This is a genomic window from Citrobacter sp. VF227 (assembly GCF_052950715.1).
The window spans coordinates 1-56,878 of record NZ_JBRFVF010000002.1; the positions used below are offsets into that span (position 1 = coordinate 1).

A 56,878-nucleotide genomic window follows, 5' to 3' on the forward strand; every position below is an offset into this window, starting at 1 on the left:
GCAATATCATCCCGTGCTTTGGCGCACGCCTGGTCCAGGAAGGCAACAGCCTTCACTACCTGGCTGACCGCGCCAGCATGACCGGGACCTTCAGTGATGCAGATTTGCGCCATCTGGACCAGGCGTTGCCGCTGCTGATGAAACAGATGGAGTTAATGCTCACCAGCGGGGAACTCACTCCCCGCCACCCGCACCGGGTCACACTGTACGCAAAAGGACTGGTATGCGAAGCGGATACCCTCGGCAGCCACGGTTATGTATACATCGCGATTTATCCGACGCCTGTCACCGCCCTGTAGCCACCAGGCATCCTTCTTTCACTTAACCCTTCACAACGAGAAAACCTTATGCCCGTTATGTCTGCATCTTCCCGGCGGACGGCACCGTCACGTCCGTCGCCGGTGACCGTCTGGCAAACTCTGCTGACACATCTGCTCGACCGTCATTACGGTCTCACACTCAACGACACCCCGTTTGGCAACGATGGTGTTATTCAGGAACACATTGACGCCGGTATCTCCCTGTGTGATGCCGTCAATTTTATTGTCGAAAAATACGACATTGTGCGCACTGACCGCAGCGGTTTCAGCGCAGAAATCTCATCACCGTTTATCAGCAGTATCGATATTTTGCGGGCGCGTAAAGCGACCGGGCTGATGGCCCGCGCGGGCTACAGACTGGTGACCGATATCACGACAGGCAAACACCGCGGGGTGACAGGATGAAGCTGTCTCTGACGGTAGAAGCCGACGGCGTGAACGTGCTGGCCCTCAACATGGGCCGGATCGCCGTGGATATCGACGGGATTGAACTCGCTGACCTGATCAATGTGGTCTGCGATAACGGGTATTCGCTTCGCGTTGCTGATGAGCCCGGAAAGCTGGTAGTGGAAGAACCACTGCCGCCCGTCGCCCACGTAAATTGCATCCAGTGCAGTACCGCACATATCACGGAGGAAGACAATGCTCTGCTGTTTACTCTTTCACACCAGCATGAAGACTTTGGTGAGTCTGAATGGATTTTGTACACCGGCTCGGGTTATCTGCTCCACCTGGGCGCGTGGTCGTATCCGGTCTTACGCCTCAGGCGCCTCGGGTTGTCAAAATCCTGCCGTCAGTTAGTGGTGACGCTTATCCGTCGTTACTCCGCTGGCATCATTCATCTGGATGCCTTTGGCGAAGTGCTGCCGGGCTTCGCTACGTTTGACTGGTAACTCAACATCAATCACAACAAGGAGTTCTAATGCCTGAATTAACCACTGAAGTCGCTCTCAACATTCTGACTGGCTGGCTGCAGGACAACATCAATTGTGGCAGCGAGATTATCTTCGACAACGACGAAGACAACACTGACTCAACAAAGTTGTAGCCCTGGATTGAACAGGCATTACAGGACGTTCGCGATCTCCGCCATCTGCAGCTTCTGCAAAAGACCAGTACAGATTAGCCTTCGAACCGTACTCATCACACACATACAAGCGTCAGCCCTCCCCGGCTGGCGTTTTGCTTTATATAAAGGAAATAAACGATGTCAGACCTTACCCTCAACGAACCCGAAGTATTAACCGGTCACACAGGCGTTATTTGCTCCACCAGCATTGGGCGTATTGTCACGGGACGTAATGCCGCTCTGGCGCAGATTGAAGTGCTCATGCAACAACTTGACGATGTTTCGACGCTGACCCGCAGTATCGGTGGTAAAACGGCGCTGGACTGGGCTATGAAGCAGGAGTTCCGCTGTGGCTGCTGGTTGATGGAAAAAAGAGAAACCGCGATGAAAGCCATTACCCGTAATCTCGATCGCAGCATATGGCGTGATCTGATGAAGCAGTCCGGGATGCTTTCCATCATGGACGCTCAGGCGCGTGACCAGTGGTATAACAGCCTGGAAAATGACGATATCCCTGCTGTTAACGAAGAGAACATCCTGAGCACCTTTGAACAGCTGCACCAGAGCAAAGGCGAGGTATTTGAACGCGGGGTGATTAATGTGTTTAAGGGACTGAGCTGGGATTTTAAGAGCAATAGCCCCTGTAAGTTTGGGAAAAAGATCATCGTGACGGGGCTGATCAAGTATGATCGTTGGGGATTTGGGCTTAACTGGGGGTGGCAGCGCGACAGGCTCGCAGACCTGGAGCGCATGCTGATGCTCCTTGACGGAAAGCCTGTTCCTGACAATCGTGCTGACGTCACCCGTCGGCTGGGAGATCATATCCATGAGAACAGGCACAGCAATTGTTACGAGGACGAGATGTTTACGATTAAGTACTTTCAGAAGGGAACAGCGCATATCACTTTTAAGCGACCGGAACTGGTCGATAAGCTGAATGACATCATTGCCAGACATTATCCAGGGGCGTTGCCCGCTAAACAGTAAGGAGCCAGATCATGGTATCATTTTCAAACACGGATGGTGCTCGCTACGATTCCGTAAGCAAGCGAGAAACGGGGTCATTAAAAAGTAGTCAAATGGGTGCAAAAATTCCCGTTCAACCGTTAAATTTTGACTCTCTGCGGAAAGGGCCCTTAATGGGGGCACATTACTTTTCGAAACTGGATAAAACACATAAATATCAACACATAAATAACTTCAGTTGTAATCCAGTCAGAGGAGCCAAATTTAAGAAGCCTGCTCAGGAAACTAAGCAGGCTTTTTGCATTATATTTGATAATCAATCACTGTTTCATCCGGTTCCATCGCCTGGCGTTTGATTTCATCGACGGATAGCCCTGCGTTGCATAGCTCGATGAATCGCCAGACGTAGTTGCGCTGCAATTGCCCGCGTTTCAGCCCCAGCCAGACGGTATTCGCATCAAATAAGTGCCTGGTATCCAGCCGGGTCAAGCCCCCCTCTTCCTGCTCTACGCTGGATTGCTCCGCCACTAGCCCAATACCCAGACCCAACGACACGTAAGTTTTAATCACATCAGAGTCCTGGGCGCTGAGGATAATATCCGGAACCAGCCCTTTGCGAGCAAACGCCTCATCGATACGGGAACGCCCCGTAATCCCCTGCCGATACGTAATCAGCGGCCAGTGGGCGATGGACTCCAGCGTGAGAGGAGACGTTTTCACTAAGGGATGGTTGTGGGGAACAAGCAGGCTGTGGTGCCAACGAAACCAGGGAAATGCCACTAGCAACGGGTCGCTACTAAGTCGCTCACTGGCAATCCCGATGTCTGCCCCGCCATTTTGCAGCAGTACGTCAATCTCCTGCGGTGTACCCTGGATAAGTTCCAGTCGCACCTCAGGAAAGAGCTCACGAAAAGCTTTAATCACCGCGGGCAGGCTATAGCGCGCCTGTGTATGCGTGGTGGCGATCGTCAGGATACCGGAGGTGTCATTAGTAAACAGATCCGCCAGTCTACGAACGTTGCTGGCTTCATTGAGAATACGCTCGGCAATAACCAGCAAGGCTTTGCCCGGTTCAGTCATGCCCAGCAGACGTTTACCGCGACGGATAAAAATCTCAATGCCAAGTTCATCTTCTAGCTCACGAATATGTCGGCTGACACCCGACTGCGAGGTGTACAGTATATTCGCGACTTCTGTCAGGTTGTAATCCTGACGGGCCGCCTCGCGGATTATTTTAAGTTGCTGGAAATTCACTTTTTGCTCCGGACACATCAGACATTACGCTATTGTTAAAGTCTGATGCCCGGCATAACAAATAATAAAAACCTGAATCTTATTCCTCGCGGGAATAAGCTTTAACTAACCAGCTGCAGCTCGCGGTTTTCGAGCGTTGGACGGCTGACCAACGACAGCAGAATCTCTTTCACCGCCTGTGCCTGCGGCGATAAGCTCCCTCTGGCTGAGACATTCAATGATAATGGCAGATTCATCGATGGGGTTGTTATTCGCGCCATCCAGCCATTTGCAGCATTGCATAATGAACGAGCCGCCGACTCAGGCAATACAGTCACGCCCATACCGCTGGCAATGGCAGCGGTTAAGGTGGCAATAGAATCAATTTCGCCAATAACTTTGGTCGTTAAGCGACGAAGCGAAAACGCTTCATCCACGCGCAGGCGAACTGCACTGTAATCCCGTGGCAAATACAGATTCATCTGCGCCACCGCGGCTAAATCAACGCTTTGCCCCGGGCACTCACGCGTCCCGACCAGGTAAAGATCCTCTTTAAGCAGCGGTTGGCTGCATATACCCGCCACAGGCGATCGCTCGTAGAGTACCGCCATGTCTAATTGCCCACTGAGCAGCTTATCATTCAGCACCGTCCCACTGTTTTCATGCAAATAGACCAACACATCGGGCAGCTCGGCACGTACAGTCTGTAATAATGGCATCGTAATAGATGACGCGGCCGTCCCCGGTGCGAGACCAATAGAAACCTGGCCCCCCAAGGTCTGCCCCACGTTATTGACCGCAAGTTGCGCCTGCTCGCACTGACGTAAAATCGTCCGGGCATGGGTATACAACACTTTCCCAGCTTCCGTCGGCGTGACGCCGCGTTTGGTGCGAATCAACAACTGCTGATCCAGTTCGCCTTCAAGCGTAGCAACCTGCTGGCTCAGCGCGGGTTGCGCGATGTGCAATACTTCCGCGGCCTGCGTCAGGCTACCAATATCGACGATTTTTACGAAATATTTCAGTCGTCTGAAGTTCATTTTGCCTCCTGTCGGAATACCAGAACCCGTGCTGGCAGTCATTGAATTCAGGATTGCAAGATGCTTGCCAGTTTCATCACAAGTCATGTTTTATGGTTAAAACTGCGTAATGTCAGGAGTAAAGGTGCAGGATGAGCAGTTTGCTCATCGGTATCTCTCATTCTGGTTGCCCAAGAAGAGGTAGACGCGCACCACAATGGGGCAAACGTATAAAAAGATGTAAAGATCGCCGCTTTGCTGATTTTGTCAGCAAACGATCGCGCAAATGAATTTACCCCTTTGACAAGCATCCTCGCCCTCGCTAATATGCGCCTCGTTCAAACGATTCCTCTGTAGTTCAGTCGGTAGAACGGCGGACTGTTAATCCGTATGTCACTGGTTCGAGTCCAGTCAGAGGAGCCAAATTTAGAAAAGCCCGCTTTATAGCGGGCTTTTTGCTTTTCTGTTTTTCATTCGTCTTATTTTTCATGTAACCCTCTGGTGAGGGAGATAATCGTTTTCTCTTCCCGTCTGTCGCGGTAATCTCATAACGGTCGTTAATATATCGACTGCAATGTGTGTAACCCAATTCGAATACTAATAACTAAAAGACAGTACAGACAGGATAACTATGGATTCCACCCTCACCTCCACGGGTCCTCAACAGGACACCTCTTCGCTTGTTCGTGCCCGTCGTGCTGCGCTTGGTAGCTTCGCTGGCGCCGTGGTCGACTGGTATGATTTTCTGCTTTATGGCATCACCGCCGCGCTGGTATTTAATCGCGAATTCTTCCCGCAGGTCAGTCCGGCGATGGGAACGCTTGCCGCATTCGCCACCTTCGGTGTCGGTTTTTTGTTCCGTCCGTTAGGCGGGGTGATCTTCGGCCACTTCGGCGATCGCCTGGGTCGTAAACGCATGCTGATGCTCACCGTCTGGATGATGGGGATTGCCACTGCGTTGATCGGGATTATTCCTTCCTTTGACGCCATTGGCTGGTGGGCTCCTGTGCTGCTGGTGACGCTGCGCGCCGTTCAGGGATTCGCCGTGGGCGGTGAATGGGGCGGCGCGGCGTTGCTCTCGGTCGAAAGCGCGCCGAAAAATAAAAAAGCCTTCTACAGCAGTGGCGTTCAGGTTGGTTACGGTGTCGGGCTACTGCTTTCTACCGGTCTGGTCTCGCTGATAAGCTCGCAAACCACCGATGAGCAGTTCCTGAGTTGGGGCTGGCGTATTCCGTTCCTGTTCAGCATTGTGCTGGTTTTGGGCGCATTGTGGATGCGTAACAGAATGGATGAATCTGCCGAATTCGAACAGCAGCAGCAGACACATCAACCTGAGAAAAAACGGCTGCCGGTAGTTGAGGCGTTAATCCGGCATCCCGGTGCATTTTTAAAAATTATCGCCCTGCGCCTGTGCGAACTGCTGACGATGTATATCGTCACTGCGTTTGCCCTCAATTACTCCACGCAGAACCTGGGACTTCCCCGCGAGCTTTTTCTGAATATCGGGTTGTTAGTCGGTGGACTGAGCTGTCTGACCATCCCCTGCTTTGCCTGGCTTGCCGACCGGTTTGGTCGACGACGCGTCTACATTACCGGCGCGCTGGTCGGTACGCTGAGCGCCTTCCCATTCTTTATGGCGCTTGAAGCACAGTCTATTTTTTGGATCGTGTTCTTCGCGATTATGCTGGCCAACATTGCACACGATATGGTGGTCTGTGTGCAGCAGCCTATGTTTACCGGTTTGTTTGGCGCAAGCTATCGCTACAGTGGCGCAGGCGTGGGTTATCAGGTGGCAAGCGTAGTTGGCGGCGGTTTTACCCCCTTTATTGCTGCAGCACTGGTCACATTCTCGGGCGGAAACTGGCACAGCGTGGCCATTTATCTGATGGCCGGTTGTCTTATTTCCGCTGCCACCGCGTTGCTGATGCGGGATAAACAGCACGGTTAAGCCCGGATGCGAAGACCCTTCGGTCTTCGCACAATCTTCCTCAACGTCTGACTTTTGTTTCACATTCCTGTGACATACTATCGGGAGAGCAGTACATCTGTGGAACAAGGAGACAGACATGAACAATAAGGGCTCCAGCCTGACCCCAATTCAGGCACTGGATAAACTGGACGCGCTGTACGAGCAGTCGGTAAAAGCACTGCGTAGCGCCATTGGTAAGTATATTGAAACAGGGACGCTCCCTGACGTAATCGCCCGCAATAATGGTCTTTTTGTTTACCCATCGCTTTGTGTAACCTGGGATGGCAGCGCCACCAATCCCCCCAAAACCCGCGCCTATGGCCGTTTTACCCATGCGGGATGCTATACCACAACGATTACCCGTCCGTCACTTTTTCGCCCCTATCTTGAAGAGCAACTCACGCTACTGTATCAGGATTATGATGCGCATATCTCCGTGGAGCCGTCGCAGCATGAAATCCCTTATCCCTATGTCATTGACGGCTCTGAACTGACGCTCGACCGCTCGATGAGCGCCGGATTGACACGCCATTTCCCGACCACAGAGCTATCACAGATTGGCGATGAAACAGCAGACGGTACCTATCATCCGGCAGAGTTCTCTCCGTTGTCTCACTTTGACGCCCGACGGGTAGATTTTTCGCTGGCACGACTGCGTCACTACACGGGAACGCCGGTTGAACACTTCCAGCCGTTTGTGCTGTTCACTAACTACACCCGCTACGTCGATGAGTTCGTGCGCTGGGGTTGCAGCCAGATCCTCGATCCGGACAGCCCCTATATTGCACTGTCGTGCGCAGGCGGGATCTGGATCACCGCGGAAACTGAAGCGCCAGAAGAAGCCATCTCCGATCTCGCCTGGAAGAAACATCAGATGCCTGCCTGGCATTTAATCACCGCTGACGGTCAGGGGATCACGCTGGTCAATATCGGCGTTGGCCCGTCTAACGCCAAAACCATTTGCGATCATCTGGCCGTACTGCGTCCTGACGTCTGGCTGATGATTGGTCACTGCGGCGGCCTGCGTGAAAGCCAGGCAATTGGCGACTATGTTCTGGCCCATGCTTATCTGCGTGACGACCACGTGCTGGATGCCGTACTACCGCCGGACATTCCAATTCCGAGCATCGCGGAAGTGCAACGCGCACTGTATGACGCCACCAAAGAAGTCAGCGGTATGCCCGGTGAAGAGGTTAAACAGCGCTTGCGTACCGGTACTGTCGTCACCACCGACGATCGTAACTGGGAGCTACGCTATTCCGCTTCTGCGCTGCGTTTTAACCTCAGCCGCGCGGTAGCTATCGATATGGAAAGCGCCACCATCGCCGCTCAGGGCTACCGCTTCCGCGTCCCTTACGGCACGCTGCTGTGTGTTTCCGATAAACCGCTCCATGGTGAGATCAAACTACCTGGCCAGGCCAACCGTTTTTATGAAGGTGCCATCTCTGAGCATCTGCAAATAGGTATCCGGGCTATCGATCGTCTACGTGCTGAAGGCGACCGACTGCACTCCCGTAAATTACGTACGTTCAACGAACCGCCGTTCCGTTAAGGCCTGAAGGTAACTATGCATAACTCAACTCCTCTTTCCGCCCTGCGCAACCTGCTGATAGCGCAGGGGCTGGATGGCATGATTGTTCCGCGCGCCGACGCTCACCAAAGCGAAGATTGTACGCCGCATGACAATAAGCTGGCCTGGCTGACCGGTTTTAGCGGCTCTGCGGGACTCGCGTTGGTCCTGCGCGACCGCGCATTGATGTTTGTCGATGGACGTTATCAGGTCCAGGTACGCAATGAAGTCTCGCTGGATGATTTTGAAATTCACCATTTACACGATGAGCCGCTGGCCGACTACTTACAGTCTCACGTTGCAGCGGGTGCACGTATCGCTTTTGAACCGCTACTAATGGTCAACAGTCAGTTTGAAGCGCTTTCGGCAACTCATTGCGAACTGGTGCCTCTTGAACAAGATCCTTTCGACCAGGTATGGCTTGACCGTCCGGCAGCACCCTGCGGCATCATTCGCGAAATGCCCATTGAAATCAGCGGAGAAAGTAGCACGCAAAAACGTGCCCGCGTCGTAGAGTTGCTCGCCCAACACCACGCTGATGTTCTGGCGATCACGCTGCCGGATAACATTGCCTGGCTGCTGAATGTGCGCGGTTCGGATCTGGCCATGGTGCCTGTGCCATTTTCGTTTGCCCTGCTTCATCGCAGCGGCGAGCTGGAATGGTTTGTGGATAGCAACAAAACGCAGCAGCTCCCCGCATCGCTACTGAATACGCTGACGCTGCTCCCGCAAGAGAATTTCCTTGCGCGCTGCCAGGCGTTAGCCAAGGGTAAACGCTTCCTGGTTGATAAAGACTACGCCCCGGTCGCGTTGCGCTTTGCCATTGAAGAACATGGCGGCGATGTCTTATGGTCCCCCGACCCCATTACCTTAATGAAAGCGCATAAGAACGATGTTGAACTGGCGGGCTATCGGGAATGTCATGAACAGGATGGCGCGGCCTGGGTTAACTTCCTCGCCTGGCTGGCGCATGAAGTCCCCGTGCGCGAAGCTGCAGGCAATCCGGTCACCGAACTGGAAGCTCAGGCAAAACAACTGGAATTTCGCCAGCAACAGCCGGGATTTATCGAGCAAAGTTTCAGCACGATTTCGGCCTCTGCCAGCAATGCGGCGATGTGCCATTACCATTCCAGCGAAAAAACCAATACGCCAGTTACTACTAAGGCCATGTATCTGAATGATTCCGGCGGTCAGTACCAAAATGGTACAACAGATACGACGCGTACCCTCGCATTTGGTCCACAGGATCCGCAGCGTCGCCTGCATTATACCGCCGTGTTGAAAGGCTTTTTGTCGCTTATCTCGCTTCAATTTCCTACCGGTACCCAGGGACATCAACTGGATGCCTTTAGTCGTCGGGCGCTGTGGGATTTAGGTCTGGATTTTGATCACGGTACCGGACACGGTGTGGGTCATCAGCTACTTATCCATGAGCAACCCCACCGTATTGCCAAAAAAGTTAACCCCTGGCCCCTGGTTGCGGGCAATATCATTACCATCGAGCCGGGTTATTATCTGGCCGGACAATATGGGATCCGTATTGAGAATCAGGTTGAGATTATCAACAGTCGCCCTGGCTTCTGTCGTTTCTCAACGCTGACGCTGGTGCCGATTGATTTGAATCTGGTTGAACTGCATCTGCTCAGCGATGCAGAGAAACAGTGGATTGATGATTACCACCAGCAGGTCAGAGAGACGTTATCTGCACGCGTAAATGCAGAGGCTCGTCCGTGGCTATTCGCCGCCACCGCGCCGATTCGCGTTCAGGCAAATTAAGGTAATAAAAAAGGCAGCCCGCAGGCTGCCTTAGTTCTCCCCAACATCTTACAGCTTAGCTGTTACGGATGTACTCATCCATTTCAGTTTTCAGGTTATCGGACTTGGTACCGAATATAGCCTGAACACCGGAACCTGCTACCACCACGCCGGCTGCACCCAGTTTCTTCAGGCCAGCCTGATCAACTTTGGCAACATCAGCCACGCTGACACGCAGACGGGTGATACACGCATCGAGGTTAGTGATGTTTTCTTTACCGCCGAATGCTGCAACCAGAGCCGGAGCCATTTCACCGGATGCCCCCGCTTTGCTGTCTTCGGTAGCATCTTCACGACCCGGAGTTTTCAGGTCCAGTGCTTTAATCAGCACACGGAAGATGGTGTAGTAAACGATCGCATAACCGATACCGACAATCGGGAACAGCCACAGTTTGCTGCTGTTACCGGACAGAACGATAAAGTCGATCAGACCGTGAGAGAACGACGTACCGTCACGCATGCCCAACAGGATGCAAATCGGGAATGCCAGACCAGCCAGAATGGCGTGGATGACGTACAGGATCGGCGCCACGAACATGAAGGAGAACTCGATCGGCTCGGTAATACCGGTCAGGAACGAGGTCAGCGCTGCGGAGATCATGATACCGCCCACTTTCGCGCGGTTCTCTGGTTTAGCAGAGTGCCAGATAGCGATAGCGGCAGCCGGCAGACCGTACATTTTGAACAGGAAGCCACCGGACAGTTTGCCCGCTGTCGGGTCACCCGCCATATAGCGAGGGATATCGCCGTGGAAAACCTGGCCCGCAGCGTTGGTGTATTCACCGATCTGCATCTGGAATGGAACGTTCCAGATATGGTGCAGACCAAACGGTACCAGGCAGCGTTCAATAAAGCCATAGATACCGAACGCCACGACCGGGTTCTGGTATGCAGCCCACTGAGAGAACGTCTGAATAGCCGTGCCGATCGGCGGCCAAATGAAGGACAGAACCACACCCGTGAAGATGGCAGCCAGACCAGAAATGATTGGAACGAAGCGCTTACCCGCAAAGAAGCCAAGATACTCAGGCAATTTGATACGGTAGAAGCGGTTGAACATATACGCTGCAATCGCACCGGAGATAATCCCCCCGAGAACACCCGTATCCGCAAGGTGTTTAGCAGCGATCTCTTCAGCAGGTAAATGCAGAACCAGCGGCGCAACAACAGCCATGGTTTTAACCATGATGCCATAAGCAACAACGGATGCCAGTGCAGATACGCCGTCGTTGTTGGTAAAGCCTAACGCAACACCGATGGCAAAAATCAGCGGCATGTTTGCAAAAACAGATCCGCCTGCTTCTGCCATTACGTGCGATACAACGGCTGGCAGCCAGCTGAAGTTAGCGGAACCGACACCCAGCAGGATACCTGCAATCGGGAGTACGGATACCGGCAGCATCAGCGATTTACCGACCTTTTGCAGGTTAGCAAATGCATTCTTAAACATAATTAGGAGTGCTCCTGAGTATTTGTGCTTTTCTACGTTCTCACGCATTAGCGAGGGGGGAGAACCTCGCCGTGTACAGGGCATCTAAGTACCCTTTATTTATTACACAGAGTAAAATAATTCGGTTTATTTTTGTTTGACGGCTATCACAATTCGGTCGTAGATGGCCGCAAAATCCGCACATTCCGATAAAATGCGTTTCTGAATGTGTCAAACCAGTTGTCCACCGCCCATTTTAAGGCGGTGAACTTTACTCGCTTTAGTTATTAATTACGAGCTTTAAAAAAAGTCAGTTAACGAACTGATTGCAGGCGAGAAACGTTGATATGAAACAGGCGGGCAAAGTTATCAGTGGTTGCCTGCGCCAGTTCTTCAACGGCAACACCTTTCACTACGGCCATGTACTCTGCAACGTCACGAGTCATGGCGGGTTGGTTCTCTTTTCCACGATGCGGAACAGGCGCAAGGTAGGGAGAATCCGTCTCAACCAACAGCCGATCCAGAGGAACATAACGCGCGGCATCACGAAGCTGATCAGCGTTACGGAACGTGACAATACCGGAAAACGAGATATAAAATCCGAGATCCAGCAATTTGCCTGCCGTTTCTCTGTCCTCTGTAAAACAGTGTAGTACGCCGCCACAATCCGTCACTTTTTCTTCACGCAGAATAGACAGCGTATCGGTTCGCGCATCACGGGTATGCACGATAACCGGCTTCTGTAACTCACGGCCAATTTGAATATGGTGGATAAAAGATTCCTGCTGGCGCACCTTGGTTTCTGGCGTATAGAAATAGTCCAGCCCGGTCTCCCCCATAGCGACAACGCCCTCTTCGGCGGCAAAACGGCGCAGGTCTTCAACATCATAAGTTTCGTCCTGATTTAACGGATGCACGCCGCAGGAAAAAACCACATTGTCACGTTCGCCGACCAGTTCGCGCATACTGCGGTATCCTGGCAGAGTGGTCGCGACGGCAAGACAGAATTTCACATCGCGTGCGGCCGCTTTCGCCAGCACGTCATCCACGTCCTTATGTAGAGATTGATAATCCAGGCCATCAAGATGGCAGTGCGAGTCGACTAAAAACATAATGTCTCTCTCAAAGATGGGGAACAGGCAATACGGCGCCTGGTTGCAGGTAATGTTCAATACGCAGGATAAGATCGGTTAACACCAGTTCGCGGTTTAAACCCGTCACGTTCAGCAACTGCTGACGGCAATAACAAACGTCACCGAGTATCGCCTGTATTTGGGCAACGGATAACCGCTCAGCGATAGAAGATATCAGGTCCAGAGCATCTGGATTCGTTAAATGGGAAACTCCGTATGGGCGTTTCAACGCATCCGTCAACAATGTTGCCAGCCAGTGTAAATGGGTGGGAGCCTGATCGTGATTTAACGCCGCGAGCAGTATATACCAGTCACCTGTGTTTAATGTGTTCGACAGTGCCGCACAAAAATCGGTGCGGTGCGACCAGCTTTCGGCCTGTAACAGCGTCAGGGCCGCACCAGGCGAACCTGCGCTAAGGCGTAACGCGCTCAACAGCGCTTCTGACGACGCTGTTGCTTCACGGGCAAGCCAGGAAGTTGCATATGACTCAGGCGGCGGCGCAAGATGGTGTAACCGGCAGCGGCTGCGTAATGTCGCCAGCAAGCGAGCTGGCTCTGTGCTGGCAAGGAAAAACCAGGTTTGCGCGGGCGGTTCTTCCAGCGTTTTCAGCAACGCATTAGCGGCAGCATCGGTTAGCTGAGCAGCATCAGGGATCCACACCACTTTCGCACCGCCAAGGCGCGAATGTTCGTAGAGCTTTTCACTGACTTCGCGTACCGCATCAACCCCCAGTGCGCTTTTGCCTTTTTCCGGCAACAGCGAATAGTAGTCAGGATGTGTCCCCGCCTGCATCAGTTGACAGCCCCGGCACTGACCACAGCTTTTATGCCCTTCCGGTTGCTGACACATTAAATAGCGGCTGAGCGCGTAAATCAGTGCGTCGTCGCCCATGCCGGGTAATGCCTGAATCAGTAACGCATGGTGACCACGACCCACCTGGTAGCTGGCTACCAGTTTTTCAAAATCCGGTCGTAACCATGGGTACCATTTCATGCGCCCTGCTCCTTCACCCACTGGGTGATGGTATTACGGATATCAGCCATTACAGCCTCCAGCGGCTGCGTAGCATCAATAGTACGAATGCTGGCGTCTTTAGCGGCGAGTTCAAGATAGCGTGCGCGGGTGCGATTAAAGAAATCAAAAGATTCCTGCTCGATACGATCCAGCTCGCCACGAGCACGGGCACGTTTTAAGCCGACTTCTGGAGTTACATCCAGATAGAGCGTCAGGTCCGGGCGAAAATCGCCGAGCACCGCATCGCGCAGGGTTGCCAGCATGTGTTGATCGATGCCGCGTCCGCCGCCCTGATACGCTTGAGTCGACAGATCGTGACGATCGCCAATAACCCATTTACCTTTTTCCAGCGCAGGTTTAATAACGGTTTCAACCAGTTGCACGCGCGCGGCGTAGAACATCAGAACTTCGGCTTTGTCGGTAATAATTTCGTCACCAACCGACTTAATGTCCAGCACCAGACTTCTTAGTTTCTCTGCAAGCTGCGTTCCACCAGGCTCGCGGGTAAACACCATGTCACGAATACCGAGTTGCTCAAGTGTCTCAACCACCACGTTACGCGCAGTGGTTTTTCCGGCGCCTTCCAGGCCCTCGATGACGATATAGTTACTGCCCATTTTTTTCCTTAAGCACTTTCAGGTAATCCTGCACGGACCGATTATGGCTGGCAAGATTGGTGTTAAACGTGTGGCCGCCTTTACCGTCAGCCACGAAATAGAGATACGGCGTTTTGGCTGGATGTGCTGCGGCCTGTAACGAAGCCTCGCCCGGCATGGCAATCGGGCCAGGCGGCAGCCCCGTAATGGTATAGGTGTTATAGGCGGTTGGGGTATCTAAATCCACACGCGATAATTTGCCATTATACCGTGCCCCCATTCCGTAAATCACCGTCGGATCGGTCTGCAAACGCATGCCAATACGTAAGCGGTTAATAAACACTGAAGCCACCTGGTCGCGCTCGCTGGCAACCGCGGTTTCTTTTTCAATAATAGAGGCCATGGTGACCAACTGGTTTTTATCCTGATAAGGCAGGCCGTCTGCGCGTCCTTCCCAGACGGCATCCACCGCTTTAACCATTTTCTGATGCGCGCGTTTTAGCAGCGCCACGTCGGTGGTATTCGCGGTATACATCCAGGTATCTGGCCAGAACCAGCCTTCCACCCATTGCGGGTTTTCCAGCTTCAGCGCCTGGGCAACGGTCTCGTAACTATCATCACTTAGCGTATGTTTGATATACGGCGCATCGCGCAGTTGTTTGAGGTAATCACTCAGACGCATCCCTTCAACCAGACGTAACGGGAACTGCGCCTCTTTGCCACTTTCCAGCAGTTGCAGCATATCCCGCACCGTCATGTCAGGCGTAAAACGGTAGGTTCCTGCTTTAAAATGTGACAGGTCGGGTTCAACACGCAGCAGCCACTGGAACACGCGCGGGCGATTGATAACTTTGTCCGCATACAGCTGTTCGCCAAGAGCCAGACGGCCCGTACCCGCTTTCAGCGTAAAAATCGTCTCTTCTTTAATCAATAACTTACTGTCCGCCAGATGGCGAACTTTCCACATTCCCACTCCTGCGGCAATGCCCAGCACAACCAGCAATAACAGGACAACGAGTAACAGTTTTTTCATGACTAATTCGGGTGCTCACAAAGTGGGGCTAAAAAATCGAATAACAAACGTGAAGACAGCAGTGTGTCGCCACAGGCACGCACGGGAATAACAGGCATTAAGGCATTACAGACGACGATTTCATCGGCCTGCATAACCTCTTCCAACCCGGCATACTTTTCGACAATACTGAACGACGATTGTGCCAGCATCCGGATACAGAATTGTCGCATAATGCCATTCACGCCAGCCTGTTCCAGCCGGGGAGTGTAAACCACATCACCCTTACGCCAGAACAAATTAGCCGCACAGCATTCCGTAACCCATCCCTCACTGTCAAGAACCAGTGCTTCATCTGCGTCCGTCTGCTCAAGATGAGAGCGAATCAACACCTGCTCGAGTCGATTCAGATGCTTAAGTCCAGCAAGCAGCGGATTACGTCCCAGACGCACAGGGCTTAACGCCAGGGTTATTCCTTCTTGCCGCCAACGATCGTAATGATCGGGCCAGGCAGAAACAGAGAGTATACGTGTGGCACTGTGACAACTTGTACCACTATAGCCCCGCCCGCCACTGCCTCGGCTGATAATGACTTTCAACACGCCGCGCGCGTGCCCATGCGCCAGCATTTTCATTTCACTTTGCAGTGCTGACCAATCTTCGAAAGAGATCAGCAATTTTTGGCAGGCATCCTGTAAACGTGCGAGATGCGCTGAAAAGAGGCAAATTTCGCCGTCGATAATACGCGCAGTGGTAAAACAGCCATCCCCAAACTGGGTTGCTCGATCGCTTGCGGACAGCATATTCTGCTCGCAGCCATTAATTAAGAACATGGTGGCTCCTTATTTCTGGTCCGCTAGTTTGGCAGGATGAGTAACACAGGACAAGGGCAGAAAACTGAATAAAAAAAGGCCCGACAAGCGGACCTTTTTTAGTTTACTACCGATGCTGGCGCATCACCTGACGGAGTTAAATCTTTTTAAAGATTAAAGAGCCGTTGGTGCCGCCAAAGCCGAAGGAGTTACACAGCGTGTACTCCAGACCACTAACCTGACGCGCTTCGTGCGGAACGAAGTCCAGGTCACAACCTTCATCCGGGTTATCCAGGTTGATGGTTGGCGGAATAGCCTGATCGCGCAGCGCCAGGATAGAGAAAATGGACTCTACCGCGCCCGCCGCACCCAACAGGTGTCCTGTCATGGATTTAGTGGAGCTGACCATCACACGGCTTGCCGCATCGCCAAAGACAGATTTCACTGCCTGGGTTTCCGCTTTATCGCCTGCCGGAGTGGATGTACCATGTGCGTTGACATAACCGATTTGACCCGCTTCAATAGCCGCATCACGCAATGCGTTGACCATGGCCAGTGCTGCGCCTGCACCGTTTTCTGGTGGCGACGTCATGTGGTAAGCATCGCTGCTCATACCAAAGCCAACGACTTCAGCATAAATTTTTGCACCGCGCGCTTTCGCATGTTCGTACTCTTCCAGTACAACCATGCCTGCGCCGTCGCCCAGCACAAAGCCATCACGTTCTTTGTCCCACGGACGGCTTGCCGCTTGCGGGTTATCATTACGTGTAGACAGCGCTCGTGCCGCGCCAAAACCACCCACGCCCAGCGGCGTACTGGCTTTTTCTGCACCACCCGCAACCATCGCGTCCGCATCGCCGTATGCAATGATACGTGCAGCATGACCGATGTTATGCACGCCTGAAGTACAGGCGGTCGCGATGGAGATGCTTGGCCCTTGCAGGCCGTACATGATGGTCAGGTGACCTGCCACCATGTTAACAATCGTCGACGGAACGAAGAACGGGCTGATCTTACGCGGTCCACCATTTACCAGAGAGGTATGGTTTTCTTCGATAAGACCGAGACCGCCAATACCAGAGCCGATGGCGGCGCCAATACGGTGGGCGTTCGCTTCCGTTATTTCGAGGCCAGAATCCTGCATGGCCTGAACGCCAGCGACAATTCCATATTGAATGAAAGCATCCATCTTGCGCTGTTCTTTGCGCGAGATAATGTCTTCACAGTTAAAATCCTTTACTAAGCCAGCAAATTTCGTTGCATAGGCGCTAGTATCGAAATGGTCGATCAGGCTGATGCCACTCTGACCGGCAAGGAGAGCTTTCCAGGTAGACTCTACGGTATTGCCGACAGGAGACAACATGCCCAGTCCGGTCACAACTACACGACGCTTAGACACGGTTGTCCTCCAGGGAGGGAAAATAATTCAAGTGGGATAAAAAGATAAAACTCAGGCGGTCGAATGACCGCCTGGAGATGTTCACTTACGCCTGGTGGCCGTTGATGTAATCAATGGCAGCCTGAACGGTAGTGATTTTCTCAGCTTCTTCGTCCGGAATCTCAGTATCAAACTCTTCTTCCAGAGCCATTACCAGCTCAACGGTGTCAAGAGAATCCGCGCCCAGGTCTTCAACGAAGGAAGCATTGTTGGTTACTTCTTCCTGCTTAACGCCCAGCTGTTCGCCGATAATTTTCTTAACGCGTTCTTCGATAGTGCTCATACTCTTAAATTTCCTATCAAAACTCGCTTTCGCGATGGTTTTCGTAGTGTATAAAATGTTGAAAAATTTGCAACTAAATCCCGGCAGGTCTTACCACGATTTTACGTTATTTTGAGGCCAAGACCTACAATAACGCAAATATTTTTCATCGTGGTTAAACCATGTACATCCCGCCGTTGACGTGCAAAGTCTCACCTGTGATGTAACTTGCTTCGTCAGAAGCTAAAAATGCAACCGCACTGGCGATTTCCTGAGCGCCGCCAAGGCGACCCGCAGGAACCTGCGCCAGAATACCCGCACGCTGATCATCAGACAGCGCACGCGTCATGTCCGTTTCAATAAAGCCCGGAGCAACAACGTTTACAGTAATGCCACGAGACGCAACTTCGCGCGCCAGTGATTTACTGAAGCCGATCAGACCTGCTTTCGCCGCAGCGTAGTTAGCCTGACCCGCATTTCCCATGGTACCAACCACAGAACCGATAGTGATAATACGCCCATGACGCTTTTTCATCATAGCGCGCATTACCGCTTTTGACAGACGGAAAACAGATGACAGGTTGGTTTCGATGATATCGTTCCACTCGTCATCTTTCATGCGCATTAACAGGTTATCACGAGTAATCCCAGCATTATTGACCAGGATATCGACTTCACCAAATTCTGCGCGAATATTTTCCAGAACCGATTCGATAGATGCCGGATCGGTCACATTCAACATCAGACCTTTACCATTTGCACCTAAGTAATCACTAATAGCCTGCGCGCCGCTTTCGCTGGTTGCAGTACCGATAACTTTCGCGCCACGGGCAACGAGTGTCTCAGCAATTGCGCGGCCAATGCCACGGCTTGCACCAGTAACCAGCGCGATTTTTCCTTCAAAACTCATGGTCTTCCTCTTTTATTGCTCTAGCGCCGCAGACAGTGCCGCCGGCTCATTCAGTGCCGAAGCAGTCAGGGTGTCAACAATACGTTTCGTCAAACCGGTCAGAACTTTGCCCGGACCAACTTCATACAAGTGCTCAACGCCCTGGGATGCCATAAATTCAACGGTTTTAGTCCACTGAACCGGGCTGTATAGCTGGCGAACCAGCGCATCGCGAATAGCGTCTGCGGTGGTTTCGCACTTCACGTCGACGTTGTTCACAACCGGAACGGTCGGTGCGTTAAAGGTGATTTTTTGCAGCTCAACGGCCAGTTTCTCAGCAGCTGGCTTCATCAGCGCGCAGTGAGAAGGAACGCTGACCGGCAGCGGCAGAGCGCGTTTCGCCCCCGCAGCTTTACATGCTGCGCCAGCACGTTCTACGGCTTCTTTGTGTCCGGCAATAACCACTTGACCCGGTGAGTTAAAGTTTACCGGTGAAACCACCTGGCCTTCAGCAGACTCTTCACATGCTTTAGCGATAGCAGCGTCGTCCAGACCGATAATCGCAGACATGCCGCCAGTGCCTTCCGGTACGGCTTCCTGCATGAATTTGCCGCGCAGTTCAACCAGACGTACGGCATCGGCAAAACCGATAACACCCGCACAGACTAGCGCAGAGTATTCGCCCAAGCTGTGACCTGCCATCAGCGCAGGTGTTTTACCACCCTGCTGCTGCCATACGCGATAAAGCGCGACAGATGCGGTCAACAGTGCTGGCTGCGTCTGCCAGGTTTTATTCAGTTCTTCGGCCGGACCCTGCTGAGTCAGCGCCCACAGATCATAGCCCAGCGCAGCCGATGCTTCAGCAAAAGTTTCTTCAACAATTGGGTAGCTTGCTGCCATTTCAGACAACATCCCAACGGTCTGGGAACCCTGCCCCGGAAACACAAATGCAAATTGCGTCATGTTTAAATCCTTATACTAGAAACGAACCAGCGCGGAGCCCCAGGTGAATCCACCCCCGAAGGCTTCAAGCAATATCAACTGCCCAGCTTTTATACGCCCGTCGCGGACGGCTTCGTCCAGCGCGCACGGTACGGAGGCAGCAGAGGTATTACCATGTCTGTCGAGCGTCACGACAACATTATCCATCGACATACCCAGCTTTTTCGCTGTTGCGCTGATAATGCGGAGGTTTGCCTGATGCGGCACCAGCCAGTCCAGCGCAGAACGATCGAGGTTATTTGCTTCCAGCGTTTCATCAACGATGTGTGCAAGCTCAGTCACCGCGACTTTAAAGACTTCATTACCTGCCATCGTCAGGTGAATCGGGTTCTCCGGATTCACGCGATCGGCATTAGGCAACGTCAACAGCTCACCATAGCGGCCATCAGCATGTAGATGGGTGGAGAGAATACCTGGTTCTTCTGATGCGCTCAGTACAACCGCACCCGCGCCATCACCGAAAATAATGATCGTGCCGCGATCGGTTGGATCACAGGTACGCGCCAGAACATCAGAGCCCACCACCAAAGCATGCTTCACTGCGCCAGACTTAACGTACTGGTCGGCAACGCTCAGGGCATAGGTGAAACCGGCACAAGCGGCCGCAACGTCAAACGCCGGGCAGCCTTTGATCCCCAGCATACTTTGGATCTGGCATGCCGCGCTTGGAAATGCGTGAGTGGATGATGTGGTGGCAACCACAATCAGACCAATTTGTTCTTTGTCGATGCCCGCCATTTCAATTGCATGGTTTGCGGCGGCAAAGCCCATCGTCGCAACTGTTTCGTTTGGCGCTGCAATATGGCGTTCACGGATACCTGTACGAGTGACGATCCACTCATCAGATGTCTCGACCATTTTTTCCAAATCGGCGTTAGTACGCACTTGTTCAGGCAGATAGCTGCCAGTACCAATAATCTTCGTATACATGTACGCTCAGTCACTTTTTGGTTATATACCGCTACGAGCAAATCGCCGGTACGCTGGCAGCATTCACAAACTCACCGTTATCTGTGTGCTCTCGAGTTTGCGCTTTCGCCACCGTCCAGCAGTTCGAATCCAGCTGGGTATACAGATTCCAGGCGAGCGGCAATTCGTTGAGGAAGTTGTCGCTGCACCGCCTGCACTGCCTGTTCAATCGCGACTTCAAATGCTCGCTGATTGGCCGCACCATGACTCTTAATCACCGTGCCGCGCAATCCTAACAGACAGGCGCCATTATACTGGTCGGGGTTGAGGTGACTAAATCGCCTTGTCAGGCTTTTTTGTAACCAACGTTTTAATAACAGCAGCCACCACGACCGTTTTTTACCCTCACCCTGAGATTTCAGCAATGAAAGGAACATTCTGACAACACCTTCCATCGTCTTTAATGTGACATTACCCGTAAAGCCATCACAGACCAACACATCCGTTTTGCCGGTCAGCAACTCATTGGCTTCAAGATAGCCGATATAATTGATGGAAGGGATTGTTTTTAGCACTGCAGAAGCATCCCGAATACTGTCGAGACCCTTAGTTTCTTCTTCACCGATATTGAGCAACGCAACACGAGGCCTGGCAATGCCAACCACCTCTTCTGCCAGCACGGAACCCATGACGGCAAATTGCACCAACATCGTGCTATCACAATCCACGTTGGCGCCTAAATCCAGCACCACCGTTTTACCCTTTTGCTGATGCGGTAAAACCGTCACCAATGCGGGACGTTCAATCCCCTCAAGGGGTTTGAGCAATAATTTCGCAAGTCCCATTAGCGCGCCTGTGTTACCGGCGCTCACACAAGCTTGCGCTCGACCTTCTTTCACGAGCTCCAGGGCAACACGCATTGAGCTTCCACGACTGGCGCGAATAGCTTGCGAGGGCCGGGCATCACTGGCAATAACTGACTGAGCAGGAATAATCTGCAGACGTGAACGTTGTTCGAAGTCAGCTTTGGCAAGTAATGGCGTGATTGTATCGGGATCCCCGACTAAAAGAAGTGTGAGTTGCGAGTTAGAATTCAGTGCCTGCAATGCTGCAGGCACTGTCACGGTAGGGCCAAAATCTCCCCCCATGACATCTAACGCCAGGGTTAGACGTGTCAAGGTATCGTCGCTGCCCGGTTAGGTGTTTCCCCAGTTACCCGGGGAAAGCCTCACTAAGCTTCATCACGCGTGCACTCTATGTCTTTCTCACCGTAGTGGGAAAGTCATTGAGTCATGCGTGATTACTTAGCGATTACCTTACGGCCGCGGTAGAAACCGTCGGCAGTGATGTGGTGACGCAGGTGTTGTTCACCAGAAGTTTTGTCTACAGACAGGCTGGTGACTGCGGTCAGAGCGTCATGAGAACGACGCATGCCACGTTTGGAACGGGTTGGTTTATTCTGTTGTACGGCCATGGACCTTACTCCTCAATTACTTACGCTTTAAGCTGGCTAATACGGCAAATGGGTTTGGTTTTTGCGCTTCATCAGGCAATTCGCCAAAGACCATGTCCGCCTCGGACACTTCACAGTGTTCAGAATCATGCACCGGAACTACCGGCAAGGAGAGGATAATCTCATCTTCAACCATTGCAAGCAGATCGATTTCACCGAATTCGTTAACCTCAATCGGCTCATACGCTTCCGGGAGTGCTTCAGCCTGTTCGTCAGAACGGACAGGACTAAAACAATATGTTGTGTGTACATGAAGTGGGAACGGTTTCCCGCAACGCTGACATTCGAGCGTAACCGAAACCTTCGCATCACCAGTTATAACGGCAAGACGCTGGTTATCGATAGCGAACGACATGGAGCATTCCACATCACTGTCCACACTGACTACAGAATCGGCGACACGCTCAACCAGATCAGAAGTATAGATACCTTCATAATCCAGGCGTTTCTGAGCCGTACGAACCGGATCAAGAGTCAGGGGTAATTTTACCTTTTGCATAGGGCGCGCATATTAACTTTGTAACGTCATATAGTCAAAGAAAAAGGCAGCCTGTGGTTGCCTTTTGCCAATAATTCGCACACATTGCGGGTCATCGACTTAAAATCGCTCAACACAAGCCAATACAGCCAGCTTGCAGGACGAAGTCCATAGTTTAAAATGGCTCTCATCAATACGCTATATGCGAGGGAAAAAATATGCCTCAACTTATTCTTGCTTCCACCTCTCCCTGGCGTCGCGCTTTACTGGAAAAACTGGCTATTCCGTTCGAATGCGCAGCACCTGAAGTTGATGAAACGCCGTTACCGGGCGAAGCACCGCGTCACCTGGTGTTGCGACTGGCGCAGCAAAAAGCGCAATCACTCGCCCACCGTTATCCCTCGCATCTGATTATCGGATCCGATCAAATTTGTGTTCTTGATGGTGAAATAACCGGTAAACCATTAACAGAAGAAAATGCGCGCCAGCAATTACTCAAAGCCCGTGGCAATATTGTGACGTTTTATACCGGTCTTGCGCTGTATAATTCTGCAACCGGACATTTACAAACTGAAGTTGAGCCGTTTGACGTTCATTTTCGTCATTTAAGCGAAACTGAAATTGAAGATTACGTGCGCAAAGAGCGTCCGCTGCATTGTGCCGGTAGTTTTAAAAGCGAAGGATTGGGTATCGCACTCTTTGAGCGCCTGGAAGGTCGCGATCCAAATACCTTGATCGGTTTACCACTGATTGCATTATGTCAAATGCTGCGGCGGGAAGAGATGAACCCGCTGAACGCATGATTAAAGAACTGCTGACAGGCGTAATCACGTAGGCCTGATAAGACGTTTACGTCGCTATCAGGCCTACGGATTTAGCGCGATAAAATCGCAACGCGCATCACCCTTTGCTGCGTAATACTTCGAGACAGCGCTTCAACTGCTTATCCATCGGCGCTTCAATACGCATCACTTCACCCGTCCCCGGATGAGTAAACTTCAATGCTGCGGCGTGCAAAAACAGCCTGCTCAACCCGGTATCCGCCAGTTGCTTATCGAACTCGCGGTCGCCGTAGCGATCGTCAAAGGCAATCGGATGTCCGGCATATTGCGTATGCACACGAATCTGGTGCGTGCGTCCGGTCACCGGACTGCAGCGCACAAGCGTAGCAAACTCGTAGCGCTCTTCCACTTTAAAGCGTGTTTCCGATGGTTTGCCTTCCTGATTCACCCGCACGATACGCTCGCCGCTTTGCAGAATGTTCTTTAACAGCGGCGCCTGCACGGATTTAACATGCGACTGCCACTGGCCTCGGACCAGCGCGAGGTAGTCTTTCTGCATGCCTTTTTCACGCAGTTGTTCATGCAACGAACGTAAGGCTGAGCGTTTTTTGGCTACCAACAGCACACCGGATGTATCCCGATCGAGGCGATGCACCAGCTCAAGGAAACGCGCTTCCGGACGCAGCGCGCGTAAGCCTTCAATGACGCCAAAGCTAAGTCCGCTGCCGCCGTGCACGGCCGTGCCCGAAGGTTTGTTAAGCACCAGAATGTGGTCATCTTCATATAAAATGACATCGGTCAGCGCCGCGACCTTCTGCAGATTTGGTGAAATGGCCTCTTCTTCACGTTCAGCGACACGCACAGGTGGAATACGCACAATGTCCCCGTCTTCGAGTTTGTACTCGGGTTTAATGCGTTTTTTGTTCACCCGCACTTCGCCTTTACGCAAAATGCGATAAATCATACTTTTCGGCACGCCCTTAAGCTGGGTGCGCAAAAAGTTGTCGATGCGTTGCCCTGCTTCGTCGGCAGTAATGGCAACTGTTTTTACGGCTGGAGTCTCTGTTTTCATGGGGGCCGATTTTAAATAGCCATCAAGATTCGCGCCACACATTTTTCTATGCTTATATTAACTGCTATACCTTATTACTTAAGTTTGACATCGCCGATTTGGTGGTTATTAAAGCAATCACTACGCGGAAGTGAAAAAACTGTGAGTAACCGGGTGATAAATGGCAAAAGTCATCTTGCTATAACAAGGTTAGCAGTGGAATAATGAGGTTGTTTCCGTGTTGAATCTTGTTAAAACAAGAACTTTTCCGGAATGACCCAATTTTGCCCGACCGATCATCAACGCAGCAATGGCGTAAGACGTATTGATCTTTCAGGCAGTTAGCGGGCTGCGGGTTGCAGTCCTTACCGGTAATAAGGAAGCTTCTCTGGAGAGTAACACCCAGACTGTTCCCCTGATAATTGCGCTGTGTTTCCGTATGAAATACAGGCAACCGACACTCTGCGCCTCTTTGAGCTGACGATAACCGTGAGGTTGGCGACGCGAATAGACACGAGGCCATCGGTTCACACCCGGAAAGGCATTACTCTGCCCGCAGCTTAGTCGTCAATGTAAGAATAATGAGTAAGTTACGATGAAAAGAATGTTAATTAACGCGACTCAGCAGGAAGAGTTGCGTGTCGCCCTTGTAGATGGGCAGCGTCTGTACGATCTGGATATTGAAAGTCCTGGACACGAACAGAAAAAAGCCAATATCTATAAAGGCAAAATTACCCGTATTGAACCGAGTCTGGAAGCTGCTTTCGTTGATTACGGCGCTGAACGTCACGGTTTCCTCCCGTTAAAAGAAATTGCCCGCGAATACTTCCCCGCTAACTACAACTCCCATGGTCGTCCCAACATAAAAGACGTGTTGCGCGAAGGTCAGGAAGTCATTGTTCAGATCGATAAAGAAGAACGCGGCAATAAAGGCGCTGCGCTGACCACCTTTATCAGTCTGGCGGGGAGCTATCTGGTTCTGATGCCGAACAACCCGCGCGCGGGCGGTATCTCCCGTCGCATTGAAGGCGACGACCGTACCGAACTGAAAGAAGCACTGGCAAGTCTGGAACTGCCTGATGGCATGGGGCTTATCGTGCGTACCGCAGGTGTCGGCAAATCCGCCGAAGCACTGCAGTGGGACCTGAGCTTCCGCCTGAAACACTGGGAAGCGATTCAAAAAGCCGCTGACAGCCGCCCTGCTCCGTTCCTGATCCACCAGGAAAGCAACGTTATCGTTCGCGCATTCCGTGACTACTTACGTCAGGACATCGGCGAAATCCTCATCGACAACCCAAAAGTCATGGAGATGGCGCGTCAGCACATCGCTGCATTGGGGCGTCCGGATTTCAGCAGCAAAATCAAACTGTACACCGGTGAAATCCCGCTGTTCAGCCACTATCAAATCGAGTCTCAAATTGAGTCTGCGTTCCAGCGCGAAGTACGTCTGCCGTCCGGCGGCTCAATCGTAATCGACAGCACTGAAGCGCTGACCGCTATCGATATCAACTCCGCACGCGCAACCCGCGGCGGCGACATCGAAGAAACAGCGTTCAACACAAACCTTGAAGCAGCCGATGAAATTGCTCGTCAGTTGCGCCTGCGCGACCTCGGCGGCCTGATTGTTATCGACTTTATCGATATGACCCCGGTTCGCCACCAGCGTGCGGTTGAAAACCGTCTGCGTGAAGCTGTGCGTCAGGACAGAGCACGTATTCAGATCAGCCATATTTCTCGTTTCGGTCTGCTGGAGATGTCCCGTCAGCGTCTGAGCCCGTCGCTGGGTGAATCCAGCCATCACGTGTGCCCGCGCTGCTCCGGCACCGGTACCGTACGTGATAACGAATCACTGTCGCTGTCTATTCTGCGTCTGATCGAAGAAGAAGCGCTGAAAGAAAATACGCAGGAAGTTCACGCTATTGTTCCTGTGCCGATCGCATCCTATCTGCTTAACGAAAAACGTACCGCGGTAAATGCCATCGAGACGCGTCAGAACGGGGTGCGCTGTGTGATCGTGCCAAACGATCAGATGGAAACCCCGCACTACTCCGTGCTGCGTGTACGCAAAGGGGAAGAAACGCCTACCCTGAGCTACCTGCTGCCGAAACTGCATGAAGAAGCGATGGCATTGCCGACGGAAGAAGAATACGTCGAGCGTAAACAGCCAGAACAACCGGCGCTGGCCACCTTTGCGATGCCAGACGTGCCGCCAGCCCCTGCACTGCAGGAGCCAGCTACGAAAGCCGTTGCGCCTAAAGCTGCAGTTGCGACCACAGCTGTCGCCGCACAGCCGGGTTTGATTAGTCGTTTCTTTGGCGCTCTGAAGTCCATCTTCAGCGGTAGCGAAGAAGTAAAACCGGTTGAACAACCTGCACCGAAAGCTGAAGAGAAAACGGAACGCCAACAGGATCGTCGTAAACCGCGTCAGAACAATCGTCGCGACCGTAACGATCGTCGTGATAATCGCGACAACCGTGGTGACCGTGACAACCGTAACGAGCGTTCAGAAAGCGGCGAAAATCGCGAAGAAAACCGCCGTAATCGTCGTCAATCACAGCAGCAAAATGCGGAAGCACGTGATAACCGCCAGCAATCCACTGACATTGCAGACAAAACGAAGTCAGGCGATGAGCAGCAGGCTCCGCGTCGCGAACGTAACCGTCGTCGTAACGATGATAAACGTCAGGCACAGCAGGAAGTTAAAGAGCTGAACCAGGCTGAACAGCCAGTGCAGGATACCGAGCAGGAAGAGCGCGTACGTCAGCCTCAAACTCGCCGTAAACAGCGTCAGTTGAGTCAGAAAGTTCGTTTCACAGACAGTCCGGCAGTCGAAGCCGAGGTGGCTACCGCCGCCGTGGTCGCTGAAACAGTTGTCACTCAGCCTACTGAACAGTCTGCACCGGTACAGCGTACCGAACTGGCGAAAGTTGATCTGCCAGCTGTCGTCGCAACTGAGCAGGAAGACAACAGCGAAGCGCGTGACTCCAATGGCATGCCGCGTCGTTCCCGTCGCTCTCCTCGCCATCTGCGCGTAAGTGGACAGCGTCGTCGCCGTTACCGTGACGAGCGTTACCCGGTTCAGTCGCCGATGCCGTTAACCGTCGCCTGCGCCTCTCCGGAATTAGCGTCCGGTAAAGTATGGATCCGCTATCCTGTCGCTCGTCCTCAGGATCAGCAGAGTGAAGAGCAACGCGAGCAGGAAATGGTCCAGCCGCAAACAGCACCAGTAGCCGTAGAGCCTCAGGTTGCTGCAGCAGCTGCAGAACACATTGTGGACACCCCTGCACCGGTTGAAACCGTACAGCCAGAGGTTGTCGTAGCTGAAACTCAGGCCGCGGTTGTTGAAACCACACAGGTTGAAACCACACATCCGGAAGTTATTGCAGCTCCGGTCGAGCAGCAGTCGCAAATTATCGCTGAATCCGACGCACCTGTTGCCGAGGAGATCGCTGCGAAAGCCGAACCTGTAGCTGAAGTTGTAGCTGCGCCTGTTGTCGAAGAACCTGCAGACGTCGTTGTCTCCCAGCCTGAATCGGTTGAAGAGATTGTCGAGGTTGTGGAAACAGCGCCTGTTGTTGAAGAAGTTGCAGCGCCGCAACAAGTTGTTGCAGCACCTGTCGTCGAAACCGAAGTCGTTAAGTCTGACGTTGTCGTAACCAGCGCTGACGCAGAACATCTTCACAGCCATGCGACCGCACCGATGACCCGCGCCCCGGCACCGGAATATGTGCCTGAAGCGCCGCGTCATAGCGAGTGGCAACGTCCGGCATTCGCCTTTGAAGGTAAAGGTGCTGCAGGCGGACACAGCGCCACGCACCAGGCGACCGCGCCAGCAACACGCCCGCAACCTGTTGAGTAAGTCATAATCACTATCAAAGCCGACCTTCGGGTCGGCTTTTTTATATCGGTTCTACGTGGGTTTTACACGTTTCATCCCCGTTAGCTGCGGCATGACATCTTTCATTAAAGCTAAAAATTTGCGTAATCGGGTCGGATAGTAACGCGCCCAGGGATAGACCAAATGCACAGGCAACGATGCCGCATGCCACTCGGGTAGCAACGTAACCAGGCGTCCGCTGGCAATATCTTCCTCGACCATCCAGCTCGACACAATCGTCACGCCTAACCCTGCCAGGGCAGCATTTCTGGCAACATAAATACTGTCGGTGCTTAATCTGGGTGTAATATTCAGCGTAACCGGTTCATTACGCGATTGATGCAGTAACGAAACGCTATGTTGGTAAAACGTGTTCACGGCAATCCACGGCAGCGCGGATAATTGCTCCGGATGCGAAAGCTCGCCATACTGCGCCAGCAATGCGGGACTCACCACCGTACTCCGGGGAACTTCGGCCAGTAATACCGAGACAGTGTCCGGATCAACCTCTGCCCCCACCCTGATCGCGCAATCAATATTATCGCTGAGGAAATCAACGGTTTTATCATTGAGCATCCACTCTACCGACAACTGCGGATAACGAGAAAGAAAGTGCAGCAACGGCTCAAGAAGTTGTTGCTGCCCGAAGGCATGCGGTGCACGTACCCGCAGCGTGCCCACCGGTTCCTCCTCCGTGACATTGAGCCCATCTTCCAGTGCCAGCCACGCATCAATAATTTTCTTGGCATGCTGGTAGCCGCGCTCACCGTCGTCGGTTAATTTCATCGCATGCGTGGTGCGCATTATCAGTTTCACACCAAGCAGTGCCTCCAGGGATTGTAACCGGCGGCTGACAGTCGCCTGCGTTGTGCCCATCTGTTTTGCCGCAGCCGAAAGCGATCCAGCCTCGACGATGCGCACGAAAGTCCGCATCAGCTCCACCCTATCTATACGTTCATTTTTTATCATTCGTAATTTCTTCATACGCTATACGTATAACAGTTTTACCACTGCGCTCGCTACCGCACCATCCGCTGAAGGATAAAAATAGCCGCACATCCTGTGATTGAGGAATCATTTGTGAACACGCATATCGCACTTTCCCGTTGGGTCATTTTTGTTCTGGCATTGGGCGCTGGTTTCAGCGTGGCCGCTATCTACTATGCCCAGCCTCTTCTGCCTTTAATGGGTCAGGATCTGGACTTAAGCATCACCGGCATGGGGCTGGTTCCGACGCTCACCCAGGCGGGATACGCGCTGGGGATTTTGTTTTTACTGCCCCTGGGAGACCGTTATGATCGCCGGACGCTAATTCTGTTTAAAAGCTTCACGCTTGCCTTCCTTCTTCTGGCCTGCAGCTTTACCGGACAGTTGTATTCACTATTGCTGGTCAGCCTGCTGATGGGAATGGCGGCAACTATGGCGCAGGACATTGTCCCCGCAGCGGCCATTCTGGCGCCTGAAGGCAGGCAGGGAAAAACGGTGGGCACCGTAATGACTGGCCTACTGCTGGGGATTTTACTCTCGCGTACCATCAGTGGACTGATAGGTGAAGCCTTTGGCTGGCGCGAAATGTATCAGCTCGCCGCCGTCAGTATTGCTGTTATTACCGTGATTATGTGGAAAGCACTGCCTCGTTTTGCCGTCCATTCCACGTTGAGCTACCCGTCATTAATGCTCTCGATGGCGCAACTGTGGCAAAGGTATCCCGCCTTACGGCGCGCGGCACTGGCGCAAGGTTTTCTGTCCATTGCCTTTAGCGCCTTCTGGTCTACGCTGGCTGTGATGTTATCTGAACATTACCAAATGGGTAGCGCGATGGCAGGCGCGTTTGGTATCGCGGGTGCGGCCGGAGCGCTTGCCGCGCCGCTGGCAGGTCACCTTGCTGATAAAGTAGGTGCTGCGAAAGTGACGCAGTTAAGTGCTTTACTGGTCACGGTATCCTTCGCACTGATGTTCTTGTTACCCGCTCTACCAGTTCAGGGACAATGGTTGCTTATTGCCCTTTCAGCGGTAGGTTTTGATCTCGGATTACAATCCAGCCTGGTTGCCCACCAGAACCTGGTCTATAGCCTGGAGCCTCAGGCCAGAGGGCGTCTGAACGCACTGTTGTTTACCATGGTATTTATCGGTATGGCGCTGGGTTCAGTTCTCGGCAGCCAGGTTTACGCGCTGGCAAACTGGGAAGGTGTGGTTGCACTGGCAACATGTAGCGGTGCGATCGCACTGGTAATCAGACTCACAAGCAATCTGTCACTTTACAAAACGACGGACGCCTAAAAAAATGCCCGCTCCGGGTGTTAAGGGAGCGGGCAGATAAACATATCCAGTTTCATGATATGTTCAAAATGGGTCGTTACCGGTTAAGCTGGAACAGCGACATGCCCTGCATATCAGTAAACGTTTTATACGATGCCTGCAGTGCGGCTTGTTGCATCACATAAGACGAAATCGCGGCGTTCCAGTCGACATCCACCAGATTACTCATCTGTTGGGTTTGCCCCAATGCACGATCGGCACCCAGTGAATCCAGCGAGCTCAATTCGCTTAGCTGCGTGCCTAATTCTGCACGTACAGACAGCACGTTATTCAGCGAGTTTTTAAGACCTCGGCTGGTTTTATCGATGGCTGCAGTGGCCGTAGCTTTTGCCGCATCATTGCCCTCAACCGGTGTGTTAAGCGCATCAATCGCGCTATCCAGCATTTTGAACAGGTTCTTTTCCTGAGTACCGCCCGCAGGTTCAGGCACGGCGTTGCTGGTCAGGCTGGCGAAGACTTTATCGCCAGTATGACCAATCACCATGGTCCGGGAGGCATCAACTTGCTGGGTGACGTTTGTCGTACCGCCGCTGTAAGCGCCATCAGCCTGGGCAAACGGTGCAGATTCTGTTTTATATCCGCCAAAAATGTAGCGCCCATTACCGTCGGTGCTGTTCGCCAGGTTCATCAGCTGATCGCGGATCCCCTGCAGGTCGGTGGCCAACGATGCACGGTCATCATCACTTAACGTACCGTTTCCCGCACTAACGATTTTTTCCTGCGCAGTCTGGATCGCCGTCGTCACCTGATTCAGCACGTTCTCTTCCAGCGACACTTTTTGCGTCGCGAATGTGCGCGCCAACGTGTATTGGCTGTTCTGCGCCTGAGCCTGCGAAAGTACTACAGCTTGCGAGGCGGCAATCGGATCGTCAGATGGGTTCAGCACGCGTTTGCCCGTCGACATCTGCTCGCCGAACTTCATCCATTCCGCCTGAGAGTTAGTGATGCCGCGCATATTCTGCTGGTACATCATCTGGGTGCTAATACGCATAGTCTCCCTCTCCCTTAGCGAATATTAATCAGTGCATCGAACAGCGCATTCGCAGTTTGCAGTACTTGCGCGTTAGCCAGGTAATATTGTTGATAACGCTGCAAATTTCCGTACTCTTCGTCGAGGTTAACCCCGGAAATAGACTGCTGCTGCTTATAAAGTTGCGTTACCACGTTATTCTGGGTGATGGCGCTGGTTTTCAGCGTCGCGGTTTTGTTACCAACATCGCTCACCAGCGTGGCGTAGGCGTCATTAAAGGTTTTATCACCGACAGTGGCCTTGGTTTGCAGATCCAGCAGTTTCTGGCCGTTGCGGTTATCGCTTTTACCCTTATCAATATCCGGATCGGGATCATTTTTAGACACTTGAGCCATCGCAATTTTCGACTCATCGGTCACCATGACTTTCATATCAACAACAGCGTTACTCACCGGCTTCACTATAAAGCTGTCATTAGCTGTCGCCCCCGCGTTAACTGTAATCTCCATCCCATCGAAGGACATTTTTCCGCCAGCCACGGTAGCTTTGAAGCTGGTGTTGTCAGCCAGACGTGTAACCTGCCAGTCCGTCCCATCAAAAACGATTTTATAATCTGTCGCCTGTACGGCAGAACTGTCGGTGATCTTCGCGCCTAGCGATCCTGTCCCCGAATTTTTTGTGTTATTGAATACAGCCGGGCTGCCAATAGCAAAGAAATCCTTACCCTGATCGCCGTTAGCATCAAAACCTTCTTTATGCTGGGTGTTAAACGCATCGGCAAACGCAAGCGCCAGTTGGCCAAGAGTGTTGCGCGTCTGATCCAGCTCCTGCGAACGGAAAGTCAGTAATCCGCCCAATGAACCGGTATTCAACAGTTTCTCGGGGATCTCGACATTACCGGCAACCCCATCAACGTAGGCCACAGTAGTGCGATTAGGATCGTCGCTGGAAGGGACTGCCGCCAGTTGACGCGCATTGCTGCCCTGCACCAGTGAATAGCCGTTCGCCATGGTAACATTGTAAGTCCCGCCGTCCTGCACGCTGACTTCCACGCCGACAATCTGGTTAAGTTCACTGACCAGTTGGTCGCGCTGGTCAAGCAAATCGTTAGGCGATGCACCAGCGCCGACGCCCGTCAGACGGGAAATCTGGTCGTTAAGACTGGCAATCTGTTTCGAGTAGTTGTTGATCTGATCAACACTTGCTTTTATTGCAGTATTGACCTGCTTATCCTGATCGCGCAGATACTGGTCAGTTGTTTTAAACTGATTCACTAAACCATTCGCTTTGCCGATCAACGCCTGACGCGCCGCCGGATCTTCGGCATTACTGACCAGCGTTTGCAAACCGGTAAAAAAGTCCTGCATTGAGGTCGAAATGGAACTGGTTTTGCTGGAGAGCAGATTGTCAATTTTTGACATTTGCTCATAGCGCGTCGTCAGACCGCTGCTCTGATTCTGCGCTGCTCGCAACTGATTAGTGATAAAGGAGTCATACTCGCGCTGCACGCCAGAAACATAGACGCCATTGCCAACCCAGCCCCCCGCACCCAGCGTACTGTTCGCCTGTGCCATAATTGTCGTTTGGCGGGTGTAGCCGGCAACGTTATAGCTGGAGATATTATTACTGGCGGTACTCAACGCGGCCTGCGCTGCGCTGAGTCCACTCATCGCGTTATTAATCAAGCTGGACATGGAGGTTCCTTGTAATCCTTCAATACTCGTTATTATCGGCAGCAGGTTGGTAGACTTGAGCTATTTAAAAGAGATTATCGATATTCGTACTGTAGGTTTTGCTCACTTTTTCGCTCATCGATTTCAACTGCTGGATCATGCTGGTTAATTTGCGTGCGTAGTTAGGGTCGGTCGCGTAACCGGCATTCTGCAGCGCCTGCGCGCCCTGTTCGGCGGTCGCGGCGGCGGTTACCGCCGCGTAGCGCGGATTACGGGATATCAGACCGACGTAATCCGACAGCGCCTCAAGATAAGAGCTGTAGACGCGGAAGCGGGCTTTCACCTTTTTCGCCTCACCGTTTTCATATTCGGTAGTGGTTATTTCGGTGGTTGGACCTTTCCAGCTTCCCGAAGCCTTCACGCCAAAAATGTTAAAGCTCGGTTCGCCGTTTTCACGGCGAATCTGTCGCTGGCCCCAACCGGATTCCAGCGCCGCCTGCGCCAGAATCAGATGGTGCGGAACACCGCTTTGCTGGCTGGCCAGTTTTGCCGGTAGCGAGAGCTGGGCAAGGAAATCTTTACTGTCACCTGATAACGGTTCTTCATTGCTGTCTGTCGCCCGGGGAATCGCTTTGCGGACCAGTTGCGTCAGCGCCTGATTTTGATAGCTGGTCACCGTTTCCAGTGAGAACTTCATTGGCACCTGCGGCGCGTCATCCGCAGGTTGCGCCTGCCCTTCGGTCATCTGCTTAACCATCATCTCAGCCAGCCCCAGACCTTTACCTGCGGTCATCTGCTGCGCAATTTGCTGGTCATACATGCTGGTATACAAACGCGTCGAGTCGCTGCTAAACACGCCATCTTTTGGCAACGCTTCACGCATGCTTTTCAGCATCATTTGCACGAACATCCCTTCAACCTGGCGGGCAACCGGGCGGATATTCGCCGCCGGGTCCTGACCCGCTTTCGCTTTCAGTTCGTTCAGTGATTGCGCATCCCAGGCGGCGCTGGTCAGCAATTTGGTATCACCAATCATCAGATGATTTCCAGTTTGGCGCGCAGACAACCCGCACTTTGCATGGATTGCAGGATAGACATCAGATCCATCGGTGTTGCCCCCAGCGCATTCAATGCACGTACGACATTGTTCAGGTTGGCGCTGGAGCGCACGCTCTGCAACGAACCACCGCTCTGACGCAGATCGATCTGCGTTTGCGGCGTCACTACAGTTTGTCCACCGCCAAACGGCGTATCCGGCTGGCTAACATTCGCCTGGCGGTTAACTGTGATCGACAGGTTACCTTGCGCCACAGCACAACTGTCCAGCGTCACTTCGCGGTTCATGACCACCGATCCCGTACGCGAGTTAATAATCACTTTCGCGTCCTGCGGCGTGACGTTCACCTCCATATTCTGAATGTCGGCGAGGAAGCGCACCTGCGAACTGTTGCCGCTTGGCACCCGCACCTGGATTGTCCGGGCATCCAGCGCCGTTGCGCTGCCAAAACCGCGCGAGCGATTAATAGTGTCGGTAATTTGCTGTGCCATCGTGAAATCTTCATTATTCAGCTGCAAATTAATGGTGTTACCGCCGCCGAACTGGCTGGGTAATTCACGTTCGATGGTCGCGCCGTTGGTAATACGTCCACCATTGAGCTGGTTTACCTGCACGCTACTGCCACCCGCAGCCGCGCCTGCACCGCCAACCAGAATATTCCCCTGCGCCAACGCATAGACCTGGCTATCGACCCCTTTCAGCGGAGTCATCAGCAGCGTTCCGCCGCGCAGGCTTTTAGCGTTCCCCATGGAAGAGACGACCACGTCAATAGTTTGCCCTTGACGACCAAAGGCCGGGAACTGCGCAGTGACCATGACCGCTGCCACGTTTTTCAGTTGCATATTGGTGCCAGTGGGCACGGTGATCCCCAACTGCGACAGCATGTTGTTGAGCGTTTGTGTCGTAAATGGCGTCTGTGTAGTCTGGTCACCTGTGCCATCCAGTCCGACCACCAGCCCATAACCAATCAGCGAGTTTTCCCGCACGCCCTGCACGCTGGTCAGGTCACGAATACGGTCGGCATACGCGAAGGCGGTTACCAGCACCAGTACCATTCCAACAAAAGATTTAAACACAGGGTACCTCGCTTACATCGGCGACAAGTTAAGGAAGAAACGCTGCAACCAGCCCATATTTTGCGCTTCATTTATGTAGCCGTTGCCGACGTACTCAATCCGCGCATCCGCAACCTGAGTTGACGGTACGGAGTTACTGCCACTGATAGTGCGAGGGTTAACCACCCCGGAGAAGCGAATGAATTCAGTGCCCTGATTAATGGCGATCTGTTTTTCACCCACGACATGTAAGTTGCCATTCACCAGTACCTGATCGACCGTTACGGTCAGCGTACCGCTGAAGGTATTTCTGGCGTTCGCGCCGCCTTTACCGTTAAAGGAGTTACCGCCTGACGCTTCTACGTCGGCACGTTCGTTACCGAACAATCCTTGCAAATAGCGCGGGACAGTATCAAAACCAAAGTTGGTTTTGCCGTCACGGCTGGCGTTAGCCGAAGAGCTTTTGCTCGCGCTGACGTTTTCCTGCAATACGATGGTTAACGTATCGCCAATATTGCGCGGGCGGCGGTCTTCGAATAGCGGCTGATAGCCGTAGTTAATCGGCTGCGCCGACTGGAAGATTGAGCCATTTGCCACCGGCGTTGGACCAGGAACGGGCTGGGCGGTCGTCGCGCCTTGCACGAGGGGCGTGGCCGGGATCCAGGCGCATCCTGTCAGTGAAACCACCAACAGGGCTAAAATTGGGTATGGGTGAAGCGCGTATTTTCGCATTGCCGTCATCTTCAAAATCAGTGTGCCGGTGAGGTTTGCACCTCACCGGACCACACTTTAGAGTTGCGTCAGTTTTTGCAGCATCTGATCGGTGGTCGATACCGCTTTACTGTTGATTTCATAAGCGCGCTGAACCTGGATCATGTTTACCAACTCTTCCGCCACGTTGACGTTAGAGGTTTCAACATATCCCTGATACAGCAGACCCGCGCCGTTCAGCCCCGGCGTGCTCTCGTTCGGCGCACCGGATGACTGCGTTTCGGTGTACAGATTCTCACCAATGCTTTCCAGGCCGGTATCGTTCATAAAAGTAGTCAGGTTAAGCTGCCCTACCTGAACCGGTGCAGCCTGCCCCTGCTGGGTCACGCTGACAATCCCGTCGCGTCCAATAGTGATACTGAGCGAGTTAGCCGGAATGGTGATGGCCGGTTGCACCTGAAAACCACCTGCGGTCACCAGTTGACCGTTTTGATCCACCTGGAAAGAACCGTCACGGGTATAGGCTGACGTGCCATCTGGCAGCATGACCTGGAAAAAGCCCTGGCCTTTAATCGCCACATCTTTACTGTTGTTGGTCTGCGACAGGTTACCCTGACTGTGTAAACGTTCGGTAGCAACCGGACGCACACCGGTACCAATCTGCAAACCAGACGGCAGCGTGGTTTGTTCAGAAGACTGCGCGCCAGGCTGGCGAATCGTCTGATACAACAGATCTTCAAATACCGCACGTTGGCGCTTAAATCCGTTGGTGCTGACGTTTGCCAGGTTGTTGGCAATCACATCCATGTTGGTTTGCTGCGCATCCAGGCCGGTTTTGGCGATCCATAATGAATTGATCATAAAATGTCCTGTATTAACTCATCGACAGCAGTTGGTTGGCGCGGCCCGCGTTATCATCCACGCTACTGATAATCTTCATTTGCATTTCGAAACGGCGGGCGTTAGCGATCATGTCACTCATCGCGGCAACCGGCTTGACGTTACTGCCTTCCAGCACGCCCGACATGACACGAATGCCAGGATCGGCCTGTAACGTCGCACCACGAGTAGCCTGTGCGGCCTGGGTCAGACGGAACATACCGTCATCGCCACGTTGCACTTCACTCCCCGTCGCCTTCACTAACTTCAGTCGCCCAACTGGCGCTACGGTATTCGCCGGATCGCCAGGGTTTAGCGCCGAAATCGTTCCGTCAGCCGCAATGGTGACTTCTGAACCTTCCGGTACGGCTATCGGTCCGGCTTCGCCAATCACCGGGTGTCCCTGAATGGTCAGTTCACCCGTAGGGCTTACCTGAATGGCACCATTACGGGTATAACCTTCGCTGCCGTCTGCGGTCTGCACAGCCAACCAGCCATCCTGTTGCAGCGCCACGTCTAATGGACGTGAGGTATAGTCCATCTGGCCCGGCGTCATATCGGCCCCCGGCGTGGAGGCCACCACCAGCGTACGCGTCGGCAAAGACAATCCTTCTACGGGGACCGCGCGTAGCGCATTGAGCTGCGCGCGAAAACCCGGCGTGGAGGCATTTGCCAGGTTGCTGGCCGTCACCGCCTGTTGATTCAGCGTCTGACTGGCTGCGCCCATGGCGGTATATATTGCGTGATCCATTAAGCCATCCCGTCAGGCGCTTAGCGCAAGTTGACCAGCGTGTTGAGGATCTGATCCTGGGTTTTGATGGTCTGCGCGTTTGACTGATAGTTACGCTGGGCGACGATCATATTCACCAGTTCTTTACTTAAATCCACGTTTGACGCTTCCAGCGCACCGTTGGTCAGCTTGCCGAAGTTTCCTTCGCCTGCGGTACCCAGCAGCGCCACGCCAGAGGCCTGAGTAGCGGCCCAGACGTTATCGCCCTGAGAAGCCAGACCTTCGTTGTTGGCAAAGTTTGCCAGCACGATCTGCCCCAGCACCTGTTGTTGTTCATTGGAGTAGTTACCGACCACGGTACCGTCATTGTTAATCTGGTAGCTCACCAGATCACCCGGCTTGTAGCCATTCTGATTCGTGGCAACGATGTTGTTGGCACCGGTGTTCTGCTGCATGGAGTTCAGGAAGCTCAGAGAGAAAGTTGCAGCATCTGCACCGTTAATCTGCCCGGTGGTGATGTTGATACCCGTTCCTGCTGGCGCCCCGGTTGCAGTGGCGCTAATCCCTAAAAACACACCGTTTTCATTAAAGCGCATAAACCCGGCTGATTGTGCAGCGCCTCCGGTTGAAGCATCCTGCGTGTGAACTTCCCAGGTATTGCTCTGCGCATTTTTGACATAAAAAATATTCATGTCATGGGCATTACCCTGACTATCGAAAACGGTAACGGTGCCTTTCTTGTTGTAGGAATCCGCATCGTTTGGATTGAACGGGGTTTTCGTTGGCACTTTGTCAGTGGAGTTCAGGTTGATCTGCATTGACGCGGTCGTGGTGGTTTTAGCCGCCATCAGCGTATTGGGGATAGTGATCGGTGCCGGGTTAGCCCCTTGCTGGATCGTTGGCGGTGTGCCAGTAGCCGGATAACCCGTCAGCTGCAGCCCCTGCATGTTGACGATATTGCGGTTTTCATCGAGCTTGAACTGACCGTTACGGCTGTAGAAAACGGAACCGTTGCTGTCTACCATGCGGAAAAAACCGTTCTGGCTGATAGCAACATCCAGCCCACGTCCGGTGTTGGTGGTGGTGCCGTCGGTAAAGTCCTGGGTAATACCCGCCACTTTAACGCCCAGACCCACTTTAGAACCGGCAAACATATCAGCAAAAGATGCCGTACCGGATTTAAAACCGTAGGTGGCGGAGTTGGCGATGTTGTTACCAATGACATCGAGGTTGGTCGCTGCAGCGTTCAGACCGCTGACCGCTTGTGAAAAGGCCATGACTTACTCCTGATAAGTGTGGTGGCTTAAATTATCTGCCGTACTTCGTCGAGGGTGGTGGTTCCATAGGTGCCCAGATCCAGCGTATTTCCGCCGTTACTGCGAATAACGCCCTGCACCAGCGCAAACTGAAGCGGCTGTGCCACCAGTTGCGTTCCGCCATTGCTTGCAGCAATTGACACGTTGTAAGAACCGCTTGGCGCATCCGTGCCATCGGTCATGGTGCCATCCCAAGTAAAGGTATGAACGCCTGCTTTCAACCCACCAATATCAATGGTACGTACCACCTTGCCGTCTTTATCGGTAATGGTTGCCGTTACCTTATCTGCCGGTTGCTGCAGTTCAACGCCAAACGGCGTGGTGGTGGTTTTTGCCCCCTCTTCCGAACCTTTACCGGTCAGGATGGTGGTGCCCGGGATCATGACGCCGTGACCAATCAACGTACTAGCCTGCAGCGACTGACTGTTGTCGATCTGCCCGGAGATCGACCCCAACGTGGTGTTCAGTTTTTCAATACCGCTCACGGTACTGATTTGCGCCAGTTGGGTAGTCAGTTCGTTGTTTTGCAACGGATTGGTGGGATCCTGGTTTTTCAGCTGTGCAACCAGCAGCGTAAGAAAGCTGCTTTGCAGATCGGCTGCGTTGCTGCCTGTCAGCGAATTCTTCCCCGTAGCATCATTAACACCCGTCGTGCTCGGGTCATTCATTTTTACAGCAATAGACATGTGCGCCTCCTTTACTGGCCTAGCGTCAGCGTTTTGAGCATCAAGCTTTTCACGGTGTTAAGCACTTCGACGTTTGCCTGGTAGCTGCGCGAGGCTGACATGGTATTGACCATTTCACCGACAACATCCACATTTGGCATTTTTACGTAGCCGTTCGCGTCTGCCAGCGGATTACCGGGTTCATAAACCAGCTTATCCGGCGCCTGGCTTTCAATAACGTCAGCAACTTTCACACCGCCGGTTGCCGCGCCTGGTGCTGCATCAACCTGAAAAACAACCTGCTTCGCGCGATACGGCTGACCGTCAGGTCCGGTGACGCTATCCGCATTCGCCATGTTGCTGGCCGCTACGTTCAGGCGCTTAGACTGAGCCGTTAGCGCAGAGCCTGCGATATCAAAAATATTTAACAGCGCCACGAATTAGTTTCCTCCCTGCAGCACGTTCATCATGCCTTTGATTTGTCCACCCAGCGCGGTCAGCCCCATTTGATATTTGAGGCTGTTGTCTGCAAATTGCGTACGCTCCCGGTCCATATCCACCGTGTTGCCATCAAGTGACGGCTGGTCAGGAATCCGGTAGAGCAGCTCCGTAGAAGGCGCAGAAAGGGCCTGGGCCGGAATGTGTTGTGCAGAGGTCAGCGTCAATGAAACGCCGCCGGTTTCTTCCCGTCCTCGCACCATGACTTTTTTTAACTCACTGGCGAAATCCAGGTCGCGCGCCTGATACCCCGGCGTGTCGGCATTGGCTATGTTGGCCGCCAACACTTCCTGGCGTTGGGCGCGCAAATTCAGCGCTTCCTGTTGAAAACGTAAGGCGGCATCGAGCTTATCGAGCATATCTCCTCCGCAAATGACAATATTCAGCCGACAGCTTAAATCCCATTACGCGCGCGTTATCGCCGGAATAAACGCAAAATGCGTCGCTATTTATTGCGTTGATGACTGCGTCACACAGGTAAAATCCTTCCACTACCTGAAAAAGCGCGAGGTTTTGATGCAAACGTTTAAACGTGGAATAGTCGTGGCAGCACTGCTGTTCAGCCCTGTGACGCTGGCGCAAGACCTGAATTCACAGCTGACGGCATGGTTTTCCCAGCGTCTGGCCGGATTTAGCGATGAGGTGGTCGTCACTATTCGAACGTCACCTAACTTACTGCCGAGCTGTGATCAACCGGCATTAAGCGTGTCTGGCAACGCAAAACTGTGGGGTAATGTGAACGTGCTGGCGCGCTGCGCTAACGAAAAACGCTATCTGCAGGTGAACGTGCAGGCCACGGGAAACTACGTTGTTGTCGCCGCGCCCGTAGCCCGAGGTAGCGCCCTGACGCCGGCCAGCGTAGCGCTGAAACGTGGTCGGTTAGACCAGCTACCGCCCCGCGCCGTGTTGGATATAAATCAGGTGCAGGATGCCGTAAGCCTGCGCGATCTGGTTCCAGGTCAGCCGATACAGCTTTCGATGTTGCGCCAGGCATGGCGGATCAAGGCCGGTCAGCGCGTTCTGGTTATCGCCAACGGAGATGGTTTTCGGGTGAATGCCGAAGGTAAAGCGCTGAACAATGCCGCCGTTGCACAGAATGCGCGAGTGCGGATGGTTTCAGGCCAGGTGGTGAGCGGTGTCGTCGATTCTGATGGGAATATTCTTATTAACCTATAATAAGTTAAAGATTTTTTAGCGTGTGCCGATAGATAATCAACCAATGAATACAGCGGGCCGCTATAGCGTAACCCCTCGATGAGGATAAACAAAATGAGCATTGATCGTACCTCACCATTGAAGCCAGTCAGTACCGTTCAGCCCCGCGAAACCAGCGATGCGCCGGTACAAAAAACGCGGAAGGAAAAAACCACCGCGACCACCAGCACCAGCGTCATGCTGAGCGACGCTCAGGCTAAACTGATGCAGCCCGGCACCAATGACATCAATATGGAACGCGTAGAAGCACTGAAAACCGCGATCCGTAACGGTGAGCTGAAAATGGACACCGGAAAAATTGCCGACTCGCTGATCCGCGAGGCGCAGAGCTACTTACAGAGTAAATAAAGTATGACTCGCTTGTCAGAAATACTTGACCAGATGACGACCGTGCTCAATGACCTGAAAACGGTAATGGATGCTGAACAGCAGCAGCTTTCCGCAGGCCATATCAATGGCAGCCAGCTACAGCGTATTACAGAAGAAAAAAGCTCTTTGCTGGCGACCCTTGATTATCTGGAGCAACAGCGTCGTCAGGAGCATGACGCCACGCGCAGCGCCAATGATGAAATTGTCGAGCGCTGGAAGACCATTACCATGAAAACACAGCACTTACGCGACCTCAACCAGCACAATGGCTGGCTGCTGGAAGGGCAGATCGAGCGTAATCAACAGGCGATCCAAGTGCTGAAACCGCACCAGGAACCGGCGCTGTACGGCGCAAACGGTCAAACCTCTGCTGCGCACCGCGGCGGAAAAAAATTCTCTATTTGATGCAAGCCTGATAACACTTTTGCTTATCAGGCCTACGCGTTCTGTAGGCCGGATACGGCGTCATACCGCCATCCGGCATTGAACTGATCTGTTACGCCGTCCGGCGCACAAACTCTTTCACTTTAAAGCCCAGCACGGCGAGCGCAGCAAAGTAAGCGGCAATACCCGCCACCACGACGGCCATCAGACGCAACAGACGCCATAACATCGTCCCCTGTGACCAGTCCGGCATGATGTAAAGCATCCCAACCAGCGCCGCCGACATCACCAGCACAGAAATTACCAGTCGCGTCAGGAACCACGTCCAACCCGGTTGGGGAGTAAAGATATTCTGCTTACGCAACTGCCAGTACAGCAATGACGCGTTCAGACATGCCGCCAGACCAATCGACAGCGACAGCCCGGCATGCTTCAGCGGCCCGATAAATGCCAGGTTCATTACCTGGGTCATAATCAGCGTTACAATGGCAATCTTTACCGGCGTTTTAATATCCTGGCGCGAATAGAAACCTGGAGCCAACACTTTCACCACGATTAAGCCAATCAAACCCACCGAGTACGCCACCAGCGCACGCTGGGTCATAGCAGCATCAAAGGCGGTAAATTTACCGTACTGGAACAGAGAAACTGTCAGCGGTTTAGCCAGAATACCCAACGCTACGGCGCTTGGTAATGCCAGCAGAAAACACAAACGCAGGCCCCAGTCCATCAAACGGCAATACTCGTCATGATTACCACTGGAAAAGCTTTTGGACAGCGATGGCAGCAGGATAGTCCCCAATGCTACGCCGAGTACGCCCGACGGAAACTCCATCAGACGGTCGGCATAGTACATCCATGAAACTGAGCCGGAGGCCAGAAACGAGGCGAAAATCGTATTGATGATCAGAGAAATTTGGCTGACAGATACCCCAAGGATCGCCGGGCCCATTTGCTTGACGACACGCATCGCCCCTGCATCGTGGAAGTTCACACGAGGAAGAACCAGCATGCCAATTTTCTTCAGATGCGGAAGCTGATAAACCAGCTGTAACACGCCACCAACGGTAACGGCCCATGCCAGCGCCAGCACCGGTGGATGAAAATATGGGGCTGCAAACAGCGCGAAGCCGATCATGCTGATATTCAGAAACGTGGGCGCAAACGCCGGAATGGAAAAGCGATTCCAGGTGTTCAGGATTGCCCCGACCAGCGAGGCCAGTGAGATCAGCAAAATATACGGAAAGGTGATCCGCAGCAGTTGAGTGGTCAGCGCAAATTTATCCGCCGTGTCGGCAAAACCGGGCGCGGTGACTAAAATCACCCACGGCGCAGCCAGCATCCCGGCAACCGTCACCACTGCCAGCGCCAGGGTCAACAGCCCGGAAACGTAAGCGACAAAGACGCGGGTCGCATCTTCTCCCTGCTTACTTTTATATTCGGCCAGAATAGGCACAAATGCCTGCGAAAAAGCACCTTCGGCAAAGATTCGGCGCAGCAGGTTAGGAAGTTTGAATGCCACAAAAAAGGCATCTGTCGCCATCCCTGCGCCAAAGATTCTGGCGACAATCGCATCACGCGCAAAACCCAGTACGCGTGAAAACATCGTCATCGAGCTGACGGCTGCCAGCGACTTTAATAAATTCATCTATGTTGTATTCCAGACTCTGAGGCAAAGCCCCGCATAATCAGCCCGTTTACCGGATAAGACATAAGCGCCACTATCCGGTAATCTCGCAGTGCCTGCTGGCAACGCTTTTGCGTCTTATCAAGCCAACAAATCAGCCAGGGGTTGAAAAGAGGTGTTATTTTTGAGTTGGCATATAGTACCTGGATTACATTGAATTACTACCGCCAGATGTTACAGGGGGTTATTCCGCCATCGCTTCTCGCCACAGCATTTCGACAACGCGCTGGGCCATTAGCGCCTGTTCGCCTGCCGTCTGCGGAACCGTCTGATTTTGCACGCACTCAATAAAATGACGTGCGCATCCGGCAAAACCACGCTGTTCCAGGGTGGTTTGCCAGCCAGCCACTGGCTTGTGCACCACGCCTTGCCCACGTTCTTCCCGCCATTCACGCATATCCGTAACGTCAATCAGGCCACCGTCCGTCACCGCCTGAACGATCTCGCGCTGGCTACCAGCACGACGATGCATACTGGTGGTTATCTGCATTTGTCCGACAGAAAAATGGTGCTCAGCATAGAGCATCGCACCGGATTCATTGGTTAATAGCGTACCGTTATTTAACTGCGCCGTCCCTCCAGCCAGCCATAATGCGGTATCGACCACGTGCAGATAGTCGTCCAGCAGAGTGAAGCGCAGATCGTGCGGACCGACGCTGTCCGTACGGTGCTTATCCATGCGCACGGACGTCGCCTGACTCAACTGAGCTTTGAGATCCTGATACAGCGGTGCAAACCGGCGGTTAAACCCTACCATCAGCGTCAATTTTTTTCGCTCGGCCAGTTCCACCAGTTGTTCAGCCTCACGCAGGCTTTCAGCCAGCGGTTTATCTACGCACACATGAACACCAGCATTCAGCAGTTCGCTTACCACCGCAAAGTGCGTCGCGGTGCTGGAATGCACGAAAACCGCATCACAGGTTTGCGCCAGATTCACCAGTGAATCAACATAAGGGATCCGCCAGGTATCACAGATACGCTGCGCTTTTTCCCGCGAAGGTGAAAATGCCCCTTCCAACGTCCAGTCTGCACTGGTGCCCAGCACAGGCAGCCAGGCCTTTTGTGCTATCCCGCCGAGACCGACAACGCCGACACGTAATTTATTCACATTAATCTCCCAGATGCGCAAGCAAGGAATCAAGCCGCTGCTTTAGCTCCGCGACTTCGGTTTCCAGCGCCTCAACCCGTGCCAGCAGATCACCCGAGGCTGCCGGGAGTTCATCTGCCGAGGCGATCGCCTCATCAACCTCACCGCAAAACAAGTGCATATAACGGCTTTCACGTTTACCCGGCTCACGCGCCAGGCGAATCACATAAGGACCATCTTCCCGGGTCGCTAGTTTCTCCAGCGTTGACTCCACTTCGGCCATATCGCTGAATTCATACATACGAGATGCACGGCTACGCAGTTCGCCTGGCGTCTGAGCACCGCGCAGCAACAACGTGGTAATCAGCGCGACTTCTCCCGCGCTGAGCTTAAGATTGCCGAACTCAGAGTTGCAAAAACGCTGCTCATATTTCGTGACGCGATTGCCAAAGCCGCTCACCGTGCGCAGAAAATGCCGTTTTACCAGGTTATCAAGCTGATCCTGCACTTCCGATTCCGACAGGTTCATCACCGGTTCACGATTCGTTTTTTGATTACAGGCGGTTACGACGCCATTAACGGAGAGTGGGTACTGTTCGGGTGTGGTGACTTGTTTTTCTAATAAACAGCCGATCACTCGCGCTTCGGTGGCGGTTAATTCGTATTTCATCGTCTTCTCCATTAATCGTGGCTGCATCTGAAAGTTAGCGGCCAGGGGTCCATTCTGATGTGGTTAATGCCGTCAGCACGTGATCACGCCACTGCCCGTCAATCAGCAGGTAGTCTTTGGCATAGCCTTCTTTTTCAAAACCCAGTCGCGCCAACAGATCACCGCTGCGCTTATTATGTGGCATGTAATTCGCCATGATGCGGTGAATATGCTGCGATCGCTGCATATAGCGGATGGCTGAGGTTAAGGCTTCATACATCAATCCCTGCCCCTGCCACTTCTGCCCAATAGAGTACCCGAGATAACAGGCGTGAAAAGACCCCCGCACCACGTTCGAGAAGTTCGCGACGCCGATAATCTCTTTTTCCTCCGGATCGAGCAGCGCAAAATAATAAGCAGTGCCCTGTTTATGAAACTCAGAGATCATACCGAGACGCGCCTGCCAGCCGGACGGATAACAGTGGCTTTCATCGCGAATAGGTTCCCAGGGTTTTAAGAAATGACGATTTTCTGCGTAATAATCTGCCAGACGCCAGGCATCACGCTCATGCACTAAACGCACGACCAGGTGGTCCGTGGTTAAGCGCACTTTTGGCACGTTACTGCGATAGCCAAACATTCTATACCTACTCCTTCCCGTAACGTCTTCAATACGCTATTCGCATTACTATACCTGTGCAAATACACCCTGTGAAAAGAGCAAAATGCCATTTTTTGAATTATTCACACATTTTGATGAAAACTCTCTATCAAGACGGACTTTTGATAAAAAAATATTGTCCCGCGAAGGGTGGGAAAAGCGATGACGACACCGCAGAATAGGAGGTGCTTATCTTTTAAACTCTATCCAGAGTGACGAGTTTTTCCCTGGAGGGGAAATGTCGCAAGTCTCGCAGGCAAGGAACCTGGGTAAATACTTCCTTCTCATCGATAATATGCTGGTCGTGCTGGGTTTTTTCGTCGTTTTCCCGCTGATCTCAATTCGTTTCGTCGACCAGATGGGCTGGGCTGCGGTGATGGTCGGTATCGCACTTGGATTACGCCAATTTATCCAGCAGGGATTGGGTATTTTTGGCGGTGCTATTGCCGACCGTTTTGGCGCCAAGCCGATGATCGTCACCGGCATGCTGATGCGCGCTGCCGGGTTCGCCACCATGGGTATTGCCCATGAACCGTGGCTACTGTGGTTTTCCTGCTTCCTCTCTGGGCTGGGCGGCACCCTCTTCGACCCTCCCCGCTCGGCGCTGGTAGTCAAGCTGATCCGCCCGGAAAAGCGCGGGCGCTTTTTCTCTATTCTGATGATGCAGGATAGCGCCGGAGCCGTAGTCGGCGCGTTGCTCGGCAGTTGGTTGTTGCAATACGATTTCCGCCTGGTTTGCGCCGTAGGCGCGATTTTGTTCGTTCTGTGCGCGGCGTTTAACGCGTGGTTGCTTCCGGCATGGAAGCTCTCGACAGTGAAAATTCCGGTGCGTGAAGGAATGAGCCACGTGATGCATGACAAACGCTTTGTCACCTACGTGCTGACGCTGGCGGGCTATTACATGCTGGCCGTACAAGTGATGTTGATGCTGCCTATCATGGTGAACGACATCGCTGGCTCACCGGCCGCCGTGAAATGGATGTATGCCATCGAGGCGTGTCTCTCTTTAACGCTGCTGTACCCAATTGCCCGCTGGAGTGAAAAACGCTTCCGCCTTGAGCACCGTCTGATGGCTGGTCTGTTGGTGATGTCACTAAGCATGATGCCGATCGGGCTGGTCGGGAATCTGCAGCAGTTGTTCACTCTGATTTGCACGTTCTATATTGGCTCGATCATCGCCGAACCGGCGCGTGAAACCCTCAGCGCTTCGTTGGCGAATGCCCGGGCCCGCGGAAGCTACATGGGATTCAGCCGACTGGGGCTCGCCATCGGCGGCGCAATTGGCTATATCGGCGGCGGCTGGCTGTTTGATATGGGTAAAGCGCTGGCGCAGCCTGAACTGCCCTGGATGATGCTCGGTATCATCGGCTTCATCACGTTCCTCGCGTTGGGCTGGCAATTCAGTCTCAAACGCCCAACCCGCGGTATGCTGGAGCCAGACGCCTGATAACCGAACCAGCGTCCAGACGTTTTTCAGTTTTTTCTGCTGGCGTCCGGGGCGCTGGTACTCGATGATGCTTTGTGTCACGATTACGCCACATGCATCATGTTGAGGAACCCCATGAAAAAGTTTTTTTTTGCCGCTGCACTGATTGTCGGCGGCCTGTTGGTTGGTTGTAATCAACTCACGCAATACACGGTTAGCGAGCAAGAAATTAATCAAGCCCTGGCAAAGCATAATAACTTTTCAAAAGACATCGGTTTGCCCGGCGTTGCTGAAGCACATATCGTACTGAATAATCTCGCCAGCCAGATTGGCCGTGAAGAGCCTAACAAAGTAACCCTGACCGGCGACGCAAACCTGGATATGAACTCCCTGTTTGGCAGTCAGAAAGCGACCATGAAGCTAAAGCTCAAAGCCTTACCGGTTTTCAATAAAGAAAAAGGCGCGATTTATCTGCAAGAGATGGAGGTCGTGGACGCCACCGTCACGCCGGAAAAAATGCAGTCGGTACTGCAAACGCTGATGCCTTATTTAAATCAATCGCTGCGTAACTATTTCAACCAGCAGCCAGCGTACATTCTGAAGGAAGACAGCAGCCAGGGTGAAGCGCTGGCGAAAAAACTGGCGAAAGGTATTGAGGTCAAACCGGGCGAAATCATCATCCCGTTCACCGACTAATAAAACTGAGGGCGCTGATGCGCCCTTTTTTGCGATATTACATTTATTCTGCAAGTAAAGTAATCGTGTGACCATCAAGTACGATCTTCCGGGCATCATCAGGATCGAACGCATCGCGTTTCACGATTAGCCGCCAGTTTCCCTTCTTCCTATCCGGATCGCGAAACAACGCGACTATCCGCCGGTTGAGCGGGTACCCAATCCAACGCCTGCGCAATATTCTCTGCCAGCGTTTCAGTAAAACTTTCCTCTACCCGTTGTAGTACTGCTTGTGGTGTCAGAATATGTTGGGTCAGGCGATTCCCCAGCAGCAGCGCAACAGCTGCTTCTCCAGTCCCTTCAGGCTTATCGGGATCAACCTGTAACGCAATAATGAGTAGCACTGTCTCTTCGCGGATTCGATCATCCAGCCAGTTGTCGACCACGCTCACTCCATGCCCGATAACAGGCTCCAGGCATTGACGTATATCGTAGTTTTCCCATGCGTTACGCCAGAGAGAATGCAACCGCTGGGCGGGTAATGACGTATTCACTTCAAACAGCAGAGCGACCGGGTGATTCTCCGGTAGTTGCTTAAGATGGCGTGCAATTCCTGCGACTAATCTGTTAAAAATTTGCTGAATCAGGTCATCTCGCGTCATTCCGCTCTGGATTGGCAGCCTACTTAGACGATAACTGTTATTGCCGTGCCATGAAGGCTGCATATGCAAGATTTGTTTATTCTGGGTCAACGCCCCCACTGATGAGATATTCGTCTGTTCAGGCTCGTTATGCGCGGTGATAAATGTACTGTGTAATATCTGTAACGCGCGCCGCCCACGTCGAACTTCACTTAACAACAGTTCTTCCCTTCGTTTATTCCAGGTGTTAGCCTGAATTAATGCCGGAAGATAAATCATCATGCGCAACCAGATTGCGGTTAGCCAAACGATAAATGGCAGCACGACCGCTATTATCCAGAATGCCGGTGCGTCAAATGACATTCCGGTAAAATAGCCCCAACCGAAGCCAGGAATCAGTAATCCCGCAAGGCTTTTGAACCAACGGCTACCGATCGGAAAATCGGGTTTCTGAGCCGCAGGAGGGATCAGCTTTAATTTAACGGGCATGATTTATAATCGCTAAAGGGAAACGGGAACGGCAAAATACGGTAAAAACGGGCTTACAGTCTGGCGTCACTCACGGCGCCGTGCGGGATTCAGTGTCCATCTCTTCCGGCCAGTGAATATGTCCCCACTGCTGGGGATGCTCCGCAAACCGCGCTTCCTCTGGTACCGGCTGGTACTGCATATAGCGGCAGCAGTAGCACCACAACTCGCGCAATGCTTCCGGGTCTCCCACCGTCCACGTCAGCGCAAAGCGTTCCCGGACCCGGTTGGTCCCCGGCTGGCACACCGCGCCGTGCAGCTGATAACCCTGGTTATAACGTCCGGCCTCAAAGGTGATTTCTCCGCGCACTTCATCCCAGTGAAACACGCGGATCTCCACCGGCCATTCTGTCCACGGGTTCCAGCTGCTGCGCCGGTATTCATAAATATAGATTTTCTGCCGTTTCCGGTTTAAACGCACAGGGGTACCACGGGGCGTGTGATAGGTCATTCTGATTAAAAGTTTAAAAAAAGAGAGGAAAAAGACTACACCCATCATTGAGACTAGAAAAATTCTTATATCCCACCAAAATAATATAGGGCTAATTGAAAAGAAAAAAATAAACGGCACTAAGAGAAAGGCAAAAGTATCACCTCCGCTCCATGAAATCTGATTTTCATAACGGGGAATTTCCAGCCAGATATCATTCTTTTCATTCAGCCAGATAGTATTGGGCTCCACACTATGCTCCAGCCACTGAACCGGCAGATCCGCCTGCCATCTTTCCGCCTGCGGGCTCAACACGGAGCGGCGATAGAAAGGGTTTCCAGGATGTTCTCCTGGCATTGTATCAGCGCTCTGGCACTGTTTAGTTGTTCCGCCGGAGGATACTGAGGCGCGACGCTGCGCTTTATTCCCTGATTTCTGATTAGCCATACCTCACCCCTTGATATTAACCGTTAATGACAGGACATCTTGCGGATTGTATTTATTTTTCCAGTAGGCACGGGTTTCACCCGCCCCTGGATAAGAGCCTGCGCGTCAAACTCTGCGCACCAGACGCCCCATGGATGCATAACGCCTATCCGGGAAATACCTTCATCATCGAGGGAGTTAAGCAACGTTTGCTGCTGGAAGTACTGGGGAGAAAGGAGGATTCCTTTTGTCCACAACGGACGACAGATCTTCATAGCACCTCCTGTGCATTCGCGTTTCAATTCTGGCATAACGTAAATTAATACTTAAGCCAAAATTATTTGTTATGTAATTAATTATTATCATGAATATAATTACGTTTGATAATAAAAAATTTTACGAACAACAACAAGAGCAAGAGGCACTAAACACAGCCGTTATTTCTATCTGGTACCGAGACTTTTTTACGTGCAAACGAAAACGTTTCCGCTTATCCTTTGTTTCCGGCAAAAAAGACTATCCTCAGCCGGAGCATATTGATGACTGCACCATCCCAGGTTTTAAAGATCCGCCGCCCAGACGACTGGCATCTTCACTTTCGCGATGGCGACATGTTAAAAACTGTCGTGCCCTATACCAGTGAAGTCTATGGTCGCGCCATTGTGATGCCGAACCTGGCTACGCCCGTCACCACGGTTGACGCGGCTATCGCTTACCGCCAGCGCATTCTGGACGCGGTACCTGTCGGACACGATTTCACGCCATTAATGACCTGCTACTTAACGGATACGCTGGACCCCAACGAGCTGGAACGTGGATTTAACGAGGGCGTTTTCACCGCCGCAAAACTCTATCCGGCCAATGCCACCACCAACTCAACGCATGGCGTAACCTCTGTTGATGCCATCATGCCTGTGCTGGAACGGATGGAAAAATTAGGTATGCCGCTGCTGGTGCATGGTGAAGTGACGCATGCGGATATCGATATTTTCGATCGTGAAGCGCGTTTTATTGAAACGGTGATGGAACCGCTGCGTCAGCGTTTGACTGCGCTGAAAGTGGTGTTTGAACATATCACCACTAAAGATGCTGCCGAATACGTGCGGGACGGTAACGAGCTTCTGGCGGCGACCATTACGCCACAGCATCTGATGTTTAACCGCAACCACATGCTGGTCGGCGGGATTCGCCCGCACCTGTACTGTCTGCCAATCCTTAAACGTAACGTCCATCAACAGGCGCTGCGTGAACTGGTCGCCAGCGGATTTAGCCGTGCGTTCCTTGGTACCGACTCAGCGCCGCATGCGCGTCATCGTAAAGAATCAAGTTGCGGCTGTGCCGGGTGTTTTAACGCCCCGACCGCGCTGGGCAGCTATGCCACCGTGTTTGAAGAGATGAACGCGCTGGCGCATTTCGAAGCCTTCTGCTCACTCAATGGCCCGCAGTTCTACGGCTTACCGGTGAACGAGAGCTTTATTGAGCTGGAACGCCTCGAACACCGGGTTCCGGAGAGCATTGCGCTGAAAGACGATACGCTGGTGCCTTTCCTGGGTGGCGAAACGGTACGCTGGTCAGTAAAAAGCTAAAAAAAGTGTAGCCAATTGCTGCGGATAACTGTATAAATAAACAGTATATTCCACAGGGGGCTACTATGCGTATTGAAGTCACTATTGCTAAAACTTCACCTTTACCTGCCGGTGCAATTGACGCACTGGCGGGCGAACTCTCCCGTCGTATTCATCATCATTTTCCGGATAACGAAGGTAATGTTACCGTCCGTTATGCTGGCGCAAACAATCTGTCGGTCATTGGCGCGACAAAAGAGGACAAAGAACGCATCAGCGAGATCCTGCAGGAGACATGGGAAAGCGCAGATGACTGGTTCATCAACGAATAAATAATGATATGCAGTGATGTTTTTTTGCCGGGTCGCCCCGGCTTTTTTATACGCACTATCTTTTAATCAATCGCGCATTCCTTACAACGAACTTTTAATTTAATAATTAATTCCTGGTCATATTTTAACCACAACACCAAAATAATTGTGCAACATGCTAAAAAAAAATGAATAACATGTTGGTTTCTTAGTCAGAAAACGCTGAAAACAAAAAATTTATGCACTGCCCTCTTTAAATTTTCAATGAATACCCTTATTTATTGATATACTGAAGTTGCTTCAGAAAAAACGCATTGAACCTCGAAAACCGTTGTCTAGTAACACGAATTAGGGGGCATGATGGAAAAGAATAATGAAGTCATTCAGACTCATCCACTTGTAGGATGGGACATCAGCACTGTTGATAGCTATGATGCGCTGATGCTGCGTTTGCACTACCAGACCCCGAATCGCCCGGACCCGGATGGGACTGAAGTTGGTCAAACGCTCTGGTTAACCACTGATGTTGCCAGGCAATTTATTTCGATATTAGAAGCAGGAATCGCTAAAATTGAATCCGGCGATTACCAGGTAAATGAGTATCAGCGACATTAAACCTGATACATCCAACCATCAAAAGGCACCTTATCGGTGCCTTTCTTATTTCCAGGTTGAATATTCCGGGTCAGTTATTTACTCTGCTATACCTGTCATACTTCAAGTTGCATGTGCGTTGGCTTTCCTCGCTCACCCCAGTCACGTACTTATGTACGCTCCCGGGGATTCGCTGTGTCGCCGCCTTCCTGCAACTCGAATTATTTAAGGTATACTATCGCGATTGCAGAGAGAAGCGGATGAAATACGACTTAATCATTATTGGCAGCGGTTCCGTGGGTGCCGCAGCCGGATACTATGCCACTCGCGCCGGTCTGAAGGTACTGATGATCGATGCGCATATGCCCCCGCATCAGCAGGGCAGCCACCACGGCGACACTCGATTAATTCGTCATGCTTATGGCGAAGGTGAAAAATACGTTCCGCTGGTGCTGCGTGCGCAAACATTATGGGATGAACTGTCCACCCAAAATGAAGAGCCAATTTTTGTTCGCTCCGGTGTTATCAATCTCGGTCCGGCAGATTCCACCTTCTTAGCAACCGCGGCGCAAAGTGCAAAACAGTGGCAACTCAATGTTGAACAACTGGATGCAGAAGCCATCATGGCTCGCTGGCCAGAGATTCGCGTACCTGAAAACTATATCGGCCTGTTTGAAGCCGAGTCAGGTTTTTTACGCAGTGAATTAGCGATTAAAACCTGGATCCGCCTGGCAGAAGAAGCCGGTTGTGCGCAGCTATTTAAATGCCCGGTCAGCGCAATTCACCACAGTGATGATGGCGTGACGGTAGAAACCGCCGACGGTGACTATCACGCGCAAAAAGCGGTGATTTGCGCCGGAACCTGGGTGCAGGCATTGGTGCCTGAACTACCAATACAACCGGTACGTAAAGTGTTCGCCTGGTATCAGGCTGATGGGCGCTACAGCGTTAAGAATAACTTCCCTGCTTTCACCGGCGAACTGCCAAATGGCGATCAATACTACGGTTTCCCGGCAGAAAACGATGAGCTAAAAATTGGTAAGCACAATGGCGGGCAGGTAATTCATTCTGCAGATGAACGTAAGCCGTTTGCCGCTGTCGCCAGCGACGGTTCTGAAGCCTTCCCATTCCTGCGCACAATTCTGCCAGGCGTTGGCTGCTGCCTGCACGGTGCGTCCTGCACCTATGATAACTCACCGGATGAAGACTTCATTATTGATACTCTACCGGAGCATGACAACACGCTGATCGTTACCGGGCTAAGCGGACATGGCTTTAAGTTTGCCTCCGTACTGGGAGAGATTGCGGCAGACTTCGCCCAGAATAAACCGTCTGACTTTGACCTGACTCCCTTCAGGTTGAGCCGCTTTAAGCGATAATAAATGGATGGCCTCGTTGATGAGGCCATTTTTAATGACAGGAATAACGTTGATGCGTCGCATCTTTCACTATCTGGTTAATAATATTCGCGAGCACCTTATGCTCTACATTATTTTATGGTCGCTGCTGGCAATCATGGATGTGATATATATTATGTTTTTTTAATCTTGTTGCGCTGACAATAATTGACACAAACTGATATTAACTTAAAATTCATTGCAATTAACTGAATAATAGAAACAACCCCAACCCCGTCAAATTAAGCCTTAACTTCCGCCACCCTCTGATTCCTTGATGATTACTTAATAATTTAATCAATTTTATTGAATTAAAAATAAATATCATCATCATTGTTATTTATTAGTTGCATTAATGTCTTTTCCGCGCCATTTTCATTCACTTCTGAAATATCTAATGGTGTGATTATGCAATTCAATAATAGTCCTCAGCGCTATGGCGTGGTGTCTGCCGCATTACACTGGCTGATTGCGATTGCTGTATATGGCATGTTTGCGCTGGGCTTGTGGATGGTCACACTCAGCTATTACGACGGCTGGTATCACCAGGCCCCAGAACTGCATAAAAGCATCGGCGTTCTGCTCATGTTAGGGCTGGTTATTCGCGTTGTCTGGCGGTGGATCTCACCACCGCCTCCTGCGTTGGCAAACTATTCCCGTTTTACTCGCATCGCTGCGGCTCTGGGTCACCTCGCGCTATACACCTTGCTGTTTTCTATTGTCATTAGCGGGTATTTGATTTCCACCGCTGATGGCAAAGCGATAAGCGTATTTGGCTGGTTCGATATTCCTGCGACCCTTGCTAATGCGGGCGCTCAGGCCGACCTCGCCGGTAGCCTGCATCTGTGGCTTGCGTGGAGCGTAGTGATTTTATCGCTTCTGCACGGCGTGATGGCGCTGAAACATCACTTTATCGATAACGACGATACCCTCAATCGCATGTTGGGAAAATCGTCATCTGACTATGGAGCTTAAAATGAAAAAAAACCTGCTGGGACTTACACTCGCCTCTCTGTTATTCACCACCGGGTCGGCCGTGGCGGCAGATTACAAAATTGACAAAGAAGGACAGCATGCCTTTGTTAATTTCCGTATTCAGCATCTGGGTTACAGTTGGCTGTACGGCACATTTAAAGATTTCGACGGTACGTTTACCTTTAATGAGAAAAACCCCGCAGCCGATAAGGTAAACGTGACCATCAACACCAATAGCGTTGACACCAATCACGCCGAACGCGATAAGCATCTGCGCAGCGCAGACTTCCTTAACGTTGCTAAATTCCCGCAAGCGACCTTTAACTCCACCAGCGTGAAAAAAGAAGGAAACGACCTTGATATCACGGGTAATCTGACCCTGAACGGCGTTACCAAGCCCGTTACGCTGGACGCAAAACTAATCGGTCAGGGCGGCGATCCGTGGGGCGGCACGCGCGCTGGTTTTGAAGCACAAGGGAAAATTAAGTTAAAAGACTTCAACATCACCACCGATCTCGGCCCCGCGTCTCAGGAGGTCGATCTGATCATCTCAGTGGAAGGTGTGCAACAGAAGTAACGTGTGAATGGCCGGATGGGGCTCAAGCCACCACCCGGCATAGCGACTATTGCGCAGGATCCGGAATCCCCAGTTTGGTATTCAGGCGACCGCGTGACTTATTAAAGATTTTGTTGCCATTTTCACGCCCCGCGCGACGACGGCGTTGCTCCTCTTCCGGCAACTCACTCTCTTCGCAACACTGCTCGCTACAGCAGCCTTTAAACTTCTGCGCACAGGACGGACACTGGATAAACAGCAGATGGCAGCCGTCATTTTTGCAATTTGTATGGCTGTCGCAGGCGGTTCCACACTGATGGCAATGCGCAATAACATCTTCAGAGATCCTTTCGCCCATCCGCTCGTCAAAAACAAAGTTTTTACCCACGAAGCGCACCGGAAGTCCCTGTTCTCGCGCCTTGCGGGCATATTCAATAATACCGCCTTCAATGTGCCAGACTTTACTAAATCCATTGTGTTTCATCCAGGCACTGGCCTTCTCACAACGTATGCCGCCCGTGCAGTACATAACGATTTTTTTATCTTTATGCTCCTGCATCATTTCAACCGCTTTCGGTAACTGATCGCGGAACGTGTCTGCCGGGATCTCCAGCGCATTCTCGAAATGGCCCACCTCATATTCATAGTGATTACGCATATCAATAAATACCGCGTCAGGATCGTCCAGCATGGCATTCACTTCCGCCGCCTTCAGGTAATCACCCACGTTGCTGGCATCAAAGTTCGGATCGTCAATCCCATCCGCCACAATGCGTTCGCGCACTTTCATACGTAGCACCCAGAAAGATTTCCCGTCATCATCCAGCGCGATATTCAGACGTAATCCGTTTAATGCGGGGTCAAACGCATACAGTTGCTGGCGGAGTGCCTCGACATTGCTTTGCGGCACGCTGATTTGCGCGTTGATGCCTTCATGGGCAAGATACACGCGCCCAAAGACGTTCAACGCAGTGAACATCTGGTACAACGCATCTCGTGTGAGTTGAGGATCATTGATCGTGAAATATTTATAGAACGAGATGGTTGTGCGCGGCTCAGTCTCGGCCAGCATTTTGGCTTTAAGAGCATCGTTTGAAATGCGGTTGTGTAACACTGGCATGGTGTACGTATCCTGCAAAAAGGGAGAAAATGAAAATCGGCGGCATAATAAAGCAAACATCGCCAATTTACATCCACACATTTTACGCTACATTTCTTACTCCATTATAAAATCGCAACAACAATTGCTGATTTAATCACCACTCTCCCG

General features: G+C 52.2%; 59 protein-coding genes, 1 tRNA gene and 1 pseudogene. 24 read left to right on the plus strand and 37 right to left on the minus strand.

All coding sequences use genetic code 11. The annotated features are described in order from the left end of the window. From ACU8YC_RS07430 to ACU8YC_RS07450, 5 genes and pseudogenes are all read left to right on the plus strand, one after another. Positions 1-299, plus strand: a 299-nt coding sequence (locus ACU8YC_RS07430) for a type IV toxin-antitoxin system YeeU family antitoxin (RefSeq protein WP_446895172.1), incomplete at its 5' end; no start/stop codon positions are given. A gap of 48 nt (positions 300-347) precedes the next feature. Continuing rightward, positions 348-725: a TA system toxin CbtA family protein gene (locus tag ACU8YC_RS07435; RefSeq protein ID WP_446895173.1), complete on the plus strand. Its 378-nt coding sequence runs from the start codon at positions 348-350 to the stop codon at positions 723-725. After that, the gene (locus ACU8YC_RS07440; protein WP_446895174.1) at positions 722-1,213 is read left to right on the plus strand and encodes a DUF5983 family protein; all 492 of its coding nucleotides are present in this window, start codon (positions 722-724) and stop codon (positions 1,211-1,213) included. Before ACU8YC_RS07435 ends, ACU8YC_RS07440 begins: the two co-directional genes overlap by 4 nt. Before the next feature lie 29 nt (positions 1,214-1,242). After that, a pseudogene (locus tag ACU8YC_RS07445) lies at positions 1,243-1,446 on the plus strand (hypothetical protein). Between the two features lie 81 nt (positions 1,447-1,527). Beyond that, positions 1,528-2,376 (plus strand): DUF4942 domain-containing protein, encoded by an 849-nt coding sequence (locus ACU8YC_RS07450; protein WP_446895175.1) that lies wholly within the window; start codon positions 1,528-1,530, stop codon positions 2,374-2,376. 282 nt (positions 2,377-2,658) lie between these two features. On the opposite strand, the gene cbl is transcribed toward ACU8YC_RS07450, so the two are convergent. Next, the gene (gene cbl / locus ACU8YC_RS07455; protein ID WP_151218922.1) at positions 2,659-3,609 is read right to left on the minus strand and encodes an HTH-type transcriptional regulator Cbl; all 951 of its coding nucleotides are present in this window, start codon (positions 3,607-3,609) and stop codon (positions 2,659-2,661) included. Positions 3,610-3,710: 101 nt separating this feature from the next. Continuing rightward, the gene (gene nac, locus ACU8YC_RS07460; RefSeq protein ID WP_151218923.1) at positions 3,711-4,628 is read right to left on the minus strand and encodes a nitrogen assimilation transcriptional regulator NAC; all 918 of its coding nucleotides are present in this window, start codon (positions 4,626-4,628) and stop codon (positions 3,711-3,713) included. 326 nt (positions 4,629-4,954) lie between these two features. Here nac and ACU8YC_RS07465 point away from each other — a divergent pair. The 4 genes from ACU8YC_RS07465 (at position 4,955) to ACU8YC_RS07480 (ending at position 9,922) form a co-directional block, all read left to right on the plus strand. Then, positions 4,955-5,030: transfer RNA gene (locus ACU8YC_RS07465), tRNA-Asn, on the plus strand. Between the two features lie 208 nt (positions 5,031-5,238). Further along, positions 5,239-6,555, plus strand: a complete 1,317-nt coding sequence (shiA, locus tag ACU8YC_RS07470) for a shikimate transporter (protein ID WP_210904963.1) — start codon at positions 5,239-5,241, stop codon at positions 6,553-6,555. A gap of 118 nt (positions 6,556-6,673) precedes the next feature. Next, complete coding sequence (locus ACU8YC_RS07475; protein WP_151218924.1) at positions 6,674-8,128, plus strand: AMP nucleosidase; 1,455 nt, start codon at positions 6,674-6,676, stop codon at positions 8,126-8,128. Positions 8,129-8,143: 15 nt separating this feature from the next. Beyond that, a complete protein-coding gene (locus tag ACU8YC_RS07480) occupies positions 8,144-9,922 on the plus strand; it encodes an aminopeptidase P family protein (protein ID WP_151218925.1) in 1,779 nt (592 codons plus the stop codon). A 55-nt stretch (positions 9,923-9,977) separates the two neighbouring features. On the opposite strand, the gene ptsG is transcribed toward ACU8YC_RS07480, so the two are convergent. The 14 genes from ptsG to yceD all read right to left on the minus strand — a co-directional run bounded on the left by ptsG (position 9,978) and on the right by yceD (position 22,470). Continuing rightward, entirely contained in the window at positions 9,978-11,411 is a 1,434-nt protein-coding gene (gene ptsG, locus ACU8YC_RS07485) for a PTS glucose transporter subunit IIBC (RefSeq protein WP_151218926.1), read from the minus strand. A 293-nt stretch (positions 11,412-11,704) separates the two neighbouring features. Beyond that, entirely contained in the window at positions 11,705-12,502 is a 798-nt protein-coding gene (locus tag ACU8YC_RS07490; protein ID WP_151218927.1) for a metal-dependent hydrolase, read from the minus strand. A gap of 10 nt (positions 12,503-12,512) precedes the next feature. Further along, positions 12,513-13,517 (minus strand): DNA polymerase III subunit delta', encoded by a 1,005-nt coding sequence (holB, locus tag ACU8YC_RS07495; RefSeq protein ID WP_423390614.1) that lies wholly within the window; start codon positions 13,515-13,517, stop codon positions 12,513-12,515. After that, complete coding sequence (tmk, locus tag ACU8YC_RS07500) at positions 13,514-14,155, minus strand: dTMP kinase (RefSeq protein WP_151225249.1); 642 nt, start codon at positions 14,153-14,155, stop codon at positions 13,514-13,516. Before tmk ends, holB begins: the two co-directional genes overlap by 4 nt. Continuing rightward, positions 14,145-15,167 carry a cell division protein YceG gene (gene yceG, locus ACU8YC_RS07505; RefSeq protein ID WP_187260027.1) on the minus strand — a complete coding sequence of 341 codons (1,023 nt, stop codon included), beginning with the start codon at positions 15,165-15,167 and terminating at the stop codon, positions 14,145-14,147. Before yceG ends, tmk begins: the two co-directional genes overlap by 11 nt. Before the next feature lie 2 nt (positions 15,168-15,169). Continuing rightward, positions 15,170-15,979 carry an aminodeoxychorismate lyase gene (gene pabC, locus ACU8YC_RS07510; protein WP_151218931.1) on the minus strand — a complete coding sequence of 270 codons (810 nt, stop codon included), beginning with the start codon at positions 15,977-15,979 and terminating at the stop codon, positions 15,170-15,172. 136 nt (positions 15,980-16,115) lie between these two features. Continuing rightward, positions 16,116-17,357, minus strand: coding sequence for a beta-ketoacyl-ACP synthase II (gene fabF / locus ACU8YC_RS07515; RefSeq protein ID WP_151218932.1), 1,242 nt, complete (start codon positions 17,355-17,357; stop codon positions 16,116-16,118). A gap of 85 nt (positions 17,358-17,442) precedes the next feature. Continuing rightward, positions 17,443-17,679: an acyl carrier protein gene (gene acpP / locus ACU8YC_RS07520; RefSeq protein ID WP_000103754.1), complete on the minus strand. Its 237-nt coding sequence runs from the start codon at positions 17,677-17,679 to the stop codon at positions 17,443-17,445. Between the two features lie 154 nt (positions 17,680-17,833). Then, entirely contained in the window at positions 17,834-18,568 is a 735-nt protein-coding gene (gene fabG, locus ACU8YC_RS07525; protein ID WP_003036255.1) for a 3-oxoacyl-ACP reductase FabG, read from the minus strand. Between the two features lie 12 nt (positions 18,569-18,580). Further along, positions 18,581-19,510 (minus strand): ACP S-malonyltransferase, encoded by a 930-nt coding sequence (gene fabD / locus ACU8YC_RS07530; RefSeq protein WP_151218933.1) that lies wholly within the window; start codon positions 19,508-19,510, stop codon positions 18,581-18,583. A 15-nt stretch (positions 19,511-19,525) separates the two neighbouring features. After that, positions 19,526-20,479, minus strand: a complete 954-nt coding sequence (gene fabH, locus ACU8YC_RS07535; protein ID WP_151218934.1) for a beta-ketoacyl-ACP synthase III — start codon at positions 20,477-20,479, stop codon at positions 19,526-19,528. A gap of 77 nt (positions 20,480-20,556) precedes the next feature. Next, positions 20,557-21,636 carry a phosphate acyltransferase PlsX gene (plsX, locus tag ACU8YC_RS07540; RefSeq protein ID WP_151225245.1) on the minus strand — a complete coding sequence of 360 codons (1,080 nt, stop codon included), beginning with the start codon at positions 21,634-21,636 and terminating at the stop codon, positions 20,557-20,559. A gap of 122 nt (positions 21,637-21,758) precedes the next feature. Continuing rightward, complete coding sequence (gene rpmF, locus ACU8YC_RS07545; protein WP_003036242.1) at positions 21,759-21,932, minus strand: 50S ribosomal protein L32; 174 nt, start codon at positions 21,930-21,932, stop codon at positions 21,759-21,761. A gap of 16 nt (positions 21,933-21,948) precedes the next feature. After that, positions 21,949-22,470 (minus strand): 23S rRNA accumulation protein YceD, encoded by a 522-nt coding sequence (yceD, locus tag ACU8YC_RS07550; RefSeq protein ID WP_003036239.1) that lies wholly within the window; start codon positions 22,468-22,470, stop codon positions 21,949-21,951. A 197-nt stretch (positions 22,471-22,667) separates the two neighbouring features. On the opposite strand from yceD, the gene ACU8YC_RS07555 reads away from it, so the two are divergent. Beyond that, a complete protein-coding gene (locus tag ACU8YC_RS07555) occupies positions 22,668-23,252 on the plus strand; it encodes a Maf family protein (RefSeq protein WP_151218936.1) in 585 nt (194 codons plus the stop codon). 97 nt (positions 23,253-23,349) lie between these two features. Here ACU8YC_RS07555 and rluC read toward each other — a convergent pair whose 3' ends face one another. Then, positions 23,350-24,303: a 23S rRNA pseudouridine(955/2504/2580) synthase RluC gene (gene rluC / locus ACU8YC_RS07560; RefSeq protein WP_446895176.1), complete on the minus strand. Its 954-nt coding sequence runs from the start codon at positions 24,301-24,303 to the stop codon at positions 23,350-23,352. Between the two features lie 574 nt (positions 24,304-24,877). On the opposite strand from rluC, the gene rne reads away from it, so the two are divergent. Next, on the plus strand, positions 24,878-28,141 hold the full coding sequence (gene rne / locus ACU8YC_RS07565) for a ribonuclease E (protein ID WP_370618543.1): 3,264 nt from the start codon (positions 24,878-24,880) through the stop codon (positions 28,139-28,141). 51 nt (positions 28,142-28,192) lie between these two features. Here the strand turns inward: rne and ACU8YC_RS07570 are convergent, their stop codons facing one another. Further along, positions 28,193-29,143, minus strand: coding sequence for a LysR family transcriptional regulator (locus ACU8YC_RS07570; RefSeq protein ID WP_187252644.1), 951 nt, complete (start codon positions 29,141-29,143; stop codon positions 28,193-28,195). 96 nt (positions 29,144-29,239) lie between these two features. Between ACU8YC_RS07570 and ACU8YC_RS07575 the strand changes: the two genes are divergently transcribed. Beyond that, on the plus strand, positions 29,240-30,439 hold the full coding sequence (locus ACU8YC_RS07575; protein WP_210904956.1) for an MFS transporter: 1,200 nt from the start codon (positions 29,240-29,242) through the stop codon (positions 30,437-30,439). A 76-nt stretch (positions 30,440-30,515) separates the two neighbouring features. Here the strand turns inward: ACU8YC_RS07575 and flgL are convergent, their stop codons facing one another. The 11 genes from flgL to flgB form a co-directional block, all read right to left on the minus strand. Continuing rightward, positions 30,516-31,469: a flagellar hook-associated protein FlgL gene (flgL, locus tag ACU8YC_RS07580; RefSeq protein ID WP_151218939.1), complete on the minus strand. Its 954-nt coding sequence runs from the start codon at positions 31,467-31,469 to the stop codon at positions 30,516-30,518. A 14-nt stretch (positions 31,470-31,483) separates the two neighbouring features. After that, positions 31,484-33,142, minus strand: coding sequence for a flagellar hook-associated protein FlgK (gene flgK, locus ACU8YC_RS07585; protein ID WP_187252646.1), 1,659 nt, complete (start codon positions 33,140-33,142; stop codon positions 31,484-31,486). A 64-nt stretch (positions 33,143-33,206) separates the two neighbouring features. Continuing rightward, positions 33,207-34,157 (minus strand): flagellar assembly peptidoglycan hydrolase FlgJ, encoded by a 951-nt coding sequence (gene flgJ, locus ACU8YC_RS07590; protein WP_151219687.1) that lies wholly within the window; start codon positions 34,155-34,157, stop codon positions 33,207-33,209. After that, positions 34,157-35,233 (minus strand): flagellar basal body P-ring protein FlgI, encoded by a 1,077-nt coding sequence (locus ACU8YC_RS07595; protein ID WP_151219696.1) that lies wholly within the window; start codon positions 35,231-35,233, stop codon positions 34,157-34,159. Before ACU8YC_RS07595 ends, flgJ begins: the two co-directional genes overlap by 1 nt. Positions 35,234-35,266: 33 nt before the next feature. After that, on the minus strand, positions 35,267-35,965 hold the full coding sequence (flgH, locus tag ACU8YC_RS07600; RefSeq protein WP_003836756.1) for a flagellar basal body L-ring protein FlgH: 699 nt from the start codon (positions 35,963-35,965) through the stop codon (positions 35,267-35,269). A 57-nt stretch (positions 35,966-36,022) separates the two neighbouring features. Further along, on the minus strand, positions 36,023-36,805 hold the full coding sequence (flgG, locus tag ACU8YC_RS07605; protein ID WP_005129045.1) for a flagellar basal-body rod protein FlgG: 783 nt from the start codon (positions 36,803-36,805) through the stop codon (positions 36,023-36,025). A 13-nt stretch (positions 36,806-36,818) separates the two neighbouring features. Next, positions 36,819-37,574, minus strand: a complete 756-nt coding sequence (locus ACU8YC_RS07610) for a flagellar basal body rod protein FlgF (protein WP_151219686.1) — start codon at positions 37,572-37,574, stop codon at positions 36,819-36,821. Positions 37,575-37,594: 20 nt separating this feature from the next. Then, positions 37,595-38,830, minus strand: coding sequence for a flagellar hook protein FlgE (gene flgE / locus ACU8YC_RS07615; protein WP_151219685.1), 1,236 nt, complete (start codon positions 38,828-38,830; stop codon positions 37,595-37,597). A gap of 26 nt (positions 38,831-38,856) precedes the next feature. Then, complete coding sequence (flgD, locus tag ACU8YC_RS07620; protein WP_151219684.1) at positions 38,857-39,555, minus strand: flagellar hook assembly protein FlgD; 699 nt, start codon at positions 39,553-39,555, stop codon at positions 38,857-38,859. Between the two features lie 11 nt (positions 39,556-39,566). Beyond that, complete coding sequence (gene flgC, locus ACU8YC_RS07625) at positions 39,567-39,971, minus strand: flagellar basal body rod protein FlgC (RefSeq protein ID WP_006685091.1); 405 nt, start codon at positions 39,969-39,971, stop codon at positions 39,567-39,569. Positions 39,972-39,974: 3 nt separating this feature from the next. After that, on the minus strand, positions 39,975-40,391 hold the full coding sequence (gene flgB / locus ACU8YC_RS07630; protein ID WP_187252647.1) for a flagellar basal body rod protein FlgB: 417 nt from the start codon (positions 40,389-40,391) through the stop codon (positions 39,975-39,977). A gap of 157 nt (positions 40,392-40,548) precedes the next feature. Between flgB and flgA the strand changes: the two genes are divergently transcribed. From flgA to flgN, 3 genes are all read left to right on the plus strand, one after another. Further along, positions 40,549-41,208 carry a flagellar basal body P-ring formation chaperone FlgA gene (gene flgA, locus ACU8YC_RS07635; protein WP_252838154.1) on the plus strand — a complete coding sequence of 220 codons (660 nt, stop codon included), beginning with the start codon at positions 40,549-40,551 and terminating at the stop codon, positions 41,206-41,208. Between the two features lie 93 nt (positions 41,209-41,301). Next, entirely contained in the window at positions 41,302-41,595 is a 294-nt protein-coding gene (gene flgM, locus ACU8YC_RS07640) for a flagellar biosynthesis anti-sigma factor FlgM (protein ID WP_016152624.1), read from the plus strand. 3 nt (positions 41,596-41,598) lie between these two features. Further along, on the plus strand, positions 41,599-42,021 hold the full coding sequence (flgN, locus tag ACU8YC_RS07645) for a flagella biosynthesis chaperone FlgN (protein ID WP_187252649.1): 423 nt from the start codon (positions 41,599-41,601) through the stop codon (positions 42,019-42,021). 91 nt (positions 42,022-42,112) lie between these two features. Here the strand turns inward: flgN and murJ are convergent, their stop codons facing one another. The 4 genes from murJ to rimJ all read right to left on the minus strand — a co-directional run bounded on the left by murJ (position 42,113) and on the right by rimJ (position 46,063). Beyond that, complete coding sequence (murJ, locus tag ACU8YC_RS07650; RefSeq protein WP_151219682.1) at positions 42,113-43,648, minus strand: murein biosynthesis integral membrane protein MurJ; 1,536 nt, start codon at positions 43,646-43,648, stop codon at positions 42,113-42,115. 223 nt (positions 43,649-43,871) lie between these two features. Then, positions 43,872-44,795, minus strand: coding sequence for a Gfo/Idh/MocA family protein (locus ACU8YC_RS07655; RefSeq protein ID WP_210904955.1), 924 nt, complete (start codon positions 44,793-44,795; stop codon positions 43,872-43,874). Between the two features lies 1 nt (position 44,796). Beyond that, the gene (locus tag ACU8YC_RS07660; RefSeq protein ID WP_151219680.1) at positions 44,797-45,444 is read right to left on the minus strand and encodes a YceH family protein; all 648 of its coding nucleotides are present in this window, start codon (positions 45,442-45,444) and stop codon (positions 44,797-44,799) included. 34 nt (positions 45,445-45,478) lie between these two features. Then, positions 45,479-46,063, minus strand: a complete 585-nt coding sequence (gene rimJ, locus ACU8YC_RS07665) for a ribosomal protein S5-alanine N-acetyltransferase (protein WP_151225237.1) — start codon at positions 46,061-46,063, stop codon at positions 45,479-45,481. Between the two features lie 259 nt (positions 46,064-46,322). Here rimJ and mdtH point away from each other — a divergent pair, with 259 nt between their 5' ends. Together mdtH and ACU8YC_RS07675 are read left to right on the plus strand one after the other, a co-directional pair. Then, positions 46,323-47,531 (plus strand): multidrug efflux MFS transporter MdtH, encoded by a 1,209-nt coding sequence (gene mdtH / locus ACU8YC_RS07670; RefSeq protein WP_151225235.1) that lies wholly within the window; start codon positions 46,323-46,325, stop codon positions 47,529-47,531. A 114-nt stretch (positions 47,532-47,645) separates the two neighbouring features. After that, the gene (locus ACU8YC_RS07675) at positions 47,646-48,206 is read left to right on the plus strand and encodes a lipoprotein (RefSeq protein WP_187252652.1); all 561 of its coding nucleotides are present in this window, start codon (positions 47,646-47,648) and stop codon (positions 48,204-48,206) included. A 149-nt stretch (positions 48,207-48,355) separates the two neighbouring features. Here the strand turns inward: ACU8YC_RS07675 and ACU8YC_RS07680 are convergent, their stop codons facing one another. The 3 genes from ACU8YC_RS07680 to ACU8YC_RS07690 all read right to left on the minus strand — a co-directional run bounded on the left by ACU8YC_RS07680 (position 48,356) and on the right by ACU8YC_RS07690 (position 50,485). After that, the gene (locus ACU8YC_RS07680; RefSeq protein ID WP_446895177.1) at positions 48,356-49,315 is read right to left on the minus strand and encodes a hypothetical protein; all 960 of its coding nucleotides are present in this window, start codon (positions 49,313-49,315) and stop codon (positions 48,356-48,358) included. A 70-nt stretch (positions 49,316-49,385) separates the two neighbouring features. Continuing rightward, positions 49,386-50,231 (minus strand): DUF6708 domain-containing protein, encoded by an 846-nt coding sequence (locus tag ACU8YC_RS07685; protein WP_446895178.1) that lies wholly within the window; start codon positions 50,229-50,231, stop codon positions 49,386-49,388. A gap of 23 nt (positions 50,232-50,254) precedes the next feature. Further along, entirely contained in the window at positions 50,255-50,485 is a 231-nt protein-coding gene (locus ACU8YC_RS07690) for a hypothetical protein (protein ID WP_446895179.1), read from the minus strand. Positions 50,486-50,749: 264 nt separating this feature from the next. Between ACU8YC_RS07690 and pyrC the strand changes: the two genes are divergently transcribed. The 7 genes from pyrC (at position 50,750) to ACU8YC_RS07725 (ending at position 55,629) form a co-directional block, all read left to right on the plus strand. After that, positions 50,750-51,796 (plus strand): dihydroorotase, encoded by a 1,047-nt coding sequence (gene pyrC, locus ACU8YC_RS07695; RefSeq protein ID WP_446895180.1) that lies wholly within the window; start codon positions 50,750-50,752, stop codon positions 51,794-51,796. 65 nt (positions 51,797-51,861) lie between these two features. Then, entirely contained in the window at positions 51,862-52,107 is a 246-nt protein-coding gene (dinI, locus tag ACU8YC_RS07700) for a DNA damage-inducible protein I (RefSeq protein WP_006685106.1), read from the plus strand. Between the two features lie 339 nt (positions 52,108-52,446). After that, positions 52,447-52,701, plus strand: a complete 255-nt coding sequence (bssS, locus tag ACU8YC_RS07705) for a biofilm formation regulator BssS (protein WP_003036154.1) — start codon at positions 52,447-52,449, stop codon at positions 52,699-52,701. A gap of 239 nt (positions 52,702-52,940) precedes the next feature. Next, positions 52,941-54,059, plus strand: coding sequence for an N-methyl-L-tryptophan oxidase (gene solA / locus ACU8YC_RS07710; protein ID WP_151225224.1), 1,119 nt, complete (start codon positions 52,941-52,943; stop codon positions 54,057-54,059). A 52-nt stretch (positions 54,060-54,111) separates the two neighbouring features. Beyond that, positions 54,112-54,225: a YceO family protein gene (locus tag ACU8YC_RS07715; RefSeq protein WP_003036148.1), complete on the plus strand. Its 114-nt coding sequence runs from the start codon at positions 54,112-54,114 to the stop codon at positions 54,223-54,225. Between the two features lie 260 nt (positions 54,226-54,485). Next, on the plus strand, positions 54,486-55,052 hold the full coding sequence (locus ACU8YC_RS07720; RefSeq protein WP_151219670.1) for a cytochrome b: 567 nt from the start codon (positions 54,486-54,488) through the stop codon (positions 55,050-55,052). 1 nt (position 55,053) lies between these two features. Then, entirely contained in the window at positions 55,054-55,629 is a 576-nt protein-coding gene (locus ACU8YC_RS07725) for a YceI family protein (protein ID WP_414438115.1), read from the plus strand. Between the two features lie 46 nt (positions 55,630-55,675). Here the strand turns inward: ACU8YC_RS07725 and trhO are convergent, their stop codons facing one another. Further along, positions 55,676-56,728: an oxygen-dependent tRNA uridine(34) hydroxylase TrhO gene (gene trhO / locus ACU8YC_RS07730; RefSeq protein ID WP_187260040.1), complete on the minus strand. Its 1,053-nt coding sequence runs from the start codon at positions 56,726-56,728 to the stop codon at positions 55,676-55,678. Positions 56,729-56,878 lie beyond the last annotated feature (150 nt).

What these genes read in the sequence shown, in the direction of transcription:
- ACU8YC_RS07435 (WP_446895173.1), top strand. Translation starts at nt 348, where the DNA reads ATGCCCGTTATGTCTGCATCTTCCCGGCGGACGGCACCGTCACGTCCG.
- ACU8YC_RS07440 (WP_446895174.1), top strand. Translation starts at nt 722, where the DNA reads ATGAAGCTGTCTCTGACGGTAGAAGCCGACGGCGTGAACGTGCTGGCC.
- ACU8YC_RS07450 (WP_446895175.1), top strand. Translation starts at nt 1,528, where the DNA reads ATGTCAGACCTTACCCTCAACGAACCCGAAGTATTAACCGGTCACACA.
- nac (WP_151218923.1), bottom strand. Translation starts at nt 4,628, where the DNA reads ATGAACTTCAGACGACTGAAATATTTCGTAAAAATCGTCGATATTGGT.
- shiA (WP_210904963.1), top strand. Translation starts at nt 5,239, where the DNA reads ATGGATTCCACCCTCACCTCCACGGGTCCTCAACAGGACACCTCTTCG.
- ACU8YC_RS07475 (WP_151218924.1), top strand. Translation starts at nt 6,674, where the DNA reads ATGAACAATAAGGGCTCCAGCCTGACCCCAATTCAGGCACTGGATAAA.
- ACU8YC_RS07480 (WP_151218925.1), top strand. Translation starts at nt 8,144, where the DNA reads ATGCATAACTCAACTCCTCTTTCCGCCCTGCGCAACCTGCTGATAGCG.
- ptsG (WP_151218926.1), bottom strand. Translation starts at nt 11,411, where the DNA reads ATGTTTAAGAATGCATTTGCTAACCTGCAAAAGGTCGGTAAATCGCTG.
- ACU8YC_RS07490 (WP_151218927.1), bottom strand. Translation starts at nt 12,502, where the DNA reads ATGTTTTTAGTCGACTCGCACTGCCATCTTGATGGCCTGGATTATCAA.
- holB (WP_423390614.1), bottom strand. Translation starts at nt 13,517, where the DNA reads ATGAAATGGTACCCATGGTTACGACCGGATTTTGAAAAACTGGTAGCC.
- tmk (WP_151225249.1), bottom strand. Translation starts at nt 14,155, where the DNA reads ATGGGCAGTAACTATATCGTCATCGAGGGCCTGGAAGGCGCCGGAAAA.
- yceG (WP_187260027.1), bottom strand. Translation starts at nt 15,167, where the DNA reads ATGAAAAAACTGTTACTCGTTGTCCTGTTATTGCTGGTTGTGCTGGGC.
- pabC (WP_151218931.1), bottom strand. Translation starts at nt 15,979, where the DNA reads ATGTTCTTAATTAATGGCTGCGAGCAGAATATGCTGTCCGCAAGCGAT.
- acpP (WP_000103754.1), bottom strand. Translation starts at nt 17,679, where the DNA reads ATGAGCACTATCGAAGAACGCGTTAAGAAAATTATCGGCGAACAGCTG.
- fabG (WP_003036255.1), bottom strand. Translation starts at nt 18,568, where the DNA reads ATGAGTTTTGAAGGAAAAATCGCGCTGGTTACTGGTGCAAGCCGTGGC.
- fabD (WP_151218933.1), bottom strand. Translation starts at nt 19,510, where the DNA reads ATGACGCAATTTGCATTTGTGTTTCCGGGGCAGGGTTCCCAGACCGTT.
- fabH (WP_151218934.1), bottom strand. Translation starts at nt 20,479, where the DNA reads ATGTATACGAAGATTATTGGTACTGGCAGCTATCTGCCTGAACAAGTG.
- rpmF (WP_003036242.1), bottom strand. Translation starts at nt 21,932, where the DNA reads ATGGCCGTACAACAGAATAAACCAACCCGTTCCAAACGTGGCATGCGT.
- yceD (WP_003036239.1), bottom strand. Translation starts at nt 22,470, where the DNA reads ATGCAAAAGGTAAAATTACCCCTGACTCTTGATCCGGTTCGTACGGCT.
- ACU8YC_RS07555 (WP_151218936.1), top strand. Translation starts at nt 22,668, where the DNA reads ATGCCTCAACTTATTCTTGCTTCCACCTCTCCCTGGCGTCGCGCTTTA.
- rluC (WP_446895176.1), bottom strand. Translation starts at nt 24,303, where the DNA reads ATGAAAACAGAGACTCCAGCCGTAAAAACAGTTGCCATTACTGCCGAC.
- rne (WP_370618543.1), top strand. Translation starts at nt 24,878, where the DNA reads ATGAAAAGAATGTTAATTAACGCGACTCAGCAGGAAGAGTTGCGTGTC.
- ACU8YC_RS07570 (WP_187252644.1), bottom strand. Translation starts at nt 29,143, where the DNA reads ATGAAGAAATTACGAATGATAAAAAATGAACGTATAGATAGGGTGGAG.
- flgL (WP_151218939.1), bottom strand. Translation starts at nt 31,469, where the DNA reads ATGCGTATTAGCACCCAGATGATGTACCAGCAGAATATGCGCGGCATC.
- flgK (WP_187252646.1), bottom strand. Translation starts at nt 33,142, where the DNA reads ATGTCCAGCTTGATTAATAACGCGATGAGTGGACTCAGCGCAGCGCAG.
- flgJ (WP_151219687.1), bottom strand. Translation starts at nt 34,157, where the DNA reads ATGATTGGTGATACCAAATTGCTGACCAGCGCCGCCTGGGATGCGCAA.
- ACU8YC_RS07595 (WP_151219696.1), bottom strand. Translation starts at nt 35,233, where the DNA reads ATGGTACTGGTGCTGGTAACCGCCTTCGCGTATGCCGACCGTATTCGT.
- flgH (WP_003836756.1), bottom strand. Translation starts at nt 35,965, where the DNA reads ATGCGAAAATACGCGCTTCACCCATACCCAATTTTAGCCCTGTTGGTG.
- flgG (WP_005129045.1), bottom strand. Translation starts at nt 36,805, where the DNA reads ATGATCAATTCATTATGGATCGCCAAAACCGGCCTGGATGCGCAGCAA.
- ACU8YC_RS07610 (WP_151219686.1), bottom strand. Translation starts at nt 37,574, where the DNA reads ATGGATCACGCAATATATACCGCCATGGGCGCAGCCAGTCAGACGCTG.
- flgE (WP_151219685.1), bottom strand. Translation starts at nt 38,830, where the DNA reads ATGGCCTTTTCACAAGCGGTCAGCGGTCTGAACGCTGCAGCGACCAAC.
- flgD (WP_151219684.1), bottom strand. Translation starts at nt 39,555, where the DNA reads ATGTCTATTGCTGTAAAAATGAATGACCCGAGCACGACGGGTGTTAAT.
- flgB (WP_187252647.1), bottom strand. Translation starts at nt 40,391, where the DNA reads ATGCTCGATAAGCTCGATGCCGCCTTACGTTTTCAACAGGAAGCGCTG.
- flgA (WP_252838154.1), top strand. Translation starts at nt 40,549, where the DNA reads ATGCAAACGTTTAAACGTGGAATAGTCGTGGCAGCACTGCTGTTCAGC.
- flgM (WP_016152624.1), top strand. Translation starts at nt 41,302, where the DNA reads ATGAGCATTGATCGTACCTCACCATTGAAGCCAGTCAGTACCGTTCAG.
- flgN (WP_187252649.1), top strand. Translation starts at nt 41,599, where the DNA reads ATGACTCGCTTGTCAGAAATACTTGACCAGATGACGACCGTGCTCAAT.
- murJ (WP_151219682.1), bottom strand. Translation starts at nt 43,648, where the DNA reads ATGAATTTATTAAAGTCGCTGGCAGCCGTCAGCTCGATGACGATGTTT.
- ACU8YC_RS07660 (WP_151219680.1), bottom strand. Translation starts at nt 45,444, where the DNA reads ATGAAATACGAATTAACCGCCACCGAAGCGCGAGTGATCGGCTGTTTA.
- rimJ (WP_151225237.1), bottom strand. Translation starts at nt 46,063, where the DNA reads ATGTTTGGCTATCGCAGTAACGTGCCAAAAGTGCGCTTAACCACGGAC.
- mdtH (WP_151225235.1), top strand. Translation starts at nt 46,323, where the DNA reads ATGTCGCAAGTCTCGCAGGCAAGGAACCTGGGTAAATACTTCCTTCTC.
- ACU8YC_RS07675 (WP_187252652.1), top strand. Translation starts at nt 47,646, where the DNA reads ATGAAAAAGTTTTTTTTTGCCGCTGCACTGATTGTCGGCGGCCTGTTG.
- ACU8YC_RS07680 (WP_446895177.1), bottom strand. Translation starts at nt 49,315, where the DNA reads ATGCCCGTTAAATTAAAGCTGATCCCTCCTGCGGCTCAGAAACCCGAT.
- ACU8YC_RS07685 (WP_446895178.1), bottom strand. Translation starts at nt 50,231, where the DNA reads ATGGCTAATCAGAAATCAGGGAATAAAGCGCAGCGTCGCGCCTCAGTA.
- ACU8YC_RS07690 (WP_446895179.1), bottom strand. Translation starts at nt 50,485, where the DNA reads ATGAAGATCTGTCGTCCGTTGTGGACAAAAGGAATCCTCCTTTCTCCC.
- pyrC (WP_446895180.1), top strand. Translation starts at nt 50,750, where the DNA reads ATGACTGCACCATCCCAGGTTTTAAAGATCCGCCGCCCAGACGACTGG.
- dinI (WP_006685106.1), top strand. Translation starts at nt 51,862, where the DNA reads ATGCGTATTGAAGTCACTATTGCTAAAACTTCACCTTTACCTGCCGGT.
- bssS (WP_003036154.1), top strand. Translation starts at nt 52,447, where the DNA reads ATGGAAAAGAATAATGAAGTCATTCAGACTCATCCACTTGTAGGATGG.
- solA (WP_151225224.1), top strand. Translation starts at nt 52,941, where the DNA reads ATGAAATACGACTTAATCATTATTGGCAGCGGTTCCGTGGGTGCCGCA.
- ACU8YC_RS07715 (WP_003036148.1), top strand. Translation starts at nt 54,112, where the DNA reads ATGCGTCGCATCTTTCACTATCTGGTTAATAATATTCGCGAGCACCTT.
- ACU8YC_RS07720 (WP_151219670.1), top strand. Translation starts at nt 54,486, where the DNA reads ATGCAATTCAATAATAGTCCTCAGCGCTATGGCGTGGTGTCTGCCGCA.
- ACU8YC_RS07725 (WP_414438115.1), top strand. Translation starts at nt 55,054, where the DNA reads ATGAAAAAAAACCTGCTGGGACTTACACTCGCCTCTCTGTTATTCACC.
- trhO (WP_187260040.1), bottom strand. Translation starts at nt 56,728, where the DNA reads ATGCCAGTGTTACACAACCGCATTTCAAACGATGCTCTTAAAGCCAAA.